The 46763-nt window shown below is 71.8% G+C and carries 38 protein-coding genes and 2 pseudogenes; 11 read left to right on the top strand and 29 right to left on the bottom strand.

What is annotated here, in order from left to right:
* Positions 1-44: 44 nt before the first annotated feature.
* The 5 genes from ABZ887_RS46485 to rpsO form a co-directional block, all read right to left on the bottom strand.
* The gene (locus ABZ887_RS46485) at positions 45-497 is read right to left on the bottom strand and encodes a hypothetical protein (protein WP_361304906.1); all 453 of its coding nucleotides are present in this window, start codon (positions 495-497) and stop codon (positions 45-47) included.
* Between the two features lie 20 nt (positions 498-517).
* Positions 518-1270: a 4-hydroxy-tetrahydrodipicolinate reductase gene (gene dapB / locus ABZ887_RS46480; RefSeq protein ID WP_361304904.1), complete on the bottom strand. Its 753-nt coding sequence runs from the start codon at positions 1268-1270 to the stop codon at positions 518-520.
* A 29-nt stretch (positions 1271-1299) separates the two neighbouring features.
* A complete protein-coding gene (locus ABZ887_RS46475; RefSeq protein ID WP_361304902.1) occupies positions 1300-2679 on the bottom strand; it encodes a pitrilysin family protein in 1380 nt (459 codons plus the stop codon).
* Positions 2676-4901 carry a polyribonucleotide nucleotidyltransferase gene (locus ABZ887_RS46470; protein WP_361304900.1) on the bottom strand — a complete coding sequence of 742 codons (2226 nt, stop codon included), beginning with the start codon at positions 4899-4901 and terminating at the stop codon, positions 2676-2678. Before ABZ887_RS46470 ends, ABZ887_RS46475 begins: the two co-directional genes overlap by 4 nt.
* Before the next feature lie 326 nt (positions 4902-5227).
* The gene (rpsO, locus tag ABZ887_RS46465) at positions 5228-5515 is read right to left on the bottom strand and encodes a 30S ribosomal protein S15 (RefSeq protein ID WP_351713889.1); all 288 of its coding nucleotides are present in this window, start codon (positions 5513-5515) and stop codon (positions 5228-5230) included.
* Positions 5516-5796: 281 nt separating this feature from the next.
* Between rpsO and ABZ887_RS46460 the strand changes: the two genes are divergently transcribed.
* Both ABZ887_RS46460 and ABZ887_RS46455 read left to right on the top strand, forming a co-directional pair.
* A complete protein-coding gene (locus ABZ887_RS46460) occupies positions 5797-6090 on the top strand; it encodes a DUF397 domain-containing protein (protein WP_361304898.1) in 294 nt (97 codons plus the stop codon).
* Between the two features lie 787 nt (positions 6091-6877).
* Complete coding sequence (locus ABZ887_RS46455; protein WP_361304896.1) at positions 6878-10399, top strand: SCO5717 family growth-regulating ATPase; 3522 nt, start codon at positions 6878-6880, stop codon at positions 10397-10399.
* Positions 10400-10474: 75 nt separating this feature from the next.
* Here ABZ887_RS46455 and ABZ887_RS46450 read toward each other — a convergent pair whose 3' ends face one another.
* The 9 genes from ABZ887_RS46450 to rimP form a co-directional block, all read right to left on the bottom strand.
* Positions 10475-11425, bottom strand: coding sequence for a bifunctional riboflavin kinase/FAD synthetase (locus ABZ887_RS46450; protein ID WP_361304894.1), 951 nt, complete (start codon positions 11423-11425; stop codon positions 10475-10477).
* 118 nt (positions 11426-11543) lie between these two features.
* Complete coding sequence (locus tag ABZ887_RS46445; RefSeq protein ID WP_361304892.1) at positions 11544-15350, bottom strand: trypsin-like peptidase domain-containing protein; 3807 nt, start codon at positions 15348-15350, stop codon at positions 11544-11546.
* A 277-nt stretch (positions 15351-15627) separates the two neighbouring features.
* A complete protein-coding gene (truB, locus tag ABZ887_RS46440) occupies positions 15628-16533 on the bottom strand; it encodes a tRNA pseudouridine(55) synthase TruB (RefSeq protein ID WP_361304890.1) in 906 nt (301 codons plus the stop codon).
* Positions 16530-16991 carry a 30S ribosome-binding factor RbfA gene (gene rbfA, locus ABZ887_RS46435; protein ID WP_361304888.1) on the bottom strand — a complete coding sequence of 154 codons (462 nt, stop codon included), beginning with the start codon at positions 16989-16991 and terminating at the stop codon, positions 16530-16532. Before rbfA ends, truB begins: the two co-directional genes overlap by 4 nt.
* A gap of 46 nt (positions 16992-17037) precedes the next feature.
* A complete protein-coding gene (locus ABZ887_RS46430) occupies positions 17038-17331 on the bottom strand; it encodes a DUF503 domain-containing protein (protein WP_046732584.1) in 294 nt (97 codons plus the stop codon).
* 383 nt (positions 17332-17714) lie between these two features.
* Complete coding sequence (gene infB, locus ABZ887_RS46425; protein ID WP_361304886.1) at positions 17715-20837, bottom strand: translation initiation factor IF-2; 3123 nt, start codon at positions 20835-20837, stop codon at positions 17715-17717.
* Between the two features lie 154 nt (positions 20838-20991).
* Positions 20992-21261 carry a YlxR family protein gene (locus ABZ887_RS46420; RefSeq protein ID WP_359216149.1) on the bottom strand — a complete coding sequence of 90 codons (270 nt, stop codon included), beginning with the start codon at positions 21259-21261 and terminating at the stop codon, positions 20992-20994.
* Between the two features lie 147 nt (positions 21262-21408).
* Positions 21409-22395, bottom strand: a complete 987-nt coding sequence (nusA, locus tag ABZ887_RS46415) for a transcription termination factor NusA (protein WP_361304884.1) — start codon at positions 22393-22395, stop codon at positions 21409-21411.
* Positions 22396-22397: 2 nt separating this feature from the next.
* A complete protein-coding gene (gene rimP, locus ABZ887_RS46410) occupies positions 22398-22907 on the bottom strand; it encodes a ribosome maturation factor RimP (protein WP_361304882.1) in 510 nt (169 codons plus the stop codon).
* A gap of 267 nt (positions 22908-23174) precedes the next feature.
* On the opposite strand from rimP, the gene ABZ887_RS46405 reads away from it, so the two are divergent.
* From ABZ887_RS46405 to ABZ887_RS46395, 3 genes are read left to right on the top strand one after another with little or no spacing between them, the layout of a single operon-like run.
* A complete protein-coding gene (locus tag ABZ887_RS46405; RefSeq protein ID WP_361304880.1) occupies positions 23175-23624 on the top strand; it encodes a hypothetical protein in 450 nt (149 codons plus the stop codon).
* Positions 23621-24151, top strand: coding sequence for a ferritin-like domain-containing protein (locus ABZ887_RS46400; protein WP_361304878.1), 531 nt, complete (start codon positions 23621-23623; stop codon positions 24149-24151). Before ABZ887_RS46405 ends, ABZ887_RS46400 begins: the two co-directional genes overlap by 4 nt.
* 22 nt (positions 24152-24173) lie before the next feature.
* Entirely contained in the window at positions 24174-25070 is an 897-nt protein-coding gene (locus tag ABZ887_RS46395; protein ID WP_361304876.1) for an aminoglycoside phosphotransferase family protein, read from the top strand.
* An 89-nt stretch (positions 25071-25159) separates the two neighbouring features.
* On the opposite strand, the gene ABZ887_RS46390 is transcribed toward ABZ887_RS46395, so the two are convergent.
* The 10 genes from ABZ887_RS46390 to ABZ887_RS46345 form a co-directional block, all read right to left on the bottom strand.
* Positions 25160-25360 (bottom strand): ferredoxin, encoded by a 201-nt coding sequence (locus ABZ887_RS46390; protein WP_089098403.1) that lies wholly within the window; start codon positions 25358-25360, stop codon positions 25160-25162.
* A 1-nt stretch (position 25361) separates the two neighbouring features.
* Positions 25362-26579 carry an NADH-ubiquinone oxidoreductase-F iron-sulfur binding region domain-containing protein gene (locus ABZ887_RS46385; RefSeq protein WP_361304874.1) on the bottom strand — a complete coding sequence of 406 codons (1218 nt, stop codon included), beginning with the start codon at positions 26577-26579 and terminating at the stop codon, positions 25362-25364.
* A complete protein-coding gene (locus ABZ887_RS46380; protein ID WP_361304872.1) occupies positions 26579-27154 on the bottom strand; it encodes a ferric reductase-like transmembrane domain-containing protein in 576 nt (191 codons plus the stop codon). Before ABZ887_RS46380 ends, ABZ887_RS46385 begins: the two co-directional genes overlap by 1 nt.
* Positions 27151-28122, bottom strand: coding sequence for an FAD:protein FMN transferase (locus ABZ887_RS46375; RefSeq protein ID WP_361304870.1), 972 nt, complete (start codon positions 28120-28122; stop codon positions 27151-27153). The genes ABZ887_RS46380 and ABZ887_RS46375 overlap by 4 nt, the downstream gene beginning before the upstream one ends.
* The gene (locus ABZ887_RS46370; protein ID WP_361304868.1) at positions 28119-28523 is read right to left on the bottom strand and encodes a hypothetical protein; all 405 of its coding nucleotides are present in this window, start codon (positions 28521-28523) and stop codon (positions 28119-28121) included. Before ABZ887_RS46370 ends, ABZ887_RS46375 begins: the two co-directional genes overlap by 4 nt.
* A gap of 168 nt (positions 28524-28691) precedes the next feature.
* Complete coding sequence (locus ABZ887_RS46365) at positions 28692-30398, bottom strand: proline--tRNA ligase (RefSeq protein WP_361304866.1); 1707 nt, start codon at positions 30396-30398, stop codon at positions 28692-28694.
* 87 nt (positions 30399-30485) lie between these two features.
* Complete coding sequence (locus ABZ887_RS46360) at positions 30486-31016, bottom strand: GNAT family N-acetyltransferase (protein WP_361304864.1); 531 nt, start codon at positions 31014-31016, stop codon at positions 30486-30488.
* Positions 31017-31123: 107 nt separating this feature from the next.
* Positions 31124-31972 carry a GNAT family N-acetyltransferase gene (locus ABZ887_RS46355; RefSeq protein WP_361304862.1) on the bottom strand — a complete coding sequence of 283 codons (849 nt, stop codon included), beginning with the start codon at positions 31970-31972 and terminating at the stop codon, positions 31124-31126.
* A 327-nt stretch (positions 31973-32299) separates the two neighbouring features.
* Entirely contained in the window at positions 32300-33457 is a 1158-nt protein-coding gene (gene ispG, locus ABZ887_RS46350) for a flavodoxin-dependent (E)-4-hydroxy-3-methylbut-2-enyl-diphosphate synthase (protein WP_361304860.1), read from the bottom strand.
* 170 nt (positions 33458-33627) lie between these two features.
* The gene (locus tag ABZ887_RS46345; RefSeq protein ID WP_361304858.1) at positions 33628-34209 is read right to left on the bottom strand and encodes a transposase; all 582 of its coding nucleotides are present in this window, start codon (positions 34207-34209) and stop codon (positions 33628-33630) included.
* Between the two features lie 73 nt (positions 34210-34282).
* Here ABZ887_RS46345 and ABZ887_RS46340 point away from each other — a divergent pair, with 73 nt between their 5' ends.
* Entirely contained in the window at positions 34283-34561 is a 279-nt protein-coding gene (locus ABZ887_RS46340; protein WP_361304856.1) for a hypothetical protein, read from the top strand.
* 152 nt (positions 34562-34713) lie between these two features.
* Here ABZ887_RS46340 and ABZ887_RS46335 read toward each other — a convergent pair.
* The 3 genes and pseudogenes from ABZ887_RS46335 to dxr all read right to left on the bottom strand — a co-directional run.
* Positions 34714-35376: pseudogene (locus ABZ887_RS46335) on the bottom strand (recombinase family protein); the annotation flags it as partial.
* Between the two features lie 387 nt (positions 35377-35763).
* The gene (locus ABZ887_RS46330) at positions 35764-37056 is read right to left on the bottom strand and encodes a site-2 protease family protein (protein ID WP_361304908.1); all 1293 of its coding nucleotides are present in this window, start codon (positions 37054-37056) and stop codon (positions 35764-35766) included.
* A gap of 8 nt (positions 37057-37064) precedes the next feature.
* The gene (dxr, locus tag ABZ887_RS46325; RefSeq protein ID WP_361304854.1) at positions 37065-38336 is read right to left on the bottom strand and encodes a 1-deoxy-D-xylulose-5-phosphate reductoisomerase; all 1272 of its coding nucleotides are present in this window, start codon (positions 38334-38336) and stop codon (positions 37065-37067) included.
* Positions 38337-38526: 190 nt separating this feature from the next.
* Here dxr and ABZ887_RS46320 point away from each other — a divergent pair, with 190 nt between their 5' ends.
* The gene (locus ABZ887_RS46320) at positions 38527-38985 is read left to right on the top strand and encodes a lamin tail domain-containing protein (protein WP_361304852.1); all 459 of its coding nucleotides are present in this window, start codon (positions 38527-38529) and stop codon (positions 38983-38985) included.
* A 47-nt stretch (positions 38986-39032) separates the two neighbouring features.
* Here the strand turns inward: ABZ887_RS46320 and ABZ887_RS46315 are convergent, their stop codons facing one another.
* The gene (locus ABZ887_RS46315) at positions 39033-40967 is read right to left on the bottom strand and encodes an acyl-CoA dehydrogenase family protein (protein ID WP_361304850.1); all 1935 of its coding nucleotides are present in this window, start codon (positions 40965-40967) and stop codon (positions 39033-39035) included.
* Between the two features lie 165 nt (positions 40968-41132).
* Positions 41133-41942 (bottom strand): endo-1,4-beta-glucanase, encoded by an 810-nt coding sequence (locus ABZ887_RS46310; RefSeq protein WP_361304848.1) that lies wholly within the window; start codon positions 41940-41942, stop codon positions 41133-41135.
* Between the two features lie 232 nt (positions 41943-42174).
* Here ABZ887_RS46310 and ABZ887_RS46305 point away from each other — a divergent pair, with 232 nt between their 5' ends.
* From ABZ887_RS46305 to ABZ887_RS46290, 4 genes and pseudogenes are all read left to right on the top strand, one after another.
* Entirely contained in the window at positions 42175-43188 is a 1014-nt protein-coding gene (locus tag ABZ887_RS46305) for a LacI family DNA-binding transcriptional regulator (protein WP_361304846.1), read from the top strand.
* Between the two features lie 94 nt (positions 43189-43282).
* Positions 43283-45337, top strand: coding sequence for a glycoside hydrolase family 31 protein (locus ABZ887_RS46300; RefSeq protein WP_361304844.1), 2055 nt, complete (start codon positions 43283-43285; stop codon positions 45335-45337).
* 125 nt (positions 45338-45462) lie between these two features.
* Positions 45463-46650, top strand: coding sequence for a sulfotransferase (locus ABZ887_RS46295; RefSeq protein WP_361304842.1), 1188 nt, complete (start codon positions 45463-45465; stop codon positions 46648-46650).
* A gap of 27 nt (positions 46651-46677) precedes the next feature.
* A pseudogene (locus ABZ887_RS46290) lies at positions 46678-46763 on the top strand (GNAT family N-acetyltransferase); the annotation flags it as partial.

The raw sequence follows: 46763 nt of genomic DNA, 5'->3' as shown, positions 1-46763 counted from the left end.
GCTGGACGCCTGAGTCCCTGCGCCCCCTGAGGGGGCGCAGGGACTCAGGCTTCCAGCGGCCTGCCGTCGTGCAGGGCGATGGCGCGCTGCATCGCCTTGCGGGCGCGCGGGGTGTCCCGGGCGTCGTGGTAGGCGACGGCGAGGCGGAACCAACTGCGCCAGTCGTCGGGGGCGGCCTCGGTCTCGGCCTTGCGCTTGGCGAAGACCTCGTCGGCCGAGTCCCGGTCGATCCGGCCGCCGGGGGTGCGCTTCAGCTCGTCCACGGGCAGGCCGCCCTCGGCGTCGAGCTCGGTGGCGAGGGCGTTGGCCCTGCGGACGAACTGGGTGTTCTTCCACAGGAACCACAGGCCGATCACCGGCAGGATCAGCACCGCCACCCCGAAGGTGACGGTGAGGACCGTGCCGGTCTGGATGAGCATCACGCCCCGGCTGCCGACCAGGACGAAGTAGAAGAGGAGGACGGCGGCCGTGACGGCGTAGGAGAGCTTCGCGCGCATGAGCAGGGGCCTTCCGGGGCTCAGCCCAGGTCCAGGAAGTTCTCCAGGCCGAAGGTCAGGCCCGGAGTGGTCACCACCCGGCGGGCGCCGAGCAGGATGCCCGGCATGAAGCTGCTGTGGTGGAGGGAGTCGTGGCGGATGGTGAGGGTCTCGCCCTCGCCGCCGAGGAGGACCTCCTGGTGGGCGAGGAGGCCGCGGAGGCGGACGGCGTGGACGGGGATGCCGTCGACGCTGGCGCCCCGGGCGCCGTCCAGGGCGGTCACCGTGGCGTCCGGGGCCGGGGCGGTGCCGGCCGCGCGGCGGGCGTCGGCGATCAGCTGGGCCGTGCGGGTGGCGGTGCCGGAAGGGGCGTCGACCTTGTTCGGGTGGTGGAGCTCGACGACCTCCACCGACTCGAAGTAGGGCGCGGCGATCTGCGCGAACTTCATCGTCAGCACGGCGCCGATGGAGAAGTTCGGGGCGATGAGCACGCCGGTCTCCGGGGACTGGGCCAGCCAGCCCGTCAGCTGCGCGAGGCGCTCGTCGGTCCAGCCCGTCGTACCGACGACGGCGTGGATGCCGTGGCGTACGCAGAAGTCGAGGTTGCCCATCACCGAGGCGGGGGTGGTGAGTTCGACGGCGACCTGGGCGCCGGAGTCGGCCAGCGCCTCCAGCTTGTCGCCCCGGCCGAGGGCGGCGACCAGCTCCATGTCCTCGGCGGCCTCGACCGCCCTGACCGCCTCGGAGCCGATCCGGCCCTTGGCACCGAGGACCGCCACGCGCAGCTTGCTCATCTTCGTCTTCGTTCCTTACCGGTGGTGTGTCAGGCGACGGCGTCGTGCAGGCGTGCGGCCTGTTTGTCCTTGAGCGGGCCGATGACCGACAGCGACGGGCGCTGTCCCAGGATGTCGCGGGCGACCGAGCGGACCTCGTCCGGGGTCACGGCGGCTATCCGGGCCAGCATGTCGTCGACGGACATCTGCTCGCCCCAGCACAGTTCGCTCTTGCCGATACGGTTCATCAGCGCGCCGGTGTCCTCCAGGCCGAGGACCGTGGAGCCCTGGAGCTGGCCGACGGCACGGCCGATCTCGTCGTCCGGCAGGCCGTTCTCGGCTACGTGGTCGAGTTCGTCCCGGCAGATCTTGAGGACGTCGTGCACCTGCGAGGGCCGGCAGCCGGCGTAGACGCCGAACAGTCCGCAGTCGGCGAAGCCCGAGGTGTACGAGTACACGCTGTAGGCCAGGCCGCGCTTCTCGCGGACCTCCTGGAAGAGCCGGGAGGACATGCCGCCGCCGAGGGCGGTGTTGAGCACGCCGAGGGCCCAGCGGCGGTCGTCGGTGCGGGCGAGGCCGGGCATGCCGAGGACGACGTGCGCCTGTTCGGTCTTGCGGCCGAGGAGTTCGACGCGGCCGGCGGTGCGGATCGTACGGCTGCCGTCGCGCGGGGCGATGGGGGCGGCCGCGGTGTTCCTGAAGGCACCGGCCTTCTCGAAGGCCGCGCGGACCTGTCGTACGACCTTGTTGTGGTCGATGTTGCCGGCCGCGGCGACCACCAGGTGGGTGGGGTCGTAGTGCTTCTTGTAGAAGCGGCGGATGCGGTCGGCGGTGAGGGCGTTGACCGTGTCGACGGTGCCGAGGACCGGGCGGCCGAGGGCGTTGTCGCCGAACATGGTGTGCGCGAACAGGTCGTGCACGCAGTCGCCCGGGTCGTCCTCGGTCATCGCGATCTCTTCGAGGATCGCGCCGCGCTCGACGTTGACGTCGTCCTCGAGGATCAGGGAGCCCGTGAGCATGTCGCAGACGACGTCGATGGCGAGCGGCAGGTCGGTGTCGAGCACGCGTGCGTAGTAGCAGGTGTACTCCTTCGCCGTGAACGCGTTCATCTCGCCGCCGACCGCGTCGATGGCGGAGGAGATGTCCAGGGCGGACCTGCGCTGAGTGCCCTTGAAGAGCAGGTGCTCCAGGTAGTGGGTGGCGCCGTTCAGGGACGGGGTCTCGTCGCGGGAGCCGACGTGGGCCCAGATGCCGAAGGTCGCGGAGCGGACCGAGGGCAGGGTCTCGGTGACGATGCGCAGGCCGCCGGGGAGGGTGGTCTTGCGGACCGTGCCGATGCCGTTCTCGCCCTTGATCAGGGTTTGGGTACGGGCGACGGCCCGCGCCTCCGGAGAGGTGCGGGCCGTCGTCGTGGAGCTGCTCGACGTCACTTGTCGGTGTCGTCCTTCGTGTCCTCGGCGGAAGCCTCTTCCTCGCCCTCGATCACGGGGATCAGGGAGAGCTTGCCGCGGGAGTCGATCTCGGCGATCTCGACCTGGACCTTCTGGCCCACACCGAGGACGTCCTCGACGTTCTCCACGCGCTTGCCGCCGGCCAGCTTGCGGATCTGCGAGATGTGCAGCAGACCGTCCTTGCCGGGCAGCAGGGAGACGAACGCACCGAAGGTGGTCGTCTTCACGACCGTACCGAGGTAGCGCTCGCCGACCTCGGGCATCGTCGGGTTGGCGATGCCGTTGATCGTGGCGCGGGCGGCCTCGGCGGCCGGGCCGTCGGAGGCACCGATGTAGATGGTGCCGTCGTCCTCGATGGTGATCTCGGCGCCGGTGTCCTCCTGGATCTGGTTGATCATCTTGCCCTTGGGGCCGATGACCTCGCCGATCTTGTCCACGGGGATCTTGACGGTGATGATCCGCGGGGCGTTCGGGGACATCTCGTCCGGCTTGTCGATCGCTTCCATCATCACGTCGAGGATGTGGAGGCGGGCGTCGCGGGCCTGCTTGAGGGCCGCGGCCAGGACGGAGGCCGGGATGCCGTCCAGCTTGGTGTCGAGCTGGAGGGCGGTCACGAACTCCTTGGTGCCGGCGACCTTGAAGTCCATGTCACCGAAGGCGTCCTCCGCACCGAGGATGTCGGTGAGGGTGACGTAGTGCGTCTCGCCGTCGATGTCCTGGGAGATCAGGCCCATGGCGATACCGGCGACGGGGGCCTTCAGCGGCACACCGGCGTTCAGCAGCGACATGGTGGAGGCGCAGACCGAACCCATGGACGTCGAGCCGTTCGAGCTCAGCGCCTCGGAGACCTGGCGGATCGCGTAGGGGAACTCCTCGCGGGTCGGCAGGACCGGGACCAGGGCGCGCTCGGCGAGGGCGCCGTGGCCGATCTCGCGACGCTTCGGGGAGCCGACGCGGCCGGTCTCGCCGGTGGAGTACGGCGGGAAGTTGTAGTTGTGCATGTAGCGCTTGCGGGTCACCGGGGAAAGGGTGTCCAGCTGCTGCTCCATCCGGAGCATGTTGAGGGTGGTGACGCCCAGGATCTGGGTCTCGCCACGCTCGAACACGGCGGAGCCGTGCACGCGCGGGATGGCCTCGACCTCGGCGGCGAGCGTACGGATGTCCGTGACGCCGCGGCCGTCGATGCGCTTCTTCTCCTTGATCACGCGCTCGCGGACCAGCTGCTTGGTGAGCGAGCGGTACGCGGCGGAGATCTCCTTCTCGCGGCCCTCGAACTCCGGGAGCAGCTTCTCCGCGGCCAGACCCTTGACGCGGTCCAGCTCGGCCTCGCGCTCCTGCTTGCCCGCGATGGTCAGCGCGGAGGCGAGCTCCGGGCGGACGGCGGCGGACAGCGCCTCCAGGACGTCGTCCTGGTAGTCGAGGAAGATCGGGAACTCGCCGGTCGGCTTGGCGGCCTTCGCGGCGAGGTCGGCCTGGGCCTTGCAGAGCACCTTGATGAAGGGCTTCGCAGCTTCCAGACCGGCCGCGACGACCTCCTCGGTCGGCGCCTCGGCACCGCCCTTGACCAGCTGGATGGTCTTGTCGGTGGCCTCGGCCTCGACCATCATGATCGCGACGTCGCCGTCCTCCAGGGCGCGACCGGCGACGACCATGTCGAAGACGGCGTCCTCGAGCTCGGAGTGCGTCGGGAAGCCCACCCACTGGCCGTTGATCAGCGCGACGCGGACGCCGCCGATCGGGCCGGAGAAGGGCAGACCGGCCAGCTGGGTGGACGCGGACGCGGCGTTGATCGCGACGACGTCGTACAGGTGGTCGGGGTTGAGCGCCATGATGGTGGCGACGACCTGGATCTCGTTGCGCAGGCCCTTCTTGAAGGACGGGCGCAGCGGGCGGTCGATCAGACGGCAGGTGAGGATCGCGTCCTCGCTCGGCCGGCCCTCACGGCGGAAGAAGGAACCCGGGATCTTGCCGGCGGCGTACATCCGCTCCTCGACGTCCACCGTGAGGGGGAAGAAGTCGAGCTGGTCCTTGGGGTTCTTGGAGGCGGTGGTGGCCGACAGCACCATGGTGTCGTCGTCCAGGTACGCCACGGCGGAGCCGGCGGCCTGCTTGGCCAGGCGGCCCGTCTCGAAGCGGATGGTGCGGGTGCCGAAGGCGCCGTTGTCGATGACGGCCTCGGCGTAGTGGGTCTCGTTCTCCACTAGCGTTTTCTCCGTTACTTTCGTCTGCGTTACGTCTTTTGTCCCGGTCCGCCCGTGTGGCGGGGGGACGGTTGCGGAGAAGCGCGCCGTGCTGTGCGGGCCGGTCTTCGATCGAAGCACCCGGGGCTCGCTTCCCCCCGGGGGCCACTACCGAGGACCGGCGGCGGCTTGGGTGCGCTTCTCCTTGTTCGTTGTCGTGCTGTGTCGTGCGTATTGCGTTGTGCTACCACACTACAAAGCGTGAGTGACACTCCGCACGTTTCCGCACGTACGGCAAAGGGAGCGGCCCCGGGCGTCTCTCCGGGAACCGCTCCCTTCACGGCGTCTTACTTGGCGCCCGCCGCACCGCGGCGGATGCCCAGGCGGTCGACCAGCGCACGGAAGCGCTGGATGTCCTTCTTCGCCAGGTACTGCAGGAGGCGACGGCGCTGACCGACCAGGATCAGCAGACCACGACGGGAGTGGTGGTCGTGCTTGTGGACCTTGAGGTGCTCCGTCAGGTCGGAGATCCGACGCGACAGCATGGCGACCTGGACCTCGGGGGAGCCGGTGTCGCCCTCCTTGGTACCGAACTCGGTGATGATCTGCTTCTTCGTAGCGGCGTCGAGCGGCACGCGTACTCCTCGTAGTCCTTGCATGGCCACCGAGTGCCCCCGGTCTTTGTCTCGGGGAAGCTTCCGTTACTCGGGAGGCGGGGATCCGCTGGGTACTGCCTCCGGGGTCCGCGGGGGACTCCGGGAGTGCGTACACAAACGGCCGTCGTCAAGGGTACCAGTGCCGGTGGGGGGCTCTGTCCTGGGGTTGTGGAAGAAAGTACGGCCCCGGCACGACCGCCAGTAGTGTGACGGTCACAGCGCAGGTACGAGGGGAAGACGAGGGGAAGGGGTCGCGCGGGATGAGCGAGACGGCTGAGGAGACGAAGGCGCGCAAGGAGCGGGAACGGGACGAGCTCTACGCGCTCGACATCTCGGGCGTCGAGTGGCACTGCGCGCCCGGTACCGAGCAGGACGAGGAGCGGGTCGAGATCGCCTACCTGCCCGAGGGTGCGGTGGCCATGCGGTCCTCGCTCGACCACGGCACCGTGCTGCGGTACACGGAGGCGGAGTGGCGGGCGTTCGTGCTGGGGGCGCGGGACGGCGAGTTCGACCTGGAGCCGAACGAGCGCAACGGCGGTCTGGCCGCCCAGTGAGCGTTGGCGCGGCCGGCCGGTGACCGGCGCCCGCGGGGCGGCACGCGCGCGTGCCGCCCTTTCGCGGTCCGTTCGCGGTCCGGCCAGAGCCCCCGGGGCGTCCCAGCCGACGCCGGGGTCGCCTCGTGCCCGCGCTGCCGATGCCGATGCCGAGCACGGACAGCAGGGCGGCCTTGGAGTGCTTGTCGTCTCGGCGGCGAGTTCCCGCCTGACGAAGAAGGCCCTGCCCTGTTCCGCCACGATGTCCGACTGCACCGGGTCGCTGAGCTCGCCCTGGCCGTCGGACGGGAGGGCGCGGCGTTTCGCCGTACTCACCCAGCACTCCCCCGTTCCCCGTGGCATCCGCGCGCAATGTCCCTTTTTCCGGGGCCAGTTCGCCCGTTTTTTCTGTGCTCACGCGAACACCACCTCACCCTGGTCCCCTGCGCCACAGGGGACTCATGGCGAGGGCGGGCAGGATGACAGACGCCAACTGGCACCGAACTGACGGCTCTTGCCCGTTTTGTTCATCGGTTGTTCGGCAATACGAAGGCTCCGCACACCACTTCCGGGCAGGGTGTGACCAGGCGGACCTCTGACGAGAGGCGGACGGGCCTGCCGAGGTGCGGCTCGTGGTGATTAGGCTGGGAGGGGGGCGCGACGTCCGGACCGTGAACAGGACGTCGGTTTCCCGAGGGGGAGAGCCGGTGGATCGGACTACCTCACACGAATTTGGATGCTGAGAACGACACGACATGGTCGTCGCGCCGGCACGGCATGAGGGTGCTCGACCACACCAGGAGGAACTGTGAGCAGCGATCGGGACGGGATCCGCGGGGGCTGGGCCACACCCGGCGATGACCAGCCCGACGCGGAGTCCCTCAACGAGATGACGGGCGAGTTCACGATCGACTACGCGCCGCCCGCCTGGTACACGCAGAACGCGGCCGACGGTTCCGGTCCGGCGGCCGGCGGTCCGGGCGCCGGTGCGGACTCGGCGGGCCCGGCAGGCGCGCCCGGAGCGGTGAGCGGGCCTGGCGCCGGTGTGGGCCCTGTGGGGACGGGTCCTGCGGGTGCGGGTGCCGCCGGTGCTGGTACGGGTCCTGCCGCGCCGCCCCGTTCGCCGTTCCCGCCGGGGGCACCGATCCCCGGGCTGACGCCTCCTCCGCACGCCCAACAGGGGGGCGCGAGGCCTGGTCCCGGGCTGCCCTTCACGCCGCCGCCCCCCGCTCCGCCGACGTCCGGCCCGGGAGCACCGTTCACGCCGCCGCCGACGTCGAGTCCGGGCGCGCCGTTCACCCCGCCGCCCGCGTCAACTCCGGGGGCTCCCTTCACCCCTCCGCCCAGCGTGAGTCCCGGGGCTCCTTTCACGCCGCCGGTGGCTTCGGTACCGAGCGCTCCGGCGCCGGGTGCTCCGGTCACGCCGCCACCCGTTTCGACGCCCGGTGCGCCCTTCACGCCCCCGCCCGCGTCAGTTCCCGGAGCACCGTTCACCCCGCCACCCGCGTCAACACCCGGCGCTCCCTTCACCCCTCCGCCTACCGCCACGCCGGGCGCGCCGTTCACGCCGCCGACGCCCCCGACGGCTTCGGTGCCGAGCGCGGACGCCGGGGCCCTGGCCGCCCCGCCCGCGGCGCCGGCCGCCCCGCCCGCAGCACCGTTCACCCCGGCCGCGCCGCCCGTCGGCGGCCCGGCCGCCGTGCCCGGGCTGCCGGTCGGTTTCGAGCCGCAGCCGGGCACGGCCGAGGAGCCGACGCCGAAGCCCGAGCAGGACAACGGCGACCTGGAGAGCGGTGCGACGATGCGGTTCTCCGCCGTCGCGATGAAGCGTGAGATGGCCGAGGCCGCCGAGCAGACTGCCGCCGAAGAGACGGACGGCGGGGAGGACGAACGGGACGCCGATGTCGTCGCGCTTCCGGTGAGCTCCGAGGCGGAGCCCGAGGACACCCGCGAGGAGGCTGTCGAGGCGCCTGAGCCGTCCGCGTCGGCCGACGCGGGCATCGACATCGACATCGAGGGCGAGGACGAGGACGGGGATCCCCGCGACGAGTTCGAGGCCGTCGACGCCGATGCGGAGGCGGAGGCGGAGGCGGACGCCGACGGTACCGCCGAGGCGGACGAGCCCGTCCAGGAATCCGTCCCGGCGGACGCCCCGGACGCAGGCGAGTCCCGGTCCCAGGACGCGGCCGTCGTCGACGCCCTGGACGACAACGACGACGAGCGCGGCCCCGAGACCGACGGCGCCGCGGCCGCCGTAGCCGCCGTGGACCAGGCCGAACCCCAGGACGCGCCCGCCGCAGCCCCGCAGGCCGCCGTCCCCGCGGCTCCGGCCCCGCCGCAGGACGCGCCCCCGGCTCCCGCGGACGCCGTGCCCACCGTCTGGACTCCCCCGCCGACGCCTCCGACGGTGGTCCCGCCGTTGCCGCCGTCGTACCAGCCCGCGGCCCCCGCGCCCGCGGCCCAGTGGCCGGTCCAGCCGCACGCACCGGAGCCGGCGCCCGGTCAGCCGCAGCCCCAGTCCCAGCCGCAGCCCGCCGCGGCCCAGGGTCCGCAGCCGTTCCAGCCGCAGGCACCGCAGCCCGCGCCCGCCGCCTGGAACCAGCCCGCGCCCCCGCAGCCCGGGCAGCCCTACGCCCCGCAGCCTCCCGCGCCCGATGCCCAGGGCGGCTACGGCTTCCCGCAGCCGGGCGTCCCCGTCCAGCCGCCGCAGGCTCCCGGGGGCTACGGCTTCCCCCAGCAGCCCGGTCAGCCGCAGGCCCCGCAGTATCCGGCCTCCGACGCCCAGGGCGGTTACGGCTTCCCGCAGCCCTCGGTGCCTCCGGTTCAGCCCGGCGGCGGCTACGGCTTCCCGCAGCAGGGCGCCCCCGTCCAGCCGCCGCAGGCCGCTCCGCAGGACCCGCGCACCGCACAGGCACCTCAGGCACCGCAGAACCCGCAGGCGCCCGAGCCGCCGGCTGCCCAGCCGCAGCCCCAACCGCCCGTCGACCCCCGGGCCGGTGCCGCCTGGCCGCAGCCCATCCAGCACGACCAGCGGCAGATGACCAACCCCGGTGCCGCGCCGCTGGGTTACACCGCCGCCGTGGAGCTGTCGTCCGACCGGCTGCTCAACAACAAGAAGCAGAAGGCGAAGAGCGGCCGGCCCGCCGCCGCGTCCTCCCGGTTCAAGATCGGTGGGAAGAAGGAGGAGGCCGAGCGGCAGCGGAAGCTGGACCTGATCCGCACGCCGGTGCTGTCCTGCTACCGGATAGCGGTGATCAGCCTCAAGGGCGGTGTCGGCAAGACCACCACGACCACCGCGCTCGGCTCCACCCTCGCCACCGAGCGCCAGGACAAGATCCTCGCCATCGACGCCAACCCGGACGCCGGCACGCTCGGCCGCCGGGTGCGTCGCGAGACCGGGGCCACCATCCGTGACCTGGTCCAGGCGATCCCGTACCTCAACTCCTACATGGACATCCGGCGGTTCACCTCGCAGGCCTCCTCCGGCCTGGAGATCATCGCCAACGACGTCGACCCGGCGGTGTCCACCACGTTCAACGACGAGGACTACCGGCGCGCGATCGACGTGCTCGGCAGGCAGTACCCGATCATCCTCACCGACTCCGGCACCGGCCTGCTGTACAGCGCCATGCGCGGGGTGCTCGACCTGGCCGACCAGCTGATCATCATCTCGACGCCGTCGGTCGACGGAGCGAGCAGCGCCAGTACGACGCTGGACTGGCTGTCCGCGCACGGATACGCCGACCTCGTGTCGCGGTCCATCACCGTGATCTCCGGGGTCCGCGAGACCGGCAAGATGATCAAGGTCGAGGACATCGTGCAGCACTTCGAGACGCGCTGCCGGGGCGTCGTGGTCGTCCCCTTCGACGAGCACCTGTCCGCCGGTGCCGAGGTCGACCTCGACATGATGCGGCCCAAGGTGCGCGAGGCGTACTTCAACCTCGCGGCGATGGTCGCCGAGGACTTCGTACGGCACCAGCAGATGCACGGCCTGTGGACCAGCGACGGCAACCCGCCGCCGGTCGCCGCCCCACCGATGCCCGGCCAGCCCCTGCCGAGCCAGCAGCCCTACGCACCCGGACAGCCGCAGCCGTACGCGCCCGGACAGCCGTACCCGCCGCAGGGACAGCCGCCGCAACAGGAGCTGTACGGCCCGCCCCAGCCCGGCGCCCAGCCCTACCCGCCGCAGCCGGGACAGCCGTATCCGCCGCAGCCGCAGCCGCAGCCGGGATACGGCTACCCGCAGCCGCCCCTGCCCCCGCAGGCCGCCCCTCAGCAGCCGCCGCAGCCGCCTCAGCCCCCGCAGGGTCAGCCGCCGCAGCAGCAGTAGCCGGAAACGCCGAAGGGCGGTCGGTGCCTCGTCGCACCGGCCGCCCTTCGGCGTACTGCTGAGCCCTCTGCCCGGTCAGGCGTTGTCGGCCGCCACCAGCTCCCGGCAGCGCTTGACGTCCTCGGCCATCTGCTCCAGCAGCGCGTCGAGCGAGTCGAACTTGGCCTGGCCGCGGACGTAGGCCAGGAAGTCGACGGCGACGTGCAGGCCGTACAGGTCGAGCCCGACACGGTCGATGGCGTACGCCTCCACCGTGCGCTCGGTGCCGTCGAACTGCGGGTTGGTGCCGACGGAGATCGCGGCCGGCATCACCTCGCCCTGGGCGTGCAGGAAGCCGGCGTAGACGCCGTCGGCGGGGATGGCGGTGTGCGGGAGCGTCTCCACGTTGGCGGTGGGGAAACCCAGCTCGCGGCCGCGCTGGGCGCCGCGCACGACCACGCCCTCCACCCGGTGCGGGCGGCCCAGGATCTCGCGGGCACCCGCCATGTCGCCCTCGGCGACCAGGCGCCGGGTCAGGGTCGAGGAGAACGGCTCGCCGCCGCCCGCCTCCCCGCGCACGAACAGGTCGACGACCTCCACCTCGAAGTCGTACACCGTGCCCTGCTCGATGAGGAACTCCACGTTGCCCGCGGCCTTGTGGCCGAAGCGGAAGTTGGGACCCTCGACGACGGCCCTGGCGTGCAGCTTGTCGACCAGGACCTTCACCACGAAGTCGGCGGCCGACAGCTTCGAGAACTCGGTGGTGAAGGGGAGGATCAGCACCGCGTCCACGCCCAGCTCCGTCATCAGCTCGGCGCGGGTGTGGTGCGGGGCGAGCAGCGGCGGGTGGCTGCCGGGGCGCACGACCTCGCTGGGGTGCGGGTCGAAGGTGACGACGACGGCCGGGATGCCCAGCTCACGGGCGCGGTCCACGGCATGCCGGATGATCAGCTGGTGACCGCGGTGCACCCCGTCGTAGGAACCGATGGTGACGACGCTGCGCCCCCAGTCCTCGGGGATGTCCTCCAAGCCACGCCAGCGCTGCACTGTGTCCGCTCCTCGAACCTGTGTCCGTTGTCCCTCTTACGCAGGTCTAAGGGTGCCATGTTTGCCGGACCCGTCTCACACCGGCACGGTCGCTGTGACCGGGCGCACGTGTCCGCGGTCACGCGGGGACCCGGACGCCCGCCAGGTTTCCCAGCATGCGGCGGGTGCTGGGCCCGACCACCGCGGCCCATTCCTGCGGGGTGTCGGTGAGCCAGCGGGCCATCAGGGCGGCGAATCCGGGCACGTGCCGGCCGAGGTCGACCAGCCCGCGGTCGAACAGGGTCGCCCCGTCCGGGGTACGGACGAGCAGCAGCCCGGTGCGCCTGACCAGCTCGCGCATCCCGTCGCCGTCGGCGTCGGCCCCGCGCTGTGCGGCGGCCGCGTGCAGCAGCGCGTCGAGGACGCCGGGGTCCCGTTCACGGTCCAGCAGGAACTCCAGGAGCTCCTGGCGCAGCGGTCGTGAGGCAGGGGCTCCGGCCGCGCCGAGTACGGTCGCGAGGGCCGCCCGGACCGGCTCGGGGCCGTCGTCGAGCAGCTCGGTGACCAGGGGCAGGAGGACGGCACGGGCCTCGGCGCCCTGGTCGAGGCGGCGCTCCACGAACCCGGCCACCTGCCCGGCGAGCTCCGGCCGCAGCTCGGCGGCCTCCAGGACCAGTTCGGTGACCCGCCGGGCGAGCGTGGGTGTGGTGACGTGGGCGAGGGTGCGCAGCACCTGCGCGGCGTCCGGTCCGCGCAGCCGGGCGCGGAAGGCCTCCAGGACCTCCTCGGGGTGGCTGACCAGGGCGGGCATCAGGGCGGTAGGGGTGAGCTGGTGGTCGCCGGTGGCGAAGTGCGTCAGCGCCTGCGGGAGATGGCAGGCGCGGGTCGCCGGGTCTCGGACCAGCAGGGCGAGGGCGCCGCCGTGCACGGTGCAGTCGGCGGGGCGGGCGAGCAGGGCGAGCGCGGCGTAGCGGAGCAGTTCGCGGTCGGGTTCGCTGCGGACGTGCGGGGCGGTGCGCAGCCCGTGGGCCATGGCGGCCACCCGGCGGGCCGGGCGCTCGTCGTGCGCCCAGCGGTCCACGGCCCGGCACACCGCCGACGGCTCGTCCTCGGCGAGTACGGCGAGCAGTTCGTCGCCGCGCCGGTGCGCCGCGTCCACCAGGACCTCGGTCAGGTCGTCCAGGGCCCGGTGCCGGTGGGTGTGCAGCAGCGCCTGGGCCGCCGTCGCCACGGTGGCGTGCGGCATCGCGGGCAACGGCCGCTCGTCGTCGAACCACCGGGTGAGATACGGCTGTACGGCGGTGGGGTCGGCGGCCAGCAGCCGGGCCACGGCGTCCAGGAAGCGCGGGGCTGCCGTGCCCTCGGGCTCCTCCGCCGGCGGACGGGTCGGCGGCCCGGTCGGCCGGGTCGGCCTGGCTCCGAAGCGGCCGATGCCCGCGGTCTCCGGCAGCGGCTCGTCGGCCAGCACCAGCCTGCGCAGCAGATCGAAGCGGTCGGCGGCCGGCAGGGCGAGCGCGGTCCAGAAGTCCGGCCCGAACTCGGGGGACGGGGTGCGCTGTTCGCCCACCACGCGGTCGGCGAGCCGCCGCAGCACCCCGGTGTAGGGGGTCGCGTCGGGCAGCCGCAGCAGGGTCTGTGCGATCAGCCGAGCGGCCCACCAGGAACCGGGGTCCAGGTCGAGGGCGTGCGTCAACTCGTCGAGCCGGGGCGCGAGTTGGGTCGGTCCGTAGTCACGGTCGAGCAGCAGCAGGGCCTGCACGACCGGGCCGACCCTGTGGTGCGGGACGGGCAGGGGGTGGGCGCCCAGGGGGGTGCGGGGGCGGTGGACGAGGGCGTGCAGGGCCTCGTCCAGGTCCAGGTGCATGCCCTGGATCCAGTCGGCGAGCTCCTCGTGGGCGAAGCGGTAGCCGCCGCCGGCGGGCACCAGCAGGCCCTCGGTGAGGACGGCGGAGGCCCAGCCGGAGCCGCCGCCGAGGTGGGCCGGGACGGGCCCCCAGGGGAACACCGCTTCGAACGACTCCCGGTCCAGCTCGCCCTGCCCGGGGCCGAGGCTGCGCCGGGCGGCCTCGTGCACCTGCCCGGAGACCCGAGCCGCGAGGCGGCGTACGGCCGTACCGCGCAGACCGTTCTCCGCGGCCAGCCGGACCGCGATGCGCAGGCACATCAGGTCGAGGTAGGCGGCGAAGACGTCGTGCCGGTCGATGGGGTCGTCGGCGGCGGGGGCGTCCGGGAGGGCGGCGCGGACCTCGGAGAGCAGGCGCAGGGCGAGGGGGTGGCGGGCGTCGCGGTCGATGAGGGCGCCGTCGGGGATGCCGTAGCGGGAGCGGGCGCGGCGGGCCTCGTCGAGGGTGAGGTCGGTGAGCCGGATGCACGGGGGGTCGCCGTCGGTGCCATGACCGTGGCCGTGTCCGTTGCCGTGTCCGTGCAGGAGGTCGGGGGGGAATTCGGCGCCGGCGCGCTCCCAGTACTCCTCCCGGCAGGCCACGAGCAGGCGGGCGCCGGTGTCGCGCAGCCAGTCCGCGGTGCCCTCGGTCCAGGCGGGGAGCCGGTGGGCGAGGACCGGGGGCATCTCCTCCGGGCCGTCCAGCAGAAGGAGGAGCGGACGGCCGGCGCGGGCGGCGAGGCGGGCCAGCCGTTCCACGCTCAACTCGCCCAGGTCGCCGGGGAGTTGGGAACGGGAGGCGGCGACGATCCGGACCGCGCGTTCCAGGGAGCGGCGGGCCGCGGAGGCGACGGAGTCGTCCGCGTCCTTGAGGTCGGCACCGCGGAGCCAGAGGGTGGGGGCCGGGTTCGCTTCGCGGTTGCGGCGGGCGGCGAGGGCGGCGAGTTCTGTGGTGCGGCCCGTTCCGGGGGCGCCGACGAGGGCCAGGACGGTCCCGGTGACGGTTTTGGTGCCGGTGCCGGTGCCGGTGCCGGTGCCTTCGGCGAAGGCTGACAGCTCCGTTGAGATGGTCGATCGTTCGACGGGCTGTACGGGGTCCGTGTATTCGCCTACGAGTGCCGTGAAAGGTGGTGGCGCGGCTGCGGGTGCGCTGTGGCTGGTCGCGCAGTTCCCCGCGCCCCTTTGGGGCGCTCCGGTGCGGGGCGCTCCAGGGTGGAGCGTTCCGAGGTGGGGCGTTCCGGGGTGGGGTGCGCCGGTGTGGGGTGGTGACATGCGGGGGGTCTTGCGGCCCACGTAGCCGGCCAGGGCTCCCGGGGGGCCGTCCTGGCCTACCGAGGTCGCTGTCAGTTCCAGGATTCCGGCCAGGTTGAGGTCGATGCCGTACGCCGGGACCGTGGCCGCGTTGGTGGCCAGCAGGTCGGCCAGGGGGCCGCTGCTGGGGTGGTGCAGGGGGACGGCGAAGCCCACGTCCCGCTGGCCGGACTGGAGGGCGGTGCCGAGGACCGCCAGGACCGCGCCGGTCTCCGCGTCGAGGACCGGGCCGCCGGCCGCCCCGCCGCCCAGTCGCAGCGCGTCCCGGCCCGCCGTGCCGATCGCCAGCTCCAGGGCGTCCTCCAGGAGATGGAAGCGGTCGGTGGCGGTGTACGTCACCTGGGTCGCGGCCAGCACCCGGGCCTCGCGCCAGCGGTCGGCGGCGATCCGGACGTAGGCGCCGGCCGGGATGCGTTCCCGTACGGTGACCGGGAGCGGGTCCACGGCCAGGCCCTCGGTGCGGACCAGGGCCAGGTCGTAGGCGGGCAGCGGGACGACGGCGTCCGAGCCGACCACGCAGGTGCGGTCCCCGGCCGCGTGCAGCACGATCCGGGCGAGGCCGTCGACGGCCTCGTGACTGGTGATGAGCGTGCCGTGATGATCGGCCAGGAAGCCGGTACCGCGCGGCCGTCCGGCGAGGTCGCGGATCCGGACCAGCCGCTCGTCGAGCCCCGGTCCCGTCTCCTTCTCCGCCTCCCGCGTACCGTCCGCCGTCCGGCGGCCGCTCCCGGTCCGCGGACCGCGTCCCGCCATGATCGAACCTCCCCGCCCGTACATCCGTGCCCTCGACTTCGACCGTAGGGGCGAAATGATCAGCGGGACAGAGCGGGCGGTGAACGCGCCCCCCTCTGCTCCCCCGGTTCACTCCGAGCGCCTGCTCGGTCGGGTGAATAGGCCGGGGCGGGTGGATACACCCTAGGGGTGGGGGAACCGAGGGGGGACCGTGGAGCGGCGGCGGCGCCAGACCCCGTGGTCGCCGCTCCACGGGGAGAGCCCTACGAGCCCTACGAGCCCTACGAGCTCAGCCGGCTCAGGCGAAGACGGCGAGGCTCTTCGCCTTGCCCTTCTGCTCCTCGACGAGCGCCAGGAAGCGGCCCTCGGGGTCGAACACGGCGACGGGACCGGCGCCCGCGTACTCGTCGGGCATCTCCAGGCGCATGCCGTTGGTGAGCAGGCGGGCCCGCCTGGCGTCGACGTCCCAGCGGCGGAACGCGGCCCCGGCCGCCTCCGCGATCGGCATCACGGTCAGCTCCTGCTGGAGCTGGTCGAGGGTGCGCGCGGAGTCCAGCTTGTACGGCCCGACGCGGGTGCGGCGCAGCGCCGTGAGGTGGCCGCCGACGCCCAGGTCGGCGCCCAGGTCTCGGGCGAGGGCGCGGATGTAGGTGCCGGAGGAGCAGACGACGGAGACGACCAGGTCGAGGACGGGGGTTCCGTCCTCGGCGACGGCGTCCCGGACGTCGTACACGGCGAACGACGAGACGGTCACCGGGCGGGCCGGGATGTCGAAGTCCTCGCCGTCCCGGGCGCGCTTGTACGACCGGACACCGTCGATCTTGATGGCGCTGACCTTGGACGGCACCTGCATGATGGTGCCGGTCAGCTTGGCGATGCCGGCGTCGACGGCCTCGCGGGTGACCTTGGAGGCGTCGGTGGACGAGGTGATCTCGCCCTCGGCGTCGTCCGTGACCGTGTTCTGGCCGAGCCGGATCGTCCCCAGGTACTCCTTCTCGGTGAGGGCGAGGTGCCCGAGGAGCTTCGTCGCCCGCTCGATGCCGAGAACGAGGACGCCCGTCGCCATGGGGTCGAGGGTGCCGGCGTGCCCGACGCGCCGGGTGCGGGCGATGCCCCGCATCTTGGCGACGACGTCGTGCGAGGTGAAGCCCGACGGCTTGTCGACGATGACAAGGCCGTCGGGCGGGGTGGGCTTGCTGGTCATTCGGTGGCGTCGTCCGTCTCGTCGGCCTCGTCTTCCGCACCCGGCTTCTTGTACGGGTCGGCGTCTCCGGCGTAGTCGGCGCCCGCGGAGGCCTCGCGGACCTTCTGGTCGGACTGGCGCGCCCGGTCGAGGAGGTCCTCGATGTTCCGGGCGGTGTCCGGCAGGGCGTCCGCGACGAAGGCGAGGGTCGGCGTGAACTTCACGCCGGCGGCCCGGCCGACCTCGGACCGGAGAATGCCCTTGGCGCTCTCCAGACCGGCGGCGGCGGCCTTCCGCTCCTCCTCGTCGCCGTACACCGTGTAGAAGACGGTCGCCTCCCTGAGGTCACCCGTGACCCGGGTGTCCGTGATGGTGACGTGGGTGCCGAGCCGCGGGTCCTTGATCCCGCGCTGCAGCTTCTGGGCCACCACCTCTCGGATGAGGTCCGCCAGCCTTTTAGCCCGCGCGTTGTCGGCCACTGGTCCGTCTCCCGTTCTTTCTTCTTGTCGTTCTCAAGTCTCAGGTCTAGTCGTCGTCGCCGTGGAAACGCCGTCGCACGGACAGCAGTTCCACCTCGGGGCGGCCGGCGACCAGCCGTTCGCACCGGTCGAGTACGTCGGTCAGGTGCGCGGCGTCGCCGGAGACCATGGCAAGGCCGATGCCGGCCCTGCGATGAAGGTCCAGATGGTCCACCTCGGCCGCGCTCACGGCGTACTTCCGCTGGAGTTCGGCGACGATCGGGCGGACGACGGAGCGCTTCTCCTTGAGCGAGTGGATGTCGCCGAGGAGGAGGTCGAAGGACAGAGTCCCCACGTACATGTATGTATCCGGTTAACCCGCCGGCACGGGATCGATGGCCCTGTCAGGAACGGTACCCCGTCCCTGCCGGGGGCTCGACCGACTTTCCCCGGCGATGAGGGTCGGCCGCGTCACCCGCCTTCCCTGCCACCCGCCCGACTCGGTGGGCCAGGAGGTGACCGCCACGGGGCTCCGCCCCGGACCCCGACCTCGCCCACCCACCACCCGACTCGGTGAGCTGAAAAGGTGCCCCCTCGGGCGGTGCCTTCTCGGCCGACCGAGTCGGGTGGTGGGTGGGCAAAGGCCCGGGGTCTGGGGCGGAGCCCCGTGGCGGGCGTGTCCCGACGGGAAAAGTACCGGCCGACGGAAGCGGACTCCCGTCGGCCGGCTACCCACCGTGGGCGTTACACCCGCGGCTTCTCGCGCATCTCGTACGTCGCGATGACGTCGTCGATCTTGATGTCGTTGAAGTTGCCGAGGTTGATACCGCCCTCGAACCCTTCGCGGATCTCGGTGACGTCGTCCTTGAAGCGACGCAGGCCCTCGATGTTGAGGTTCTCCGCAATGACCTTGCCGTCGCGGAGGAGGCGCGCCTTGGTGTTGCGCTTGACCTCGCCCGAGCGGATGAGGACACCGGCGATGTTGCCCAGCTTGGACGACTTGAAGACCTCGCGGATCTCCGCCGTACCGAGCTCGACCTCCTCGAACTCCGGCTTGAGCATGCCCTTGAGGGCCGCCTCGATCTCCTCGATCGCCTGGTAGATGACCGAGTAGTACCGGACGTCCACGCCTTCGCGCTCGGCCATCTGCGCCGCGCGGCCGGCCGCGCGGACGTTGAAGCCGATCACGATGGCGTCGGAGCCCATCGCCAGGTCGATGTCGGACTCCGTGACCGCACCGACGCCGCGGTGCAGGACGCGGATGTCGACCTCTTCGCCGACGTCCAGCTGGAGCAGGGAGGACTCCAGGGCCTCGACGGAACCAGAAGCGTCACCCTTGATGATGAGGTTGAGCTGCTGGACCTCGCCGGCCTTGAGCACCTTGTCCAGGTCCTCGAGGGAGACGCGGCGCGTGCGCTTGGCGAACGCGGCGTTGCGCTCACGGGCGGCGCGCTTCTCGGCGATCTGTCGGGCCGTACGGTCCTCTTCGACCACCAGGAAGTTGTCGCCCGCACCCGGGACGTTGGTCAGGCCGAGGACCTGGACCGGCGTCGACGGGCCGGCCTCGGCCACGTTGTTGCCGTTGTCGTCGAGCATCGCCCGGACGCGGCCGTACGCGTCGCCGACCACCATCGTGTCGCCGACCCGCAGCGTGCCTCGCTGGACGAGGACCGTCGCCACGGCACCGCGGCCGCGGTCGAGGCGGGACTCGATCGAGATGCCCTGCGCGTCCTGGGCCGGGTTGGCCCGCAGGTCGAGCGAGGCGTCCGCGGTCAGGACGACCGCTTCGAGCAGCTCGTCGATGTACAGACCCTGCTTGGCGGAGATGTCGACGAACATGGTGTCGCCGCCGTACTCCTCGGCCACCAGGCCGTACTCGGTCAGCTGACCGCGCACCTTGGTCGGGTCGGCGCCCTCGACGTCGATCTTGTTGACCGCGACGACGATCGGGACGTCGGCCGCCTTGGCGTGGTTGAGCGCCTCGACCGTCTGCGGCATGACGCCGTCGTTGGCCGCGACGACCAGGATCGCGATGTCGGTCGACTTCGCACCGCGGGCACGCATGGCGGTGAACGCCTCGTGACCCGGGGTGTCGATGAAGGTGATCCGACGCTCTTCGTCGTTGACCTCGGTCGAGACCTGGTAGGCACCGATGTGCTGGGTGATGCCGCCGGCCTCGCCCGCGATGACGTTCGTCTTGCGGATGGCGTCGAGCAGTCGGGTCTTGCCGTGGTCGACGTGACCCATGACGGTGACGACCGGCGGGCGGACCACCAGGTCGTCCTCGTCGCCCTCGTCCTCGCCGAACTCGATGTCGAAGGACTCGAGCAGCTCGCGGTCCTCCTCCTCGGGGCTGACGATCTGGACCGTGTAGTTCATCTCGCCGGCGAGGACCTCGAGGGTCGCGTCGGAGACGGACTGCGTGGCCGTGACCATCTCGCCGAGGTTCATCATGACCGCGACGAGGGACGCCGGGTTGGCGTTGATCTTCTCCGCGAAGTCGGTGAGCGACGCGCCGCGGGAGAGACGGATGGTCTCGCCGTTGCCGCGCGGCAGCATCACGCCGCCGACGCTCGGGGCCTGCATGGCCTCGTACTCCTGGCGACGCTGCCGCTTCGACTTGCGACCGCGACGCGCCGGACCGCCGGGACGGCCGAAGGCGCCCTGCGTGCCACCACGGCCGCCGGGACCGCCGGGGCGACCGCCGAAGCCGGGACGACCGCCGCCGCCACCGCCGGGACCGCCGCCGAAGCCGCCGCCACCGCCGCCGGGAGCACCGCCGGGACGACCGGCGAAGCCGCCGCCACCGCCCGGACGGGCGCCGCCACCGGCACCGCCGGGACGACCGGCGAAGCCGCCGCCGCCACCGGGACGACCGGCGCCGCCGGGACGACCCGCACCGCCGGGACCGCGACCGCCGCCACCGGGGCCGGGACGCGGGCCGGCAGCGGGACGCTGCGGCATCATGCCGGGGTTCGGACGCGGACCCGCGGAGCCGCCGCCGGGACGCGGACCGCCCTGCGGGCGGGGCATGCCGGACGGGCTCGGACGGGAACCGCCGGGAGCCTGCGGACGCGGACCGCCGCCCTGGGCGCCGGGCGCCTGGGGACGGGGACCGGCGCCGGGGGCACTGGGGCCACCCGGGCGCGGACCGCCCTGCGGGCGCGGGGCCTGCGGGCGGGCCATGCCGGTGGAGCCACCGGACGTGAAGGGGTTGTTGCCGGGACGCGGACCGGCCGGACGGGCACCGCCCGGACGGGGGGCGCGCTCACCGGGACGCTGACCGCCGCCCTGGCCCGGACGGGCCTGACCCTGGCCGGGGGCGGGACGACCGCCGGGGCGCGGGGCGCCCTGACCCGGACGGGGACCGGCACCCTGCGGGCGCGGGCCCTGCGCGGCGGCCGGGCTCGGCGCCGCGGCGGCCGGAGGCGCCGGCGGAGCGGTGAACTCGGGCGCGGCCGGAGCCGGACGCGGGGCGGGCCTGGGACCCGGACGCGGGCCGGAGGCGGCCGGCGCGGGGGTGTCCGGAGCCGGGGCCTGGGCCGGAGCCGGGGCCGCGGGCGCCGCCGAGGCCGCAGGCGCGACCGGCGCCGCGGGCTGCGGGGCAGCCGGGCGCGGGGCGGCCGGCTTCGGGGCACCAGGACGTGCCGCCTGCGCCGGAGAGGGCGCGGCGGGCCTGGGGGCCGCCTTGCGGGGGGCGGGCTTACCGCCGCCTTGGAAGGCGTCGGTCAGCTTGCGTACAACGGGCGCCTCGATCGTCGAGGACGCCGAACGGACGAATTCACCGAGTTCCTGGAGCTTGGCCATGACGACCTTGCTCTCAACCCCGAACTCCTTGGCGAGTTCGTATACCCGGACCTTAGCCACTTCGCTCCTTTTAGGTCCGGGTGCGTCCGGACCGTCGCTACTTCATGGGCGTACTCATCGCGTGCTCATCGAGTGCTCATCGCAATCTCGACCTACTTCCAACTCGCGGGGTACCAGAGCCGCACGGACGTTCCGAACGACGCTTCTTACGGTGTTACTGCTCGACGTACCGGCGCAACGCCTTTACGTCGAGCGGACCCGGGACGCGGAGCGCCCTCGGAAGTGCCCGGCGGCGTACCGCCTGGTCCAGACAGACCTGGGCGGGGTGTACATATGCACCCCGGCCGGGCAGCGTACCGCGAGGATCGGGGACGCATTCGTCCTCGACCACCACGATCCGCAGCAGTTCGGTCTTGGCCGCTCGCTGCCTGCACCCCACACAGGTGCGCTCAGGGCATGCGCGGGCACGCGTCCGGCCAGACACTGCTAAGTCTACCTCCCCGCACCGACCTCACCCCTTCGGGGCAAAGATCGAACGGCTGTTGTCGTAATCCAAGCGACCTGCGGCTTGGAACTATTCCCCCCGTCCGGGTGAACCGCGGACGGGGGCCGGCGTCACCGGCCGGGTGATCTACTCGGGCACCTGTTCGGTATCCGGGCGGATGTCGATCCGCCAGCCGGTGAGCCGGGCGGCGAGCCGGGCGTTCTGCCCCTCTTTGCCGATCGCCAGCGACAGCTGGTAGTCCGGCACGGTCACCCGGGCGGACCGGGACGCCAGGTCCACGACCTCGACCTTGGAGACCCTGGCCGGGGACAGCGCGTTCGCCACCATCTCGGCCGGGTCGTCCGACCAGTCGACGATGTCGATCTTCTCGCCGTTCAGCTCGCCCATGACGTTGCGGACCCGGCCGCCCATGGGGCCGATGCAGGCGCCCTTGGCGTTCAGACCCGAACGGGTGGAGCGGACCGCGATCTTCGTACGGTGACCGGCCTCGCGGGCGATGGCGGCGATCTCGACCGACCCGTCGGCGATCTCCGGCACCTCCAGCGCGAAGAGCTTCTTCACCAGGTTCGGGTGCGTACGGGACAGGGTCACGGACGGACCGCGGACCCCCTTCGCCACCCGTACGACGTACGACCGCAGCCGCATGCCGTGCGGGTAGGTCTCACCGGGGACCTGCTCCTGCACCGGCAGGATGGCCTCCAGCTTGCCGATGTCGACAAGCACGTTCTTCGGGTCGCGGCCCTGCTGGACCACACCGGTGACGATGTCGCCCTCGCGGCCGGCGTACTCGCCGAGCGTGGCGTCGTCCTCGGCGTCGCGCAGCCGCTGCAGGATCACCTGCTTGGCGGTGGTGGCGGCGATCCGCCCGAAGTCCGACGGGGTGTCGTCGAACTCGCGCGCCTCCTGCCCCTCCTCCAGGTCCTCGGGGTCCTCCTTCGCCCACACGGTCACGTGTCCGGTGCCCCGGTCGAGCACCACGCGCGCGTGGCGGCGGCTTCCCTCGGTGCGGTGGTAGGCGATGAGGAGGGCCGACTCGATCGCCTCGACCAGCAGGTCGAAGGAGATCTCCTTCTCCCGAACCAAGCCCCGCAGGGCGCTCATGTCGATGTCCACGGCTACGCCTCCTCCTCTTCCGTCATGTCCTTCTTGTCCTTGCGGTTGAACTCGACCTGCACACGCGCCGTGCCGATCTCGGCGAACCCGAGTCTGCGGGCGGTGGCCTTGCGGCCCTTGACGCCGGGCACCTCGAGGTCGAGGCCCTCGTCGTCGACGTCCAGGATCCTGGCGACCAGTTCCCCGTCCTCGGCCAGCTGGAACCGCACCAGGCGGTCCACGGCACGCAGGTAGTGGCGGTGCTCGGTGAGCTGGCGCTCCGCGCCGGGGGTGCCGACCTCCAGGGTGTACTCCCCCTCGCCCATCGCGTCCGTCTCGTCCAGCCTCGCCGAGAGCTCACGGCTCACATCGGCGATCTGGTCCAGGTCCGCCCCCGCGTCGGAGTCGACGACGACACGCAGCACGCGCTTGCGTCCGACGGAGTCCACGGCGATCTCTTCGAGATCCAGTCCCTGGGAGGTGACGAGCGGTTCCAGGAGCTCTCGCAGCCTCTCGCTCTGGGTGGTGCTCATCCGGGTGACTCCTCGGCCGCGTGTGCTGTTGTGGGATGGGTCGCGCGTCTGGTCAAAGGGTATCGGGTCGCGGGGGGTGTTGCGTCCGGGTGCCTGCGGTGGGGGCGCGTGGGGGGGGCGTCGAGGCGGTGACGTCAGTTGTGGGGGTGCACGGGTAACGTGATCACGGTCGGGTGCATGTCCGCCCGTGTGTTCGTACGAGCCCCCTTGAGGACGTCTGCCGTGTCGTTCCCCTCGCTGTTGCGAAGAAGGAGCCTGATCGTTTCGGTGGCCTCGGCCACCGTGCTGGTGGGCTGCTCCGCTGATCCGGACTCCGCCACGAGCGGCGGGAGTCCGTCGGTGTCCGAGCGGGCACGCGCGCGTGCGGCGCGGGACAGCCGGGGGCTGCTGCGGCAGTACGACGCCGTCCTCGCCGCCCATCCGCGGCTCGCGGAGCGGTTGCGGCCGTTGCAGGCGGAGGTGGCGGCGCATGCGGCGGCGTTCGAGGAGGGCACGGCCTCGCCCACGGCGACCGGCTCGGCGTCCCCGTCGGCCTCACCGACCGTGCCCGCCGACGAGAAGTCCGCGCTGGCCTCACTGGCCGCCGCCGAGCGGAGCCTCGCCGACCTGCGGGCCAAGGCGCTGCTCGACGTGCCGGGCGAGCTGGCGCGGCTGCTGGCCGGGGTGGCGGCGGCCGACGCCGGGCACGCGTACCTGCTGACGAAGGGGGACCGGTGAGCGACGAGGAGAAGCCTGGCCTGCTCGATGCGCTCCAGGCGGCGCTGGCGGCCGAGCACGCGGCGGTGTACGGCTACGGCGTCGTCGGCGGCCGGATCGGCGGGCAGCGGCTGACCGAGGCGCGCTCGGCGTACGACGCGCACCGGGCTCGCCGGGACGCCCTGGTGCGCGAGGTGCGGGACCTGGGCGGTGCGCCCGTCGCCGCGAGCGCGGCGTACGCGCTGCCGTTCGCCGTCACGGACCCGGCGACGGCGGTACGACTCGCCGCCGAGCTGGAGGAGCGGGTGGCCGACGTGTACTCCGACCTGGTCCGGGCCTCCTCCGGCGAGCGGCGCGGCTCGGCGGCCGGGGCGCTGCGGGAGGCCGCGGTGCGGGCGGTGGGCTGGAGCGGGGAGAGCGTAGCCTTCCCTGGGCTCGCCGAGCGGGCGGGTTCCGGGGCGGCGGCCGGTGGGTCGGCCTCGCCCTCGGCTTCAGTTTCGGCTGCGGCTTCGGCTTCGGCTTCGGCTTCGGCTTCGGTGACTCCTTAGAGCTGGAAGGAACGACTCGCGTATGGCTTTCGAACCGCCGCGGCGCCTGGTGAGGGCGCTCGGTGAGACGGCGCCGGACGGTGACGAGTGGCTGGAGAAGCTGCCGGAGGCGGTGGAACAGGCCGTCGCGCTACGCGAGTTGACCGTCGAGCGGGTGCAGGTGCCGGGCGGGCGCAGCAGTGTGGTGCTGCTGGTGCGGCGGACGGACGACACGCCTGCCGTGCTGAAGCTGGCGCCGCGGCGGGCGAGGCCGGAGAGCGAGGCGGCGGCGCTGGCGCACTGGGGCGGGCTCGGTGCGGTGCAGGTGCTGGAGGCCGACGGGGCCGCGGGGGTGCTGCTCCTTGAGCGGCTGCACCCGGAGGTCTCGGTGCGGTCGCTGCCCGAGGCGAAGGCACTGCTGGAGGCGGCGGGGACGCTTCGGCGGCTCTGGGTGCCGCCGCCGAAGGAGCACGTCTTCGAGACGGTGGCCGAGCGGACGGGGCGGCAGGCCGCGGCGATGGCCCGCGCGGCCGGCGACGCCGAGGTGGCGCCGTTGGTGGCGGCGGCGGTCGCGGCCCGGGAGGAACTGCTGGCCGCACCGCCCGAGCCGCAGCTGCTGCACGGCACGTTCCGGCAGAGCAAGGTGCTGGCCGGGGAGCGGATGCCGTGGCTGGCGGTGGGGCCGGATCCGGTGGTCGGGGACTGCGCGTTCGACCTGGCGCGGCTGGTACGGGACCGGGTGGAGGACCTGATCGCGTCCCCCTCCGGGGCGTCGATCACCCGGCGCCGGATCAAGCGGCTCGCGGAGTCCTTGGAGGTCGACCAGGAGCGGCTGCGGGGGTGGACGCTGTTCCGGGCGGTGGAGTCGGGTATCCGTGCGCGGAGGGTTGGGCGGCCGAGGGATGCGGAGCTGTTGCTTGAATTCGCGGGGTGGGTTTGACGACTTCGGCCGCGGGCCCGGTGGGGGCTGGTCGCGCCCACGCGGCGGAGCCGCATATCAGATACAGCCCCGCGCCCCTTTCGGGGCGCTCAGCCCTCCCTCAGTTTCAAGGCCAGGACCGGACAGTCAGCCGCCGCTCTGCGGGCTCGTTTCCTCGTCCGCGGGGGTATGGGACGGCCGTCGACCAGCGGGTAGCCCCATTCGTCGAGGGTGATGTGCTCGGGGAGCAGCTCGGCGCACAGGCCGTGGCCCTGGCAGGACGTCCAGTCGATGGTGATGTGCTGGTCCATGTCAGATCCCTTCCGTCGGTACGGGGAGCAGCGGGGTGTGGTCGGTCGCGGTGCAGTGGCCGTGGGCGTGGGCGTCGAGTTCGGTCGCGAAGGTGGTGAGCGCGCTGCGGACCAGGCGGATCGTGCCGTCGGGGTGGTGGCAGGCGCCTCTGCCCTCCACCAGGCCCGCCCAGCGGGAGATGTCCGTGCGGGTGGTGCCCTGGGGGCCGGGGGTGGCCAGGGTCTGGAAGGCCGTGGCGATGCGCGGGAGGCCGTTGAGGCAGGGGCCGCACTGGCCCGCCGACTGCAGCGCCAGGTAGCGGAGGACCCGGGCGGTTTCGGCCGGTCCGCAGCGGTCGGCGGGCAGGGCGGCCAGTACGCCTGCGCCCAAGTACGCGGAGGAGAGCGGGACCTGGGCGGCCTCGGCGGCCGGGATCCAGGTGCCGTGGTAGCCGCCGATCAGGGCCGCGGACGCGCCCTCCAGGGGGAGGAGGCGGCCGACGGACATGCCGAACGGGGCTTCCACGACCCGGACTTCGCGGCCCGGCGCGTGCACGGTGCAGAGGGTGCTGCCCGGTTCGGCGGGGGTGCCCGCCGAACGGAACCAGGCGGCGCCGTAGCGGGCGATCAGCGCCAGGTGGGCCAGGGTCTCGACGTTCTGGACCAGGGTGGGGGCACGGCGCACCCCGCGTTCGCGGACCGGCGGGACCGGGTGGGTGGGGAGGGCGGGGCCGCCGGAGAGGTACTGGACGAGGGCCGAGGCCTGGCCGGAGAGGAAGCGCGCGGGGAGGCGTACGACCTGCACGCGCACCGGGTCGTGGCGCTGGGCGAGGGCCGCCTCCAGGTAGGAGGCGCCGTCCTCGACGGCGAGGTACGCCTCCGCCGCGCCGATCGCCTCGGCCGCCAACTGCAGTCCGTCCAGGACCAGATGGGGTGACAGCCGGAGCAGGGTCCGGTCCTTGTGGCTGGCCGGCTCGCTCTCCGCGCCGTTCGCGACGACGACCGGTGCGCGCTCGGCGCGGCGGGCCGCGTCGGCGACCGCGACGAACTTCCGGTACGCCGGGAAGCCCGCCCCGCCGCGTCCGGTGAGCCCGGATTCGGCCAGGGTGCGCAGCAGGGCCGCCGGGTCGCCGTACGCGAGCGGGCCGTAGCGCTGTTCGTGCGTGGTCAGGTCGGCCGGGGTGCCGCCGGGGGCCAGCAGGCGCGGGGACATGTAGACGTCGGTGAAGAGCGTGGTCATCAGTGGGCCCCTTCGGTGTGCAGCAGTGCGGCGGGGGTCTGGCGGGCGGCCCGGACGGCCTGCGCGGTACGCAGGGCGAAGGCGGTGACCACGGTCGCGACGCAGGCCACGGTCAGCCAGGTCATCCAGTCGGTGCCGGCGTCCGTGCCGATGCCGATGCCGTGCACCAGGGCGACCGGCCAGGAGGCGTACGCCAGCCAGTGCACGGCCCGCCAGGTGCGGTGGCCGAGGCGGTCGCGGAGGAGGCTGGTGACGAGGACCGCGAGCATCAGGTCGAAGGCGACCGTGCCGAGGCCGAGCCAGAGCGGCTGGTAGTCGGAGACGAAGGGGACGAGAGCGTCCAGCACCGTGATGTTCACGTAGCCGTCGACGACAGCGGTGGTGATGTGCAGGGCCAGGAAGGCGGTGGCGGAGAGGGAGAGCGTGCGGTGCAGGCTCATGGTGCCGAACCGCGGCAGGCCGGGGAGGCGCGTGCGGAGGCGGACGGCGATGCCGAGGAGGACGACCACGGTGAACAGCATCAGGCAGACGGCGCCGGTGGCCCGGTTGGCGTACCAGAGGGTCTCGGAGGTCATGCCGCCGCCTCCAGCGCCGTGCGGGGGGCGGGCCAGCCGGGCGTGGTGACGACGGTGCCGTTGTGCGCCACCAGGCGGGCAGGCAGGCCGAGGCGGGTCAGCCAGCGTTCCGCACCCGCGCCCTTGACCAGGGCCGCCGTGGTCGCCGCGTTGGCGTCCGCGCAGTCGGCCGCGGCCACCGAGACCGTGCGCCACGGGGAGCGGACCGGCAGTCCGGTGCGCGGGTCGACGATGTGGTGCAGGTCGTAGCCGCCGCGCTGCCAGCGGCGGGCGCCGGTGCCGGAGGTGGCGAGGCCGCCGGAGCGCAGCCCGACGGTGTCGTACGACCCCTGCCCGGGTGTCTCCTCCACCGGTCCGGTGATGTCCTGGACGCGGATCTGCCAGCCGCCCGCCGGAGGCTCGCCGGCGACGGCGGTGTCGCCGCCGAGGCTCACCAGCACTCCGCAGCCGGCCGTCTCGGCCAGCATGCGCGCGGCCCGGTCGGCGGCCCAGGCCTTGGCCGTCGCGCCCAGGTCGAGGCGGACGCCCTCGGGGACGGTGACCGTGCCGGTCGCGGGGTCCAGACCGACCTTGCGCCAGCCCGGGGCGCGGCGCACCCGCAGGGAGACCGGGCGGTCGTCCTCGCGGACGAGGGTGAAGTCGCGGTCGTACCCGATCGCGTCCATCGCCGAGCCGACGGTCGGGTCCACCGCGCCGTCCGTCGCCCCGGCCGCGCGCAAGGCGACGGCGAGGGCCTCGGCGAGCAACGGGCTGACCCGGACCGGGCGACCCCGGGCGGTGTCGAGGGCGGCCAGTTCGGAGTCGGTGCGGAACCTGCTGCAGGCCGCGTCGACCTCGGCGAGCTGCCGGGCGAGGAGCAGGTTGCAGGAGTCCAGCAGGGCCGGATCGGTGACGACCAGGCGGACGGTGGTGCCGAGGGCCCGCCACTCGGCGGCGGCCGTCGGGCGCGGGGCGAGGGCGGCGGTCATGACGCCCCCGAGGTGGAGTCGGTGGAGCCGCCGCCGGAGGTGAGGCCGTCGGAGGAGGACTGGAGGTCCGAGGAGGACGACGAGGACGAGCTGGAGGAGCTGGACGAACTGGACGAACTGGAGGAGTCGGTCGACTGGGAGGACGAGGAACCGTCCGTGCCCGAGGACGAGTCGGAGCCGCTCGCGGAGCTGCTGGAGCTCGACGTCGTACCGCTGCCGCTGCTCGCCGTCGTCTCGGCGTCGGACTGCATCGTGCCGACCAGGGCGAACACCCCGGCCGCCGCGGCGAGTGTGACCGCCGCCGCCAGGGCCGCCGTGCGCCGGGTCCCCCGGCGGACCGCCGCGGCCGCACCCTTTTCCCGCCGGTCCCCCGGCTCCCTGCCTTGCACTCTCTCGGTCATGACCGATCCCCTCCTGCGTGACTCTCTGTCACGCATTACGTTCGGGTATCGGCCTGAGAGAAGTCTGTGAGGCTCCCATACGGAGTGGAAGAACTGTCTGAGACGTTTCTGAAAAGCCGCGGCGGCCCCCGGTGTGTTACCGGAGGCCGCCGCGGCGGGAGTTGAGGCTCAGTTCGCGGTCAGGCGGGCGATCGCCTCGTCCACCGTGAGCTCCTCGCGCTCGCCCGTCCTGCGGTCCTTGAGCTCCAGGACGCCCTCGCCGGAGCGGCGGCCCGCGACCAGGATCTGGGGCACACCGATCAGCTCGGCGTCGGTGAACTTCACGCCCGGGGAGACCCCGGCCCGGTCGTCGACCAGGACGCGCAGCCCGGCCGCCCGCAGCTTCTCCGAGACGTCCAGGGCGAGTTCGGTCTGCAGGGCCTTGCCGGCCGCGACGACGTGCACGTCGGCCGGGGCCACCTCGCGCGACCAGACCAGGCCGTGCTCGTCGGCGGTCTGCTCGGCGAGGGCGGCGACGGCGCGGGAGACCCCGATGCCGTAGGAGCCCATGGTCACGCGGACCGGCTTGCCGTTCTGGCCGAGGACGTCGAGCTTGAGCGCGTTGGTGTACTTCTGGCCCAGCTGGAAGATGTGGCCGATCTCGATGGCGCGGTCCAGCTTCAGGCCGGTGCCGCACTTCGGGCAGGGGTCGCCCTCCAGCACGACGACGACGTCGACGTACTCGTCGACGGTGAAGTCACGGTCCGCCACGACGTTCTTGGCGTGCGTGCCCGCCTTGTTGGCGCCGGTGATCCAGGCCGTGCCGGGGGCGATGCGCGGGTCGGCGATGTACTTCACCTTCTCGCCGAGGCCCTGCGGGCCGACGTAACCGCGGACCAGGTCCGGACGGCCGGCGAAGTCGGACTCGGTCACCAGCTCCACTGCGGCCGGGGCGAAGTGCTCCTCGACCTTGCCCATGTCGACCTCGCGGTCGCCAGGTACGCCCACGGCCACGATCTCGCCGTCGACCTTCACCAGCAGGTTCTTCAGGGTCGCGGAGGCCGGGACGCCGAGGTACGCGGCGAGGGTCTCGATGGTCGGGGTGTCCGGAGTGGGGATCTCCTCCAGCGCGGGCACGTCGGAGGCGTCCACCGCCTTCAGCACGTACGTGATCGCCTCGGTGTTGGCCGCGAAGTCGCAGTTCGGGCAGTCGGCGAAGGTGTCCTCGCCGGCCTCGGCCGGGGCCAGGAACTCCTCCGACTTCGAACCGCCCATCGCACCGGCGGTGGCGGCGACGATGCGGTAGTCGAGGCCGAGGCGCTCGAAGATCCGCCGGTAGGCCTCGCGGTGCAGGGCGTACGACCTGGCGAGGCCGTCCTCGTCCAGGTCGAAGGAGTAGGAGTCCTTCATCAGGAACTCGCGGCCGCGCAGGATGCCGGCCCGCGGACGGGCCTCGTCCCGGTACTTGTTCTGGATCTGGTAGAGGATGACCGGCAGGTCCTTGTAGGAGGACGCCTGGTCCTTCACCAGCAGGGTGAAGATCTCCTCGTGGGTCGGGCCGAGGAGGTAGTCGCCGCCCTTGCGGTCCTGGAGACGGAACAGCTCCTGGCCGTACTCGTCCCAGCGGCCGGTCGCCTCGTACGGCTCCCTGGGCAGGAGGGCCGGGAGCAGCACCTCCTGGGCGCCGATCGCGTCCATCTCCTCGCGGACGACCCGCTCGATGTTGGACAGCACCTTCAGGCCGAGCGGCAGCCAGGACCAGATACCGGCCGCCGTACGGCGGACGTAGCCGGCGCGGACGAGCAGCTTGTGGCTGAGGACCTCGGCGTCCGCCGGGTCGTCACGCAGCGTCTTCGCCATCAACTGGGACATGCGTTGGACCGGTGCGTTCGCCATGGTTCTCGTACTCCTGCCGGAAAAGGGTGATGGCTAGGAGGTTAGCCGGGCACGCTGTGCCGGTGGAAATCGGTTGGCGGCGACGGGTCACTTACGGCGGAGCGGCAGCGGCGCGCCCATCACGGCGTACGGCTTCGGGGCGCTGGGGAAGTTGACCCGGCGGGCCAGGTCGACGTAGCCCAAGGAGTGGTAGAGGCCGCGGGCCGGGCTGTCGGTGTCGATCGCGGAGAGAATCGAACGGGGCTCGGTGGCGCCGTCGGTGATGAGCGTGATCAGGCGCCGGCCGATGCCCCGGTTCTGATGGTGGGGGTGCACGTGCAACTCGGTGATCACGAAGGAGTCGTCGAGCCAGTCGGCGTTGCCCTGGGCGCGGAGGTAGGGCTCCACGACGGTGGACCACCAGTGGGTGCGGGAGTTCGGCATGCCGTAGACGAACCCGACGAGCAGGCCTTCGGCCGTGGCACCGAGGGCCCTGGCACCGGGGTACTGCATGTGACGGAGGACGATCTGGCGGCGGACCGCTACCTCGTCGGGGCCGAGGCCGAATGCGATGGCCTGGACTGCGAGGGCCTCGTCCACGTGGGAGGAGAGGTCCAGGGGGCCGATCACGAGGGTCATGTGGGGAGGGTACAGGTGGGTTCCGGTTGTCGTCCGAGTGCGGGCTCCAGGTGGTTGCTCGCGCAGTTCCCCTCGCCCCTTGCGGGGCGCGTGACCTGGACGTCGGCCTAGAACAGCACGCTCATGAACGCGCCGACCTCCTGGAAGCCCACCCTCAGGTACGTCCGTCGCGCCGCCGTGTTGAAGTCGTTGACGTACAGGCTCACCACGGGAGCCACATCGGCCAGGGCATACCGCAGGACCGCCGCCATACCGGGGGCCGCCATGCCCATGCCCCGGTACTCGGGGGCGACCCACACCCCCTGGATCTGGCAGGCCTCGGACGTCGCCGCGCCGATCTCCGCCTTGAAGACGACCTTGCCGCTGTCGTCGAGCCGGGCGAACGAGCGGCCGGAGCCGACGAGTTCCGCGACCCTCGCCTGGTAGAGGAGACCGCCGTCGCCGGCCATCGGGGAGACGCCCACCTCCTCGGTGAACATCGCCACGCACGCCGGCATGATCGTCTCCATCTCGTCCTTGCGGATGCGGCGGACGTACGGATCCGGGGCGATGTCGGCGGGCATCCGGTCGGTGACCATCAGGGGCTGGTGGGCACGGACCTCGCGGGCCGGGCCCCAGTGCGGTTCCAGGAGGCGCCACAGCTGGGCGGTGGCCTCGGCGGGGCCGACGATCGAGGAGCAGCGGCGGCCGGCCCGGCGGGCCCGGTCGGCGAAGGCACGGATCGCGCGCGGGGTGGCGCAGATCGGGACCAGGTTGGCACCCGCGTAGCAGAGGGACGTGAGCATGCCGTCCTCGTACCAGCCCCACATCTCGCCGCCGAGGCGCCAGGGGTCGAGTCCGGCCACCTGAACGCGCGAGGTCACGAAGGCGTTCGTGACCGGCTCGCGGTCGAGCACGGCGAGCGCTGCGTCCAGGTCACTCGGTTCGAGTACCCGTGAGGTGGTCTGCGTCAACACGTGCGGGGCCTCACGCTGGGGGGTTCTGCTTGATCTCCGCACTGTACCTGCGGAAGCTGGGCCGTGCCGCCCCGTGCGCTGTGAAGTGGCCGCGAGCTGGGGTTCCCGTCCCTGGGGGCTGCGCCCCAGCCCCCCGCATCGGCCTCCGGCCTCGTCCTTAGTGGGGGCTCGCCGGACGGTCTGGGTCTTTCAGCCCCTCCGGCGTTTGAGGAGCGGGGTCCAGGGGCGGAGCCCCTGGGCGGGGGTGTCAGGGGCCGAGCCTCTTGAGGATGGGACGGGTAGGGGCGGCGGGGGCGAGGAATGCCCGCCGTCGCCCGAAAGCCGGCCTCAGCCCGCCACCGACACCGTCGGCTCGCCCGACTCCGTGCCGGCCGCCTCCATCTGCTCGGCCAGCTTCATGGCCTCCTCGATGAGGGTCTCCACGATCTTGGACTCGGGGACCGTCTTGATGACCTCGCCCTTGACGAAGATCTGCCCCTTGCCGTTGCCGGAGGCGACGCCGAGGTCGGCCTCGCGGGCCTCGCCGGGACCGTTCACCACGCAGCCCATGACGGCGACCCGGAGCGGGACCTCCATGCCGGTGAGGCCGGCGGTGACCTCTTCGGCGAGCTTGTAGACGTCGACCTGGGCGCGCCCGCAGGACGGGCAGGAGACGATCTCCAGGCCGCGCTGCTTGAGGTTGAGGGACTCCAGGATCTGGTTGCCGACCTTGACCTCCTCCACCGGCGGCGCGGAGAGCGAGACGCGGATCGTGTCGCCGATGCCCTGGGACAGGAGGGCACCGAAGGCCACCGCCGACTTGATCGTGCCCTGGAAGGCCGGACCCGCCTCCGTCACGCCGAGGTGCAGCGGGTAGTCGCACTGGGCGGCCAGCTGCCGGTACGCCTCGATCATCACGACCGGGTCGTTGTGCTTGACCGAGATCTTGATCTCCCGGAAGTCGTGCTCCTCGAAGAGGGACGCCTCCCACAGCGCCGACTCGACCAGGGCCTCCGGGGTCGCCTTGCCGTACTTCTGGAGCAGGCGGCGGTCCAGGGAGCCGGCGTTGACGCCGATGCGGATGGGCGTGCCGTGGTCCTTGGCCGCCTTCGCGATCTCCTTGACCTTGTCGTCGAACTGCTTGATGTTGCCGGGGTTGACGCGGACCGCGGCGCAGCCGGCCTCGATCGCGGCGAAGACGTACTTCGGCTGGAAGTGGATGTCCGCGATGACCGGGATCTGGGACTTCTTCGCGATGACCGCGAGCGCGTCGGCGTCGTCCTGGGTGGGGCAGGCCACCCGCACGATCTGGCAGCCGGAGGCCGTCAGCTCGGCGATCTGCTGCAGCGTCGCGCCGATGTCGGACGTACGGGTCGTGGTCATCGACTGGACCGAGACCGGGGCGTCTCCGCCGACCGCCACGGAGCCGACCTGGATCTGCCGGCTCTTCCGGCGCTCGGCGAGCTTGGTCGGAACGGACGGCATGCCGAGAGAAATCGCAGTCATCTGCTGTGCAACCCCAAGTCGTGGATCTAGGTCCAGGTCCCGTCGTAAGCGGGTTCCAGGCTTCGAGATTACGGCACCGGCACAGGAGCGAGCACATCCCCCACCCGTAAACCCACTCAATGGAAGCGGCCCGGAACACAGTGTTCCGGGCCGCGTCGAACGTCGCGTGGCTAGGAGATTTTCACGAGGTTAACCACCTCGTGCCCGTCGTGAACGCTCAGGACGGCTTCGGCATCGAGGACCGTGTGGATGACCACCTCCGGGACGGCTGGGCGACTCACCACGGGTACGCCCTCCCCGTTCTCGTCGAGCAACTTCACGATCTCCGGCCACACACCGTCCGTCAACCATGTGCGCTGCCTCCAGCGGACCTTCTGAGGGTCACCGAACCGTGCCGGAAGATCACGCCAGAGGATTCCGGTACGCAGTCGGTGGAGCATCCCGGTAAGGGCGGCTCGCAGATCCAGCGGTGACCGGAAGTGGTGTGCCGGATACCTCCTGTGGAGCAAGCCCTCGATGCGGGCCCGTTGGCTGTCCGTGGGACCGGCCGGAACAGGCGTCCCCGTACGCTCGTGCCACAGGGCGGTCGAGCACTTCCGTCCTTCCCGGTACCGGAATGACGAGTCCGCGATGTCGACCCGCACCTTGATCGTCTCGATCAGGGATCGCTGCTCGGACGAGGAGAGCGACCGGAGGTCCGGAGTGGCCGACCCCAGAACGGCTGTCAGCCGGACCTCCCTTCTGGCCTCCATTCCGGCGCACCGCAGGCCGATGATGCCGTCTGCTTCGCAGGCATCGGCTCAGTTCATCCGTCACCGTGAGCGCGTGAGGTCGCTGGAACGGCTCGTTGTGGAGTGTGCGGAGGAACTCGACGCGTTGCGGCGCGAGGCGCGTCCTACTCGCGCCGTCGCTGCTGCACTCCGGCAGCTCGAAATGGAGCACGAAGCCTTTGACCGGATCCTGGGGCACGCGAGCGACTGGCTGAGCGAACTCAAGGGTCTGAGCGACGGGCTGACGCGCCTCGCCACCTGTTCCTCCGCATGGTCGGCGGGAAGGAAGGGACAGCCGCACGTGATCGGCGCGCCCCAGCCCGAACAGCGGTAGGTCCGCATTCCGTCCTTGCCCCGGAAGGTTCCGATGTACGGCAGCCCGCACGGTCCATGGATGCGCCCGCTGAGCGGGTATCCCCCGTTGGTCTTCCTCCGCGGCCTGGTCATTCCGGCCAGCACTCTCTGAAGGCCCCCGATCCGCTCCTCCGAGAGAATGCGAGGCAAAGGGATCACCACACTCTCGCCGTGCTGAGGACGCCCGTCGCTGCGGAGCCTGGTGCAGTTGCCTTTCGACTGCCTGTCGACGCGCCGGAAGACCACCTGCCCGAGGAACGTTCCGCTCTTCAAGCGGCGGCACAGGTTCGACGGCGTCCAGCGCTTGCCACTCCGAGTGCGGGCACCCCGGTTGTTCAACTCGTCCGCAAGATCTGTGAGACCGTTCACGCCGTCGATGACGAGGTCTGCGATGAGTTTCACCACCCGCGCTTCGGCCGGATCCACTTCGAGAGTGGACCCGAATGTCCCCTTCCCGCTGATCCGATAGCCGTAAGGGGCCGGACCGCCCGGCCATCCTCCGTCCGCCGCCTTCAACTGCCGTCCGGCCTGGGTGCGGGCGGCAATACGCAGGTAGTCCGCCTCGACCGCTCGTGCCAGCCTGTGAATGGTGAGCCACCTTTCGAGGCCCGGTTCCCCCAGGAGCTCAGTGCAGCACACCACCTGCGCCCCGGCGTCCTCGATCTGCCAGGGACAACGCCAGACGGCCGCCTCCGTCCGCCCCAAACGGTCCATACGGTGAACCAGAACGTGCTTGACGCGCCCCACACAGATGTCCTGAAGCAGCGCGTCCAGTCCCGGGCGGGAGTGCGTCGCCCCTGACTCGCCGTGTCTTCACGGGATTCGACGAGACGCCACGATTTCTGCTGCGCCACGAAGGCGTGAATGGCTTGCGCCTGGGCCGGGATCCCATACCGGCCCTTCTGTTCTGTGGTGGAAACCCTTACGTATGAGGCGACATCGACGGTTTGCACCCGTCGGCCTTCGCCATCCACGCACGCGGCAGTACCTTGCTGCATGTCAGTCCCTCTCAGACTGGCCGGACCCCAGGGTGTTGGCGCACCGCTGGGGTCACCCATGAACAGCAAAAACGTACGAAGTCCGCGCCTGTGCCGCACAAACAATCCCGGCCCTTCACCCGTCTGAGTTACACGGGTGAAGGGCCGGGCGTCACGACCAGCGCGACAGAAAACGACCGATTGGCTAACTGATTCGCACGGGGTTGACTACATCTGCCACTAGGACCAGCAAGGTAAAGCAAACGAAGATCCCGGCCACCACATAGGCCACCGGCATCAGCTTCGCCACGTCGAACGGGCCCGGGTCCGGGCGGCGCAGTACCTTCGCCAGGTGGCGGCGGAGCGACTCCCACAGGGCGCCCGCGATGTGGCCGCCGTCGAGGGGCAGCAGCGGGAGCATGTTGAAGAGGAACAGGGAGAGGTTGAAGCCGGCCACCAGCATCAGCGCCATGGCCAGCTGCTCGGTGGGCGGGATGTCCAGGGTGAAGATCTCGCCGCCGACCCGGGCCGCGCCGACCACGCCCATCGGGGAGTCCGGCTGACGGGGGGCGCCGTCGAAGGCCGCGTCCCACAGGGCCGGGATCTTGCCGGGCAGGCTCGCGATGGAGTCGACGGCCTCGCCGAGGCGGTCGCCCATCCAGGTCACCGAGTCGCCGAAGTCCTGGCGGACGATGCCGGTGGCGGCGCTGAAGCCGAGGAAGCCGGCGGTGACGTACTGGCCGGTGACGATCTGGCCGCTGGAGTCCTTCTTGGCGACCTGGTTGGTGGCGATCGTCGCGTGCAGGGTGACGTCCTGGCCCTTGCGGTCGACGACGATCGCGACCTCCTTGCCGGGGGTGGACCGGATCAGGTCGGAGAGCTGGTTCCAGCTGGTCGTCTGCACCCCGTTGAAGGAGAGGATCTTGTCGCCGGCCTTGAGGCCCGCGGCGGCGGCCGGGGAGGCGGCGTCGGTGTTCTTGCAGGTGTCGCGGTTCTCGCTCTGGGCGATCACGCACTGGGAGACCGAGCTGACGGTGGTGGTCTGCTGGCTGATGCCGAAGCCCATGAGGACGGTGAGGAAGAGCGCGACGGCGAGGATCAGGTTCATGAAGGGGCCCGCGAACATCACGATCACGCGCTTCCAGGGGGCGCGCGTGTAGAAGAGGCGGGTCTCGTCGCCGGGCTGGAGCTCCTCGAAGGCGGCCGAGCGGGCGTCCTCGATCATGCTGCGCCAGGGTGAGGTGGAGCGGGCGGTGACCCGGCCGTCGGCGCCCGGCGGGAACATGCCGATCATGCGGATGTAGCCGCCCAGCGGGACGGCCTTGATGCCGTACTCCGTGTCGCCCTTGCGCCGCGACCAGATGGTCGGGCCGAAGCCGACCATGTACTGCGGGACGCGGATGCCGAAGAGCTTGGCGGTGGAGAGATGCCCCAGCTCGTGCCAGGCGATCGAGACCAACAGGCCGATCACGAAGACGAGTATGCCGAGGATCATCATCAGGGCTGTCATGCACGCGCCTCCGCGGTCGCCTTCTGCGCTGTCAGTTCGCGGGCCCGGACCCGTGCCCAGGTCTCCGCTTCGAGGACGTCCGGCACGGTCAGTGAAGTTCCCGTACGAGGGGTGCCGTGTTCCTCGACCACCCGGGTCACGGTCTCCATGATGCCGTTGAACGGCAGCAGACCGGCACGGAAGGCCTCGACGCATTCCTCGTTGGCCGCATTGAACACCGCCGGCGCGGTGCCCGCGAGCTCACCGACGTGCCGGGCCAGGTTCACGGACGGGAAGGCCTCGTTGTCCAGCGGGAAGAACTCCCAGGTGGAGGCCTTGCTCCAGTCGAAGGCGGGCGCCGCGTCCGGGACCCGTTCGGGCCAGCCGAGACCGATGGCGATCGGCCCCCGCATGTCGGGGGGCGTCGCCTGCGCGATCGTGGATCCATCCGTGAACTCGACCATCGAGTGGACATACGACTGCGGATGCACGACCACCTCAATGCGGTCGAAGGGAATGTCGTAGAGGAGGTGCGCCTCGATGACTTCCAGCCCCTTGTTGACCAGGGTCGCGGAGTTGATCGTGATGACCGGTCCCATCGCCCAGGTGGGGTGGGCGAGGGCGTCCTCGACGGTGACGTGCGCCAGGTCTGCCTTGGTGCGGCCGCGGAAGGGGCCGCCGGACGCCGTGACGACGAGCTTGCGGACGTCGGCCCGGGTCCCCGCCGCGAGCGACTGGAAGAGCGCCGCGTGCTCGGAGTCGACCGGGATGATCTGGCCGGGCTTGGCGAGCGCCTTCACCAGCGGGCCGCCGACGATCAGCGACTCCTTGTTGGCGAGCGCGAGGGTGCGGCCCGCCTCCAGGGCGGCGAGGGTGGGCGCGAGGCCGATGGAGCCGGTGATGCCGTTGAGGACGGTGTGGCAGTCGGAGGCGGCGACGTGGGTGGCCGCGTCGGGTCCGGCGAGGATCTCGGGGAGCGGTTCGCCGGGGCCGTGGAGCGCCGTGAGCGCCTCGCGCAGTGCCGGTACGACGTCCTCGCGGGCGACCGCGACGGTCCGCACCCGCAGCCGGTGCGCCTGCTCGGCGAGGAGCGGGACCCGGCCGCCGTGGGCGGACAGGGCGGTGACCCGGAAGCGGTCGGGGTTGCGCAGGACGAGGTCGATGGCCTGGGTGCCGATGGATCCGGTGGAGCCGAGGATCACCACGTCCTTCGGGCCGTCGCCCACGAGCGGGTCGTACACGAGGTGCGGGTCGGCGAGGGGTGCCGGACTGGCGGGACTGTCGGTCATCCCCCCATTGTGGCCGCTTCCGGTGGCCGGGAGGACAGCGCGTCCCTCACGCGGGTGCCTTATCAGTTCTTGGTGTCGTATGGAGCGGAATTCCCTTTGTGAGGTTCACGTGAAGATCATGTGATAACACTTCTGTCGGGTCGGCAGGGACGGTCGACCCGACCGGACGACATCCTGGGGGGATCTCTCCATGCGTACTCTGCGCATACGTGCTGCCCTGCCCGCGCTCGCGGGCGCCGCACTGCTCACCGGCACCCTGCTCAGCACCCCGGCCCAGGCGGCCGGGGGTGTGACCATCTACCACGTCTGGTTCGACAGCCCGGGCACCGACAACCGTTCCAACGCCAGCCTCAACGCCGAGTGGGTGCAGATCAAGAACACCGGCGGCTCGGCCGTCTCGCTGGGGGGCTGGGTCCTGAAGGACGTCTCCAACCACCGGTACGTCTTCAAGAACATCAAGATCGGCGCCCACAAGACGATGAAGGTGCACACCGGCAGCGGCACGGACACCGCGTCGAACAAGTACCAGAACCGCCGCGCCTACGTGTGGAACAACACCGGCGACACGGCGAAGCTGACCAAGGCGAGCGGCGCCAAGGTCGACTCCTGCTCCTGGACGACGCGGGATCCGAGCGACAAGTACTGCTGAATCGCTACTTCAGCAACCTCGTCCGGGGCGGCCCCGCTGAAGAGGTCTCACTTGAAGGGGCGGCGGACGTTGTCCCGCCGGGACGGTCCGGGGGTCGCGTCGGCGATCCACGGGCCCTCGCCCGACGGGTCGACGATCCCCTGCTCCAGCCATTCGAAGGAGCCGCCGAGCACACCCTTGACGACCTTGCGGTCCAGGTCGTCGGTGTTCGACCAGAGGCGGTTGAACAGCTCGTCGACGCGGATGCGGGCCTGCCGGCAGAACGCGTCGGCGAGCAGGTAGGCCTCGCGGCCGTGGTCGCCCTGGCTGCGCAGCAGTTCGGCGCGCACGCAGGCCGCGCTCATCGCGAACAGCTCGGCGCCGATGTCCACGACCCGGCCCAGGAAGCCCTGCTTGGTCTCCATCCGGCCCTGCCAGCGGGACATGGCGTAGAAGGTGGACCGGGCCAGCTTGCGGGCGTGCCGCTCCACGTAGCGCAGGTGTGGGGCGAGGTCCGCGCCGTGCTTGAAGTCGCCGTACGACGTGGGGAGCTGGCCCGGGCCCGCGACCAGCTTCGGCAGCCACTTGGCGTAGAACACGCCCGCGTTGGCGCCCGCCCTCGCCTTGTCCTGGAGGGACTTGTCGGGGTCGATGAGGTCGCCGGCGACCGAGAGGTGGGCGTCGACGGCCTCGCGCGCGATCAGCAGGTGCATGATCTCCGTGGAGCCCTCGAAGATGCGGTTGATGCGCAGGTCGCGCAGGAGCTGTTCGGCGGGGACGGCGCGTTCGCCGCGGGCCGCCAGCGACTCGGCCGTCTCGAAGCCGCGGCCGCCGCGGATCTGGACCAGCTCGTCCGCCATCAGGCAGGCCATCTCGGAGCCGTAGAGCTTGGCGAGGGCGGCCTCGATGCGGATGTCGTTGCGGTTCTCGTCGGCCATCTGGGAGGACAGGTCGACGACCGCCTCCAGGGCGAAGGTGGTCGCCGCGATGAAGCTGATCTTGGAGCCGACGGCCTCGTGCAGCGCGACCGGCTTGCCCCACTGCTCGCGGACCGCCGACCACTCGCGGGCGATCTTCAGGCACCACTTGCCGGCGCCCACGCACATCGCGGGGAGCGAGAGCCGCCCGGTGTTGAGCGTGGTGAGCGCGATCTTGAGGCCCGCGCCCTCGGCGCCGATGCGGTTGGCGGCGGGGACCCGGACCTGATGGAAGCGGGTGACGCCGTTCTCGATGCCGCGCAGGCCCATGAAGGCGTTGCGGTTCTCGACGGTGACGCCCGGCGAGTCCGCCTCGACGACGAAGGCCGTGATGCCGCCCTTGCTGTCCTCGGTCTTCGGCACGCGGGCCATGACGACCAGGAGGTCGGCGACCACGCCGTTGGTGGTCCAGAGCTTCACGCCGTCGAGGACGTAGTCGTCCCCGTCCGGTACGGCGGTGGTGGCGAGGCGCGCCGGGTCCGAGCCGACGTCCGGCTCGGTGAGCAGGAACGCGGAGATGTCGGTGCGGGCGCAGCGCGGCAGGAAGGCGTCCTTCTGCTGCTGGGTGCCGAAGATCTTCAGCGGCTGCGGCACGCCGATCGACTGGTGGGCGGAGAGCAGCGCGCCGACCGCCGGGTTGGCGGAGCCGACCAGGGAGAGGGCCCGGTTGTAGTAGACCTGGGTGAGGCCGAGGCCGCCGTACTTGGTGTCGATCTTCATGCCGAGGGCGCCGAGCTCCTTGAGGCCGGCGATCACCTCGTCCGGGATGCGCGCCTCGCGCTCGATGAGCGCCGAGTCGATCTTCGTCTCGCAGAACTCGTGCAGCCGGGCGAGGAACTCCTCGCCGCGTCGCACGTCCTCGTCCGCCGGGAGCGGATGCGGATGGATGAGGTCGAGCCGGAAGCGCCCGAGGAACAGCTCCTTGGCGAAACTGGGCTTGCGCCAGTCCTGTTCCCGGGCGGCCTCCGCCACCTGGCGGGCCTCCCGCTCGGTGACGGTGGGTTTCTTGGCGGTGGGGGCGGACATTGAGGCTCACCTCGCCACAAAAGGGGTGAATGAGGACCGTTCGTTACCGACCAGTGCTACTGGATCGTTGGTACCCGAAACGGGCCGCCCCCACCAGTCCTCGCGGTCCGATCGACTGACGGCCCGGCCGGCGCGACACCCTTCTCAGCCGATCCGACGCGCTTCTCAGCCGATGTCGACGGAGTAGGCCTTGGTGTCCAGCCGCCCCGAGCCCTTGAAGACCTCGGTGCCCGCCTCGATGCCGGAGAGGTACTTGTCGTTGCCCAGCAGTTTGCGGCGGACCAGGGCCTGGGTGAAGTCGTCGATGTTCAGCGTGGCGCTCGTGGTGTTGGCCCGGCGCACGAAGGAGTAGACGTTCCAGCCGATGTTGCCCTGGTAGATGTCCCACATGGCGCCGCCGAGGCTGACGCTGCCGTACTTGGTGCCGAGCGGGCCGGCGCCGCCCTGGCGGTCGAGCCAGATCATGATCTCGTCGGTGGGCTGGTCCTGCCAGTCCGCGGTGTTCTTGGCGTGCAGCCAGAGGTCGTAGGCGACGTCCAGGGTCCCGGGGCTGGAGCTGAGGGTGAAGTTCCACCTGGTGGTGACCTTCTTGCGGTCGCCGACCCGGATCGGCAGGCCGGTGGCCGCCTTGTCGGCCTTCCAGCCCCAGTGCCAGCCGAGGACCGTGCTGGCGTACGACTTGACGTCCGAGTCCGTGCCCTTGCTGTTGTTCGCCCAGGTGTAGGACGTCCCCCAGGAGACGGTCGAGCCCGACGCAGAGTTGTCCCAGACGCACTGGGTGCCGGTTCCCTTGTCCTGCCCCCAGAGGTTGTTGTTCACGTAATACTTGCCGAGCGTGACGGTGTCGAAGGCGGTGCACTTCTTGCTCGACTCGCCGGCCTGCGCCACGGTCACGCCCGCGGCGGCGGTGAGCGCGACCGAGGCGGCCAGCAGCGTCTTCGCCGTCTTGGACAGGCGCGGTCTGCGGTGTTGCATCGGGGGTCCTTCCGGGGGACGGTTCGTGGTACGACCCGTCGGACGGCCGTACGACCTTCTTGTGGCCGCCGCCCCCTGGAAAGGTTGCCGAGGCCGTCCCGGCAATTCGCTGTCGAAGCGCTTCGACAGACTATGGACACCCACCCGCACTGAAGCTACTGTCGAACCACCCTCACTCGCCCCTGTCAGCAATGCGCACTGTCGAAGCGCTTCACAAAGCTTGGAGAGCCGGATGGTCACCCTCGCCGAGGTCGCCCAGCACGCCGGAGTCTCGGCGAGCACGGTGAGCTATGTCCTCAGCGGCAAGCGGTCCATCTCCACCACCACCCGGCAGCGGGTCGAGCAGAGCATCCGGGAGCTGGGCTACCACCCGAACGCGGGCGCCCGCGCCCTGGCCAGCAGCCGGTCGAACATCATCGCGCTGATGATCCCGCTGCGTACGGACATGTACGTGCCGGTGATGATGGAGATCGCGATCGCGGTGGCCACCACGGCCCGCCTGCACGGCTACGACGTGCTGCTGCTCACCGGCGAGGAGGGCCCGGACGCGGTCCGCCGGGTCACCGGCAGCGGACTGGCCGACGCCATGATCCTGATGGACGTGGAGCTGGAGGACGAACGGCTGCCGCTGCTCCGGCAGACCGACCAGCCCTCCGTGCTCATCGGCCTGCCCGCCTCCACCTCGGGGCTGACCTGCGTCGATCTCGACTTCGGGGCGACCGGGGCGCTGTGTGTGGAGCACCTCGCGAAGCTCGGCCACCGCGACATCGCCGTCATCGGCGAGGCCCCGGCCGTGTACGAGCGGCATACCGGTTTCGCCGAGCGCACCCTGGACGGACTCCGGTCCCGGGCCCGGGAGCTGGGCCTCAGGGTGCTGCACCGGCCGTGCGAGGGCGGGTACGACGCGATGGCCGCCACGCTGGCCCGGGTCTTCGACGAGCGCCCGGGCACCACGGGCTTCGTCGTCCAGAACGAGTCCGCGGTGGAGCCGCTGCTCGCGCTGCTGCGCCAGCAGGGCCGGGCGGTGCCGGAGGACGTGTCCGTGGTCGCGATCTGCCCGGACCAGGTGGCCGTCCAGGCCTCGGTGCGGCTGACCTCGGTCGCCATCCCCGCGCAGGAGATGGGCCGGTACGCCGTGGAGCACCTGGTCGCCAAGCTGGACGGCCGGGGCAGTGACGAAGTCGTGCTGATCGCACCCGAGTTGACGGTACGGGCGAGCACGGGACCGGCGTCCGCCGGGGCCTGACCCCCTTTTGCGGTGCCCCGCCGTTCCGGGGCACCCCTGTGTCTGCACTCCTCTGTCTGCACTCCTCTGTCTGCACTCCTCCAGGAGCCGTGACGTGAATCAGCCTGCCGAAATCCAGTCCGCGGAAAGCCCGCCCAAGGTCAGCCTCGCGCAGTCCTCCCCCACCGTCGGCAGCTTCCGCGAGCGGGACGGTGCCCTGGAGTGGAGCGGCCGCCAGGAGACGCTGCGGATCGAGCCGTGGGGGCCGGACGCGGTCCGGGTCCGCGCCCGGCTCGGCGGGCCGATCCTCGAAGGCCTGCCGGGGGCCCTGCTCGACGAGCCGCCCGCCACCGGGTCGACCGTCAAGATCGGTGACGGCGAAGGGCAGTTGACGGTCGGGGACCTGACCGTCGAGGTGTCCGCCGAGGGCCTGGTCCGGTTCCTGCGCACCGACGACCGCTCGGAGGTGCTGGCCGAGGAGCGCGCCCACTTCTGGTGGCCCGGCTCGCGCCTGTACACCGCGGTCGGCAACGGCCACCACCGCCTGGAGCAGCGGTTCGCCGCCTACGAGGGCGAGAAGCTGTTCGGCCTGGGCCAGCACCAGCACGGGCGCCTCGACCAGAAGGGCCTGGTCCTGGACCTGGTCCAGCGCAACGCCGAGGTCTCGGTCCCGGTCCTGGTCTCCAGCCGCGGCTACACCCTCCTCTGGAACAACCCGGCGATCGGCCGCGTCGAGCTGGCCGGCAACGGCACCCGCTGGGTGGCCGACTCGGCCCGCCAGCTCGACTACTGGATCACCGTCGGCACCCCGGCCGACGGGCAGCGCAACTACAGTGCGGTGAGCGGCCGTTCGCCGATGCTGCCGGAGTGGGCGGCGGGCTTCTGGCAGTGCAAGCTGCGCTACCGCACCCAGGACGAACTCCTCGCCGTGGCGCGCGAGTACAAGCGGCGAGGCCTGCCCCTCTCCGCGATCGTCTGCGACTTCTTCCACTGGACGCACCTGGGCGACTGGAAGTTCGACCTGGCGGAGTGGCCCGACCCGGCCGCGATGGTCCGCGAGCTGGACGAGCTGGGCGTCAAGCTGGTGGTGAGCGTGTGGCCGTCGGTGTCCCCGCTGAGCGAGAACCACCCGGTGATGGAGCAGCGCGGCTACTTCATCGGCACCCAGTACGGCCCGACGGCGCACGCCGACTGGCCGGACAAGGGGGTGGCGTCGACCGTCCAGGTGGCGTTCTACGACGCCACCAACCCGGACGCCCGCGAGTTCGTGTGGTCGAAGGTGAAGGAGAACTACCTGGATCCGTACGGCATCACGGCCTTCTGGCTGGACGCCTGCGAGCCGGAGCTGAAGCCGGGATTCCAGGAGAACCTGCGCTACTGGACGGGCCCCGGCCTGGAGGTCGGCAACAGCTACCCCGCCGAGAACGCCCGGACCTTCTTCGAGGGCCTGCGGGAGCGGGGCGAGGAGGTCGTCACCCTCAACCGCTCCGCGTGGGCGGGCAGCCAGCGCTACGGCGCCGCGCTCTGGTCCGGCGACATCGGCACCGACTTCACGGCCCTGCGCCAGCAGATAGCGGCCGGCCTCAACACGGCCCTGTCCGGCATCCCCTGGTGGAACACCGACATCGGCGGCTTCCACGGCGGCGACCCGGACGACCCGGCCTACCGGGAGGTGATGGTCCGCTGGTTCCAGTTCGGCGCCCTCTCCCCGCTGATGCGCCTGCACGGCTTCCGCGACCCGGGCATGGCGCTGGGCCCCGACATGACCGGCGGCCCGAACGAGGTGTGGTCGTACGGCGAGGAGGCCGGCGCGATCCTGGAGAAGTACCTGCGGCTGCGCGAGCGCCTGAAGCCGTACGTCCTGCAGGTCATGCGGGAGGCCCACGAGCAGGGCCTGCCGGTGCTGCGGCCGCTGTTCCTGGAGTTCCCCGAGGACCAGGCGGCCTGGGCGGTCGACGACGCGTACCTCTTCGGCCGGGACCTCCTGGTGGCGCCGGTACTGACGGCGGGCGCCACGGCCCGGACGGCGTATCTGCCGGCGGGGGCCCGGTGGACGGACGCGTGGACGGGTGAGTCGTACGAGGGCGGTGCGGCGGTGACGGTGGACGCGCCGCTGGACCGCATCCCGCTGTTCCTGCGCGACGGGGCGGAGCTACCGGTCACGGAGTAGCCCGGCCGGATTGCGACGTCTCCCGTTACCGGCCGGTAAATGTCTCAACTCGGCGGTGTGGTCGGGCAGTTGGAGGGGGTAGTCAGTATCCCCTCCCCTGTCCCCCCACGAAGGGTTCCGTTGCCGTGCCCTCAGGTCCGTTCCCCCTCACGCTCGCCGACCTGCTCCTCAGACCCGGCTTCCGTGCCCGGCGCACGCCGGACCGGGCCTTCGACCGGCTGCTCGACGCGGCCGGGACCGCTCAGGACGACGAACGGTTCACCGACGACTTCCGTCACCTGCTGCGATGTTGGGCGGGCGCCGAACATCTCACCCCGGTCGGCTGGCTGTCCGCGCGCGGACACGTCGGCCGGCATCTCGCCAACCGGGCCCGGATCCGCCGGCTGCTCGCCGAACACCCGGAGATCGAGCGGGAGCCGGTCGAGCGGCCGGTGTTCGTGGTGGGCCTGCCGCGCACCGCCACCACGCTCACCCACGGCATCCTGTCCCTCTCCGCGGACCACCGCTGCCCGCTGCTCTGGGAGCTGCTCACCCCCGACCTGGAACTTCCGCCGGAGGAGCGGGAGAAGGCGATCACGACCGCCCGTCGTCTGGTCGGTGGCATCAACCTCTTCTCCCCGCGCTTCCGGCACATCCACAACCTGCGGCCCGAGGGCCCGGAGGAGTGCACCTTCGCGCTGCCGCACACGGTGATGCCGCTGTCCCAGGCGGTGATCCCCGAGTACCTGCCCTGGCACGAGACCCATGACTTCGGCGCCGACTACCGCTACCTCAAGCAGATCTACCAGGTGCTCCAGTACGGCCGCCCGCGCCGCCGCTGGGTGCTGAAGTCGCCGCTGCACCTGGAGAACCTGGACGCGCTGCGCGCGGTCTTCCCGGACGCCACGATCGTGTGGACGCACCGCGATCCGGCCACCGCCGTGGCCTCGTTCTGCAGCCTGGTCGAGCACGGCATGGCGGTGAACACCCGCCCTCTCGACCTGCACCGGCTCGGCGCCACCTGGCTGGAGCTGCTGGCCCGCTCGGCCGCCCGCGGCCTCGCGTCCCGCGCCCGCATCCCCCGCGAGTCCCTCGTCGACGTGCCGTACTCCTGGCTGGGCGCCGACCCGGCCGCGGGCGCCCCGAAGCTCTACGCGGCCGTCGGCGCCCGCTGGACCGAGGCCGACGCGGCCCGCCTCCCGGCCGTCGCCGCCCGCCCCAGGGGGACCCGCGTGCACAGCTACGACCTGGCCCGCTACGGCCTGACCCGCGCGGACGTCGACACGGCCTTCGCGGACTACAACGCGCTGCGCGCCGAGGTCGACCGGGCGTGACGGCACAGGGGGCGGCCCCGCCGGTGCCCCGACAAGCCCAACAGCCCGCACCGCGCCGAACTGGTGAAGCTGATGGTCCGCCGCGACGCCCGCGGCCGGGGCGTCGGACGCGG

Source organism: Streptomyces sp. NPDC047061 (assembly GCF_040643955.1).
GTDB lineage: Bacteria > Actinomycetota > Actinomycetes > Streptomycetales > Streptomycetaceae > Streptomyces.
The sequence above is the reverse complement of the archived record's forward strand: the minus strand, read 5'-3'. Positions and strand labels throughout refer to the sequence as shown.

What these genes read in the sequence shown, in the direction of transcription:
- ABZ887_RS46360 (WP_361304864.1), bottom strand. Translation starts at nt 31,016, where the DNA reads ATGACCCTCGTGATCGGCCCCCTGGACCTCTCCTCCCACGTGGACGAG.
- ABZ887_RS46385 (WP_361304874.1), bottom strand. Translation starts at nt 26,579, where the DNA reads ATGACCACGCTCTTCACCGACGTCTACATGTCCCCGCGCCTGCTGGCC.
- ABZ887_RS46345 (WP_361304858.1), bottom strand. Translation starts at nt 34,209, where the DNA reads ATGGAGGCCAGAAGGGAGGTCCGGCTGACAGCCGTTCTGGGGTCGGCC.
- ABZ887_RS46370 (WP_361304868.1), bottom strand. Translation starts at nt 28,523, where the DNA reads ATGACCGAGAGAGTGCAAGGCAGGGAGCCGGGGGACCGGCGGGAAAAG.
- rimP (WP_361304882.1), bottom strand. Translation starts at nt 22,907, where the DNA reads ATGAGCACCACCCAGAGCGAGAGGCTGCGAGAGCTCCTGGAACCGCTC.
- ABZ887_RS46430 (WP_046732584.1), bottom strand. Translation starts at nt 17,331, where the DNA reads ATGTACGTGGGGACTCTGTCCTTCGACCTCCTCCTCGGCGACATCCAC.
- ABZ887_RS46330 (WP_361304908.1), bottom strand. Translation starts at nt 37,056, where the DNA reads ATGATGATCCTCGGCATACTCGTCTTCGTGATCGGCCTGTTGGTCTCG.
- ABZ887_RS46320 (WP_361304852.1), top strand. Translation starts at nt 38,527, where the DNA reads ATGCGTACTCTGCGCATACGTGCTGCCCTGCCCGCGCTCGCGGGCGCC.
- dxr (WP_361304854.1), bottom strand. Translation starts at nt 38,336, where the DNA reads ATGACCGACAGTCCCGCCAGTCCGGCACCCCTCGCCGACCCGCACCTC.
- dapB (WP_361304904.1), bottom strand. Translation starts at nt 1,270, where the DNA reads ATGAGCAAGCTGCGCGTGGCGGTCCTCGGTGCCAAGGGCCGGATCGGC.
- truB (WP_361304890.1), bottom strand. Translation starts at nt 16,533, where the DNA reads ATGACCAGCAAGCCCACCCCGCCCGACGGCCTTGTCATCGTCGACAAG.
- ABZ887_RS46390 (WP_089098403.1), bottom strand. Translation starts at nt 25,360, where the DNA reads ATGGACCAGCACATCACCATCGACTGGACGTCCTGCCAGGGCCACGGC.
- ABZ887_RS46305 (WP_361304846.1), top strand. Translation starts at nt 42,175, where the DNA reads ATGGTCACCCTCGCCGAGGTCGCCCAGCACGCCGGAGTCTCGGCGAGC.
- ABZ887_RS46380 (WP_361304872.1), bottom strand. Translation starts at nt 27,154, where the DNA reads ATGACCTCCGAGACCCTCTGGTACGCCAACCGGGCCACCGGCGCCGTC.
- ispG (WP_361304860.1), bottom strand. Translation starts at nt 33,457, where the DNA reads ATGACTGCGATTTCTCTCGGCATGCCGTCCGTTCCGACCAAGCTCGCC.
- ABZ887_RS46310 (WP_361304848.1), bottom strand. Translation starts at nt 41,942, where the DNA reads ATGCAACACCGCAGACCGCGCCTGTCCAAGACGGCGAAGACGCTGCTG.
- ABZ887_RS46445 (WP_361304892.1), bottom strand. Translation starts at nt 15,350, where the DNA reads ATGGCGGGACGCGGTCCGCGGACCGGGAGCGGCCGCCGGACGGCGGAC.
- ABZ887_RS46460 (WP_361304898.1), top strand. Translation starts at nt 5,797, where the DNA reads ATGAGCGAGACGGCTGAGGAGACGAAGGCGCGCAAGGAGCGGGAACGG.
- ABZ887_RS46395 (WP_361304876.1), top strand. Translation starts at nt 24,174, where the DNA reads ATGGCTTTCGAACCGCCGCGGCGCCTGGTGAGGGCGCTCGGTGAGACG.
- ABZ887_RS46485 (WP_361304906.1), bottom strand. Translation starts at nt 497, where the DNA reads ATGCGCGCGAAGCTCTCCTACGCCGTCACGGCCGCCGTCCTCCTCTTC.
- ABZ887_RS46375 (WP_361304870.1), bottom strand. Translation starts at nt 28,122, where the DNA reads ATGACCGCCGCCCTCGCCCCGCGCCCGACGGCCGCCGCCGAGTGGCGG.
- ABZ887_RS46365 (WP_361304866.1), bottom strand. Translation starts at nt 30,398, where the DNA reads ATGGCGAACGCACCGGTCCAACGCATGTCCCAGTTGATGGCGAAGACG.
- ABZ887_RS46315 (WP_361304850.1), bottom strand. Translation starts at nt 40,967, where the DNA reads ATGTCCGCCCCCACCGCCAAGAAACCCACCGTCACCGAGCGGGAGGCC.